Consider the following 56208-nt stretch of genomic DNA (forward strand, 5'->3'; position numbering starts at 1 on the left):
CTGCTCCGAAAAGCGAATCGGCCGCAATCCAATAAAACGAACACGCCGAATAAGAACCAAGCCGCGACAAGACGCGACCCAGCCCGAACCGGGAAGTGGTGTTTCGAAAGGATTGGCTACCGCGGGACCGTCCGCGCTGATGCGTGTCCGGTGCTCCCTGCCAGGCAGCTCGAAGAACACTAGACCTCGGGGAAGGCCGAGTCAAGCGCCGGTTCCGCCCCGGCGACGCTCTCTTCCGCCGCCTTCTCCTCTGCCTCCTCCGCCGGCAGGTGGAAGGCCAGGACGGCGACGTCGTCGTCGTGCTCGGAGGTCACGCCCATCGCCCGCAGGAGGCGGGCGCAGATCACCTCGGGGGCCCCGACCGCGCCGGTGAGGGTGCGGGCGAGGAGGTCGAGGCCCTGGTCGATGTCCTCGTCGCGGCGTTCGACCAGGCCGTCCGTATAGAGGACGCCGGTGGTCCCGGGCAGCAGGCGCAGGGTGTGCGAGACGTGGAGGCCGTCGCCGGTGCCGAGCGGCGGGCCGTTCTGCTCCTCACTGCGCAGAACCGTCCCGTCGGGGCAGCGCAGCAGCATGGGGAGGTGTCCGGCGGAGGCGTAGGAGAGGGTGCGGCGCTGCGGGTCCCAGACGGCGTACGTGCAGGTGGCGATCTGGTTGGCGTCGATCTCCATGGCGAGGCCGTCGAGTAGGCGCATCACCTCGTGCGGGGGCAGGTCGAGCCGGGCGTAGGCGCGGACGGCGGTGCGCAGCTGGCCCATGACGGCGGCGGCGCGCAGGCCGCGCCCCATCACGTCGCCGATGACCAGGGCGGTCCGGCCGCCGTCGATGGCGATGACGTCGTACCAGTCGCCGCCGACGGCGGCCTCGGCGCCGCCGGGCTGGTAGGTGGCGGCGACCCTCAGGTCGGCCGGCTGGTCGAGCTTCTGCGGGAGGAGGCTGCGCTGGAGGGTGACGGCGGCCTCGCGCTGGCGGCGTTCGGCTTCGCGGAGCCGGGCGGCGGCGAGGACCTGGTCGGTGACCTCGGCGGCGAAGATCAGGACACCGGCGGGCGGTCCCTCGGCGGGGGTGTCCCCCGTGTCGCCGGGGCCGCCGGGGCCGCCGGGGCCGAGCGGGACGCAGGAGACGTTGTAGTAGCGGTTGCCGGTGAGGCCGAGGATGCAGCGGGCCTTGACGCTGCGCGGGCGGCCGCCGCGGATGACCTGGTCCATCAGGGCCAGGACGCCCATGGTGCCGAGTTCAGGGAGGGCTTCTCCGGCGGGCAGGCCGGTGGTGCGGTCGCCGAAGAGTTCGCGGTAGGCGCGGTTGGCGTAGCCGAGCTGGTGGAGCGGGCCGTAGGTGACGGCCACCGGGGCGGGGATCCGGTTGAGGACCTCGCGCAGGTTCTGGGGTTTGTGCAGGTCGAGGAGTTCGGCGGCGGTGGCCAGGTTGGTGGGGTCGCGGGGGCCGGGGACGACGACGCCGTCGGCGGAAGGCGCGCCCTCGTCGGTGCCGGCCCCGGTTGGCGGGGCGGCACGCCAAGGGACTCCGGTGAGCCGGGCGCTCCAGCGCATGAGGTTCAAACGACGGCCGCTTCCTCGATTTCCAGGCATATCATCACTTTTTGTGTGCACATCAGCACACGGGGTAATGACTAGGTTGGGCTGATCCTGTCAGGCAAGGGCCCGATTCCGGAAGTCGCCCGCCCGGCGTGGCCGCCCGTTCCGCCCCGGCACGGGGCGCCGGGGCGCTCACCGCGGGGCGTCCGGACCGCCGTCGGGCCGCGGCCCGGACCCGGCCTCGAACTCCGGATGCGGATGCTCCGCCGCCCCCAGCGAGACCACCTCGCGGGAGAACAGCCCGCCCAGCACCCAGTCCATCAGCACCCGCACCCGGCGCTCCGCGCTCGGCAGGCGCCGCAGGTGCCGGGCCCGGTGCAGCCACCAGGCCCGCCGCCCGGTGATCCGGCGGCCGCGCCGAGTGTGGGCGACGGCCCGGCGCAGGCCCAGCGAGGTCGAGCAGGCGGCGTGGCCCGGCCGGTACTCGGCGAGGCCGGGGGCGTGCGGTCCGGCGTCCAGGGCGACCGCGATGTTCCGGGCGAGCAGCTCGGCCTGGGCGAAGGCGTGCTGGGCGTTGGGCGCGCAGGGCGCCCCGTCCGCGTCGGGGTCCGGGACGGCGGCGCAGTCCCCGGCCGCCCAGACGCCGGGCAGCGCGCGCCCGTCCGGGCCGACGGCTTGCAGGGTGGCGAGGCAGCGGACCCGGCCGAGGGTGTCCAGCGGCAGGTCGGTGTCGCGCAGCAGCGGGGCCGGCCGCACCCCGGCCGTCCAGACCAGGGTGCGGGCACCGAAGCGGGTGCCGTCGGACAGGGCGACGACCCGGTCCGCGGCAGACGCCAGGGTGGTGCGCAACCGGATGTCGACGCCGCGTTCGCGGAGCTGGCCGAGGGTGTGCTCGGCCAGCTCCGGCGACTCCTCGGCGAGGATCCGGTCGGTGGCCTCGACCAGGACCCAGCGCAGGTCCTCGGGGCGGACGTTGTGGTAGCCGCGCACCGCGGTCCGGGCCATGTCCTCCAGTTCGGCGAGCGCGCCGACGCCCGCGTACCCGGCGCCGACGAAGACGAAGGTGAGCGCGGCCTGGCGCAGGGCCGGGTCGCGGGTGGCGGAGGCGAGGTCGAGCTGCTCCAGGACGTGGTTGCGCAGGCCCACGGCCTCGCCGACGGTGGAGAAGCCGCGGCCGTGTTCGGCCAGGCCGGGCACCGGCGCCGTCCGGGAGACCGAGCCGGGCGCCACCACCAGGACGTCGTAGGGGAGTTCGATCGGTGCGGCGGCCTCTCCGGGGCCCGCGGCGTCGGCGAAGGCGCGGCGGGCGGCGTGTTCGATCCGGGTGATCCGGGCGGTCAGCACCCGGCAGTCCGGCAGGGCCCGGCGGAGCGGGACGACCACGTGCCGGGGGTCGATCGAGCCAGCCGCGACCTCGGCCAGCAGCGGGTGGTAGGTGAAGTAGGCCTGGGGCTCGACGACGGTGATCTCGACCTCGCCGCGTCGCAGGCGTTCCCGCAGGCCGCGCTGGAGGTGCAGCGCGGTGGCCATCCCGGCACAGCCTCCGCCGGCGATCAGGATTCTGATGGTGCACCTCCTGCCGATTGGCGCTTCCTCCCGGCCCCGCGGCCGGGGGTGTCCCCCCTCGCGCCCCCCTATGAAGGACCGGCAGGGGCGGTCTTGTCCACAGTCCGTACCGCGCCGGATGTGACGGGAGTCGACGGGTGGGGCCAGTTGTGCTGTCCGGGCGACTTTCTGACGGACTTTCGGCCGCGAACAGGCGTGAACTATGGTCGGATTGTGTGCCGGAGCGGTTACCGCCATGACAATCGGCGGCGACGCACCGTGGAGCGGCCACTACGGCCAGTTCCAGCGTTGGCTCGAGAACCCGACTGCGGGACAGTCATCCGGGGAAGGGTAGTTCCCGGACAAGGCCCCGGACGGTGCCGACGCGCCGAGCCGGACGCGAGCCGGCCCGGAGGCACGAACCGTGGTCACGAAACGGGACGGGCGGCAACGAGCGATGGGTCATCAGGTCATTTCTGACGGGCTGAGCTGCACCGGGGGGTGCAGGGGCGGGCGACGACAGGGTCCGGGTTCGGGCGCCTGCGGGGGAGAGTTGGGATGATGGAGCAGGAGCAGGTGTTGGGGCGAACGGGAGCACCGCACGCCGGCCAGGGCATGGTGCCGGAACAGCGCGGCCCGGTGGACCTGCCGCCGGAGGTCGGGGCCGCCTATCCGGGCGTCCCCTACCGGGTGGAGCCGCCACCGGTCGTCGTGCACGTCCCCGGGACCCGACTACGGGTGGACGCCCGGCGGAATCTGGAGAGCGTGCTGCGGGCCGCCCGCGAGGTGTTCGGCGAGTTCGGCTACGGCGCGCCGATGGAGGAGGTCGCGCGCCGGGCCGGGGTCGGCGTCGGGACGGTCTACCGGCGCTTCCCGAGCAAGGAGGTGCTGGTCCAGCGGATCGCCGCCGAGGAGGTGGCCTGGCTGACCGCGCAGGCGCGGGAGTCGCTGTACGGCGGCGGCGGAGCCTGGGAGTCGCTGGCCGGCTACCTGGCGCGGGCGGTCGGCACCGGCGCCGGGCGGCTGCTGCCGCCGGAGGCGTTCCGGTACGCGGAGGAACTGGGCCGGGTGCCGGAGCAGCGGGTGCCCGAGCCGGCCGCCGTCCGGTTCGACCTGCGCGGCGAGGACGCGCAGAACGGTGCGGCCGTCGAGCCGTCGGCGGCCGACGCCGATCCCCGGCTGCTGCTGCAACTGCTGGCCGCCCTGGTCGCCCGGGCCGGCGCGGCCGGCGAACTGCGGCCGGGCGTCACGGTGTCGGACGTCGTGCTGGTGCTGACCGCCTCGGTGCCGGTGCACGCGGCCCGCACCGCGCCGACCACGGCCGGTTTCTCGGCCGGGGTCCAGCAGGCGGAGGGGCAGCCGACGGCCGGCCCCTCGGAGCGGCTGCTGGAGATCCTGCTGGACGGCCTGCGGGCACGCTGACGCGCCACCGCGGGCGCGGCCGCCGCAGCTGGCGGGGACGGGAGTTGGACGGGAGACCGGCGCGCGGACCAGTCACGCGCGCCGGGTGCGGGCGGTGCACAACCACCCGCCCTGTGCTGGCCGAACACATCCGCGACGGCTCCTCGGAAGAGTGGGTCCCGGCCGGTCCGGCTACCGCCCATCTCTGCGCTATGCCATCCTTTGCCCGTGGTTGGAGCCAATGTCCCGATGCGCGCCCTTCGCGCGCCCTCGGCGCCGTACAGCGCGGAACCGTGCGCCCACGCGCTCCCGCGCGCCCTGCCACACTGCGGGGGCTGTCGTGGAATCTGGGGTCCGTTGTGAGCGCCGAGGAACAGAACGACTACGGGTACGGCCTCGACTTCGGCCCGTCCGGAGGCTTGACCGGGGGACTGGCCGACGGCTCGTCCGGCAATACGTCCAGTACGTCCAGCACGTCCGAAGGCCCCGCCACGGCCTCCGGCGGCCCGGCCCAAGTACCCGGCGCCGCGCCGGGTTCGGCCACCGGCCCGACCGCCGGACACGTGCCCGACCAGGCGGGCATGCCCAGCCGCGAGTCCCTCTCCGCCTCCGCCGCCGCGCTGCCCCCCGGGCGGGTGCCCGGCCAGGCCCCGGCCGGCCGCGGCGGCGTCGCCCCCGAGGCGTTCGTCGGCGCCGGCCGCCCTGCCCGCCCCACCGTGCCCGCACCCGCCGACCCGGTCGACGGCGAGCGCCCGGCCTCCGACGCCGAGTTGACCGCCCGGGTCCGGGCCGGCGACGACACCGCGTACGAGGAGATCTACCGCCGGCACGCCGACTCGGTGCGCCGCTACGCCCGCACCTGCTGCCGGGACAGCTTCACCGCCGAGGACCTCGCCGGCGAGGTCTTCGCCCGCACCCTGCAAGCCCTGAGGGCGGGCAAGGGCCCGGAGTTCGCCGTCCGCGCCTACCTGCTGACCGCCGTCCGCAACGTCGCCGCCGCCTGGACCCGCAGCGAGCGGCGCGAGCAACTCGTCGACGACTTCAGCGTGTTCGCCCAGACCTCGGCCGCCGTCGTCGACCTCGACCTGGCCGACCCCGGCGCCGATGCCTGGGCGATGGCCATGGCCGACCAGCGCATGGTCATGCAGGCCTACGCCGAACTGCCCGAGGACGACCGGATGGTGCTCTGGCACACCGAGGTCGAACGGGAGTCCCCGAAGACCGTCGCCGTGATGCTCGGCAAGACCGCCAACGCCACCGCCGTCCAGGCCCACCGGGCCCGCGACCGGCTCGCCGCCGCCTTCCTCCAGGCGCACGTCTCCGGCAGCCAGGACCGCACCTGCGAGGCGTACGCCAACCGGCTCGGCGCGTACGCGCGCGGATCGCTGCGCAAGCGCGCCTCGGCGGAGGTCGGACGGCACCTCCAGGAGTGCGACCGCTGCACGGCCGCCTGCCTCGAACTCACCGAGATCAACACCGGCCTGCGCGCGCTGCTGCCCGGCGGCGTGCTCGTCTGGATCGGGGTCGGCGGGTTCAGCGCCGCCGCGGCGGCCGTCGGCGGGGTCGCCGCGGTCGGCGGCGCGGCTGCGGGCACCGCGGCGGCCACCTCCGGAACCGCGGGTGCGGGTGCGGCCTCCGGCGGAAGCGGGGCCGGCGCCGGCGCCGCGGCCGGCGAGGGCCTGGGCACCGCCGCCAAGGCCGGGATCGCCGCCGCCGTCGCGGTGGCCGCGGCCGCCGTCGCCGCGTACGCGCTCACCGGCTCACCCGAGCCCAAGCCCCCCACGGCCGCGCCCCCCGCCGCCGGCGCCCCCGCCACCCCCCGGCCGCAGGCCCCCGCACCCGCACCACCCGCGCCCGCCGACCCGGCGCCAAGCAGCGCCGCGGCCGCCCCAGCACCGTCCGAGCCGAGCCCGAGCCCGAGCGCGACGCCGGTCACCCGGTCGACGCCTGCCCCGGCAACCGCCCAGACCACGACGAAGGCCGCGTCGCCGGTCACGCCGAGCTCGACGACGCCCAAGCGGACCCCCACGCCGCCGGCCCCGGCCGTCCCCGCCCTGCCGACACCCAGCGTGCCGCCGCTGCCCACACCCGAGCCGCCGGTCGTCCCCGTCGTCCCCACGCCCACCGTGCCGCCGCTGCCCACCCCGACGGTCACCCCGCCCTCGCCGCCCGCGCCCGCCGACTTCTGGGCCGACTCACTGCCCGTGGTCAAGCCCGGCAACAACCGGGTGCCGCCGCCCGGCCCCAGCATCCGGCAGAAGGGCAGCGACTGGTTCTGGCAGCACGACAGCGCCTGGATCGGCGGCGAACGCCACGGGCACGCCATCACCGTGCACGCCCCGGCGACCACCCTGATCGACCTCAACCGCAGCTGCACGTCCTTCGACGCGGTCGCCGGGGTCGACGACGCCACGCTCTCGCCGGGCGGCGTGGTCTTCTCCGTCCAGGGCGGCGACGGCAGCACCCTGTGGCGCTCCTCCCCGCTCGCCGCGGGGGACGACGCGGCACCGGTGCACGTGTCGCTGGCCGGGCAGAAGTCGATCCGGCTGGTGGTCACCCCGGTGCACGGGATCTGGTCGGCGCTCAACGTGGCGGACTGGGCCGAGGCCCGCTTCAGGTGTTCCTGAAACGGGCCTCGGCGGGGGCTGTGCGGGGTGGGGCCCACCCGGGGTAAAGCTGTGCGGGGTGGGGCTGTGCGCAGTGGTCCTGTGCGGGGTCAGATCGCGCAGGAGCCGTCCGCACAGGCCTCCCCCGCCGGGGCGACCTGCACCGGCGCCGGGCGGGTCTCGCCGATCTCGGCGGCGACCTGCTCCAGCACCTTGCGGAAGGTCTCTTCGTCCTGGCCGCCCTGCACCGCCCACTTGCCCTCGAACACGAAGGTCGGCACGGCGGTGATGCCCAGCTCCCGGGCCTCGGCCAGCTGCGCGCTCACCTCGGTGGCGCCCTCGTCGCCCGCCAGGTAGGCGGTGACCCGCGCCCGGTCCAGGCCGGCCGCCACCGCGACGTCGGTCAGCGCGGCGCGGTCGCCGACGTCGACGCCGTCGGTGAAGTGCGCCTTCAGCAGCTCCTCCTTCAGCCGCCCCTGGACGACCGCGCCGTACTCGGTCTCGGCGAGGTGCAGGAGGCGGTGGCCCAGGAAGGTGTTGGCGTGCAGCGCGGCGTCGAAGTCGTACGTGATGCCCTCGGCGCGGCCCAGCTCGGCCACCCGCGCGTCCATCGCCACCGACTGCGGGCCGTAGCGCTCGGCCAGCCACGCGCGGTGCGGGCTCGCCGTCGCCGGCGCGTCCGGGACCAGCTGGTACGGCCGGTAGACCACCTCGACGCCCTCCTTGCCGGCGAAGCCCTCCAGGGCCTGCTCGAAGCGGCGCTTACCGATGTAGCACCACGGGCAGGCGATGTCGGACCAGATCTCGACCTTCATGAGGGGACTCCAGGGGTGGGGCGGGGACGGGTGTCGGGATAGGTGAACGATGAACCATCTCGGTACATTCCCGGCACCCCGGTCAGCTTCCCTGGTCAGCGCCCCGACCGGGCTGGTCAGCGCACCGGCCCCGCCCCTGGTCAGCCCTCCGCGGGCGCCGGGACCACCAGCACCGGGCAGGCCGCGTGGTGCACCGCCGCCGAACTCACCGACCCCAGCAGCAGCCGCGCGAACCCCCCGTTCCCCCGCGTGCCGAGCACCAGCGTGTGCTGCCGGGTCGAGGCCTCCAGCAGCACCTCGATCACGTTCCCCAGCACCACGTGCAGCGACATCTCCCCCGCGTACGGCCGGGAACGCTGCCCCTGCACGGCCACCACCGCCCGGCGCAGCCCGTCCGCCATGCTCTCCACCAGCGTCTCGACGCTCTCCTGCACCAGCTCCGCCATCCCCGGCGGATAGCCGGCCGGCGCCGGGTTCACCACGGCCAGCACGTACAGCGGCAGCCCGAACAGCTCCGCCTCGGTCATCGCCCGGTCCAACGCCCACAGCGACCCGTCCGACCCGTCGCACGCGGCCAGCACCCCCGGCGGGCGCCCCGTCGGCGGCCGTCCCAACACCGACAGCACGACGGGAACGGACTGCTCCGGGCTCACGCTGGCCACCACGGCTCTCCTCACCGACGGACTCGTTGCCCGCCATCATCACCTGCCCCAGCTCCCGGACCCCGCCGCCCGGCCGGGCGCGGCGCGGGGGCGTGGGGCGCGCGGCGCCCGGCGGGGTCAGGAGGGACGGACGGGGCTGAGGGCCGGGGGTTGGGCCAGGGGAAGGCCGGTCCAGCAGGCGCCGTGGCGGCGGGCGCGGATGCGGCGGAGCCAGAGTTCGGTGGAGACCAGGTCGGCGAGGCCCGCCAGGGCGGCCGGGGAGAGGGGGGTGGCGGGGTCGGCGAGGCCGGCGCGGACGGCGGGGAGGTCGATCAGGCCGGCTTCGGCGAGGAGGGGTGCGTCGAAGAGTTCGGCGAGGCCGTCGGCGGCGAGGCGCAGGCCGGCCCGGGCGGGGGCGGTGCGGTCGGGGCGGGGGCCGCGGCCCCAGTCGGGGGGCAGGTCGGTGCGGCCGGCGCCGGTGAGGACGGCGTGCAGGAGGGCGTGCCGGGCGCCGGGTTGGAGGCGGACGTCGTCGGGGAGCAGGCGGGCGGCGCGGACCACCTGGTTGTCGAGGAACGGCGCGTGCAGCCGCTGGCCGGGCTGTTCGGCGGCGTGGACGAGGGTGCGGTAGGAGCGCGCGTGCCGGTAGAGGGCGTGCCGGGCGCGGTGTGCGCCCGGGCGTTCGTCGGGCGCTGGTCTGCGCGCCGCCAGTCGCAGCCGGAGGGCGACGGAGGAGAGCGCCTCGTCGGAGAGCCAGCGGGCGGCCGGGCCGGGGACGCACCAGGCGAGGTCGCCGGCCGAACGGTCGCCCGCCGTAAGGCCGTTGCCCGGAAGATGGCGGGCCGTCAGCTTGACGGCGGCGTCGTCCAGCGCCTCGGCGTACCGGACCCGGGAGAGCCGGTGGGCGGCCCGGACCACGGTGAGCGGGGTGCGCAGCGCGCCGGCCAGGACGCCGACGACGGCCCGGTCGGCACCGGCCAGCGCGGCGACCGGGGGCAGCAGTTCGCGCGGGCGGCCGGCCCGAATGAGGTCGGCGAGCCGGGCCGGGTGGCCGTCGAGGACCTGGCGGGCGCCGTAGCCGGTGAGGTGGTCGGTGCCGCCGACGTCGAAGCGGGCCTCGGCGCGGGCGGCGGCGACGAGTTCGGGCCCGGGCTCGTCGGTGAGCCGGCCGGGCGGTGCGTCGGCGTGCAGTCCGGCGTACGGGAGGGTGTCGGGGCCGGGGTGGAGCACGGTGTGCCGCAGCCGGGGGGTGTCGGGGGCGAGCGCGAGGGTGGTCGGGGGTTCGGTCTCGCCGAGCGTGACGGCGGCCAACTGTTCCGGGGCGGAGGGTTCTTGGGCGGCGACGCGGGTCCAGGAGCCCTTGACCGCGCCGTTCCGGGCCCCGGCGCGGACGGCCGGCAGGCGCTCCGGGCCCGTGCTCGCGGGCACCGGCGGCAGCGGTACGGCGGCGGCGAGCAGGGCGACGGTGGCGGAGGCGGTGCCGTAGGAGAGGTCGACGCCGAGCCGGGCGCGGCCGGCCGAACCCGGCACGGTGGCGGGCGCGGTGGTGCGGACCCGGGAGCGGACGGACTCCAGCAGCGCGCGGGTGAGTTCGCGGACGGCGGGCGCCTCGTCGCGCGGCTGCTCCCGGACGGCGGGGTCGTCGTAGGCGGAGAGGTAGGGGTGGCCGCCGCGGATGGCGAGCACGTGGCCGGGCGGCACCCGCTGGACGCCCAGGTACGGGGTGCCGGTGCCGAGCGCCTCGGGCGATTCGGGGCAGGCGAGCCGGGCGGCGAGGTGGCCGGTGTCCAGTGGGGCGCCGACCAGGTCGGCGAGCGGGAGGGCGGCGGTGGCGTACGCGGTGCCGCCGGCCCAGGGGGTGTGGAAGACCGGCTGGGCGCCGGCCAGGTCGGTGAGCAGCAGGGTGGAGCGGGTGCCGGTGCGCAGGACGGCGGTGTAGCTGCCGGGCCAGGCGGTGAGGTGGCGGACGGCGCCGCCGCGGGCGGCGGCGAGGCCGGCGGCGAGTTCCGCGTCGGTGGCGCCGCAGTGGCCGAGGACGGCGAGACGCAGGGTGGCGGGGGTGTCCTCGACGGGGTCGGGGGCGGCGGGGCCGGTGGTGACCGTGGCGGGGGCGCCGGGGCGGAGGGTGGCGAGGCGGATCTCCTCGGGACGCCAGTCCCCGACGGCCCAGAGCGGGTTGGGTCCGGTCCACAGGGGGCGCGCGGCGATCGGTGCGACCGTACCGAGTGCCTCGTGCGCCGGTGCGCCCGCCCGGGGCGCGCCCGTGCTCCAGCCCGTCAGCCACCGCATCGCGCCTCCACCGGACGAGGACCTGCACCCGTACGGCGCGTCCGCCGCCGGGCGGCTCCTCGCCGGTCCGCGGTGTGCCGTGGCGGCGGCCCCGGGTACCGGCGCGCCGTCAGGAGACATCGTGCCACCGGTTGGCGCTCCCGTGGCCCGTGTTGCCGGTTCCGGTTCCGCCGGTGACCCCGGTGCGGGGTGGTTCCGGCCCCGGCGGCGATCCCGGTGCGGGCAGCGGGTGTTGACGTGTTCGCGTGGTCCGCAGGGCGGGCCGGGCCTTCCCCTCCCCGGCCCGGACCGCCCGCCGCGCCGCCTTTGACATGGGCATCGCGAGATGGCCGAAAGGCGTCGCCCGGCCCGGGAGGGCATCCGCATGCCCTCCCGGACTCAGCCACCACCCGCGGGGATTGAGGCGGCGGCGTCCCCCGGCCCGCCGGGTCCTCGACGGCGGGCCGACCCACGACCACCAGCGAATCGCCGACCAGCCGGTCGAGCCAGGGGGCACGGCCGGGCGCACGTGAACACAGGACCGGAGCATGACGCTCCGGCGCGCGGCACCCCCGGCCCGATCCGAGTGGTCCGGACCAACCCCGGCGAGGAGCCGGCGCCGCACCGCCGGGTGCACGATCCCGCCATCCGGAATGCGGCCTCTTAACCGTCGGAACGCGTCCGACTACTCTAGGTACAGCAGCTACGGCCCGGTGCCGCCCGGGCCCCGCGCACAAGGCCGCAGGAGGTGCCGCCGCCACCATGACCGTCAGCCCACGAGGACCGAACGAACGGCTCGGCACGCTCCTGACCCTCGCCCAGATCAGCAACGCCGGACTGGCCCGCCGGGTCAACGACCTGGGCGCCCAGCGCGGGCTGACCCTGCGGTACGACAAGACCTCGGTGGCCCGCTGGGTCAGCAAGGGCATGGTCCCGCAGGGGCCCGTCCCGCACCTGATCGCCACCGCGATCGGCGGCAAGCTCGGCCGCCCGGTACCGCTGGAGGAGATCGGCCTCGGCGACACCGACCCGGCCCCCGAACTCGGCCTGGCCTTCCCGCGCGACGTCGCCGAGGCGGTCCGCTCCGCCACCGACCTGTGGCGGGTCGACCTCGACCTGCGCCGCGGCCCCGGCGGCGGCCGCTGGAGCGACAGCCTGGCCGGCACCTTCTCGGTCGCCGCCTACGCGACGCCGGTGTCCCGCTGGCTGATCACCCCGGCGGACGGTTCGGTCGCCCGGGAGGCGCCGCGCGCGCCCAGCGAGGCGTCCTCCTACCGGGTCGGCCACTCGGACGCCGCCAAGCTCCGCGAGGCCGCCCAGGAGGCCCGCCGCTGGGACTCCAAGTACGGCGGCGGGGACTGGCGTTCGTCGATGGTGCCGGAGTGCCTGCGGGTGGAGGCGGCCCCGCTGCTGCTGGCCTCGTACAGCGACACCGTCGGCCGGGCGCTGTTCGGCGCGACCGCCGAACTGACCAGGCTGGCCGGGTGGATGGCCTTCGACACCGGGCAGCACGAGGCCGCCCAGCGCTACTACATCCAGGCCCTGCGGCTCGCCCGGGCCGCCGCCGACGTGCCGCTCGGCGGCTACGTGCTCGCCTCGATGAGCCTCCAGGCCGGCTACCGGGGCTTCGCCGAGGAGGCGGTGGACCTCGCCCAGGCCGCCCTGGAGCGCAACCGGGGCCTGGCCACCGCCCGGACGATGAGCTTCTTCCACCTGGTGGAGGCCCGGGCCCAGGCCAAGGCCCGCAACGCGGCAGCGTGCGCGACGGCGCTCGGCGCGGCGGAGAGCGCACTCGAACGGGCCCGCGCCGGGGATCCCGATCCGGCGTGGATCGACTTCTACGCCTACGACCGGCTCGCCGCCGACGCCGCCGAGTGCTTCCGCGACCTCGGAGTGCCCTCCAAGGTCCGCCAGTTCACCCGCGAGGCACTGGCCAAGCCCACCGAGGGCTTCGTCCGCTCGCACGGCCTGCGACTGGTGGTCTCGGCGATGGCCGAGGCCGAGGCCGGCAACCTGGACGCCGCGGTCGCCGCCGGCGAGCGCGCCGTCGAGGTGGCCGGCCGGATCTCCTCCCAGCGCAGCCGGGAGTACGTGGTGGAGATGCTGCGCCGCCTGGAGCCCTTCCAGGGCGAGCGCCGCGTCCGGGAGCTGACCGAACGGGCCCGCGCGGTCCTGGTCGCCCCGGCGTGACCGGGGGCGGGCCCGGCGGTCGTTGAGGTGCACCGGTGAGAGGGGCCCCGGGCACCCAGGCACGACACCGCCCGGCCGACGCCGTCACCCGCCCCTCGGCGCCCTCGACCGGCCCCGCCCGGCGTGGCAGCATCGGCGGCGGGGGGAGCCGGGCGGACTGCGAGGAGCGGGCGGTGGCGTACGACTTCGACGTGCTGGTGGTGGGCGGCGGGATCGTCGGCCTCGCCACCGCGTACGCGCTGACCCGGGCCCGGCCGGGGCTGCGGCTCGCGGTGCTGGAGAAGGAGCCCGGCTTCGCCGCCCACCAGACCGGCCGCAACAGCGGGGTGATCCACAGCGGCGTCTACTACCGGCCGGGCTCGTACAAGGCCCGCTACGCGGTGGCGGGCGCCGCCGAGCTGGTGGCGTTCTGCCGCGAGCAGGGCGTCCCGTACGAGGTCACCGGCAAGCTGATCGTGGCCACCGGCCCGGAGGAGCTGCCCCGGCTGGCGGCGCTGGCCGAGCGCGGGCGGGCGAACGGCATCCCGGTCACCGAGGTGGACCGGGCCGGGATCGCCCGGTACGAGCCGCAGGTCACCGGGGTGGCGGGGCTGCACGTCGGCACGACCGGCGTCTGCGACTTCCCGGCCGTCGCCACCGCCTACGCCCGGCTGGCCCGGGAGGCGGGTGCGGAGCTCCGGCTCGGCTGCGAGCTGCGGGCGGTGGCCCGGCGGGCGGACGGCGTGACGGTGCAGACCTCCACCGGGGAACTGCGCTGCCAGGTGCTGGTGAACTGCGCCGGGCTGCACAGCGACCGGATCGCCCGGCTGGCCGGGGACGAGCCCGGGGTGCGGATCGTGCCGTTCCGCGGCGAGTACTACGAACTGGCCGAGGGGCGACGGGACTTGGTGCGCGGCCTGGTCTACCCGGTGCCCGACCCGGCCTTCCCGTTCCTCGGCGTGCACCTCACCCGGGGCGTCCACGGGGACGTGCACGTCGGTCCGAACGCGGTGCCCGCGTTGGCCCGCGAGGGCTACGACTGGCGCACCGTGCGCCCGCGCGACCTGGCCGGGACGCTGGCCTTCCCCGGCGCCTGGCGGATCGCCCGGCGGCACTGGCGGTACGAGGTGGGCGAGTTGCACCGCTCGCTGTCGAAGCGGGCGTTCACCGCCGCCGTGCGGCGGCTGCTGCCCGCCGTCGCCGCCGAGGACCTGGTGCCGGCCGGCGCCGGGGTCCGGGCCCAGGCCGTGGCCCGGGACGGCTCACTGCTGGACGACTTCGCCTTCGCCGGTTTCGACCCGGCCGACCCGCGCTCCCCGCGCCGCGCGGTGCATGTCCTGAACGCCCCCTCCCCCGCCGCCACGGCCTCGCTGCCGATCGGCCGCGAGGTGGCCCGCCGGGCGCTGGCGGCGCTGGAGGCCGGCGGATGAGCCCGGTCACAGCACCTTCGGGAGGGGCCCGGGGTCCCCGTAGACTCGGGGAATTGTGACTGCCACCGCCCCGATCCCCCAGCCCTCGCCGTCCGCCCGGCTGTCCGCCGCGCCGGCTGGCTACCCCGCGCCGATGTACCCGCACAAGGCCACCGAGGCCCAGCACCGCGAGCGGCGCATCCGCAGCTTCCAGCCGCGCCGGGGCCGGATGACCAACGCCCAGGCGGGCGCCCTGGACCGGGGCTGGGAGGCCTACGGCATACCGATCGACGGCAGCCCGCTCGACCTGCGGGAGCTGTTCGGCGAGCTGCCGGTCACCCTGGAGATCGGCTTCGGCATGGGCGAGACCACGGCCGCCATGGCCGCCGCCGACCCGGCCATGGGCATCCTCGCCGCCGACGTCCACACCCCCGGCCACGGCAACCTGCTCGGCCTGCTGGAGCGCGACGGCTCGCGGAACGTGCGGCCGGCCGCCGGCGACGCCGTGATCCTGCTGCGCGACATGCTGCCGGACGCCTCGCTGGCCGGCCTGCGGGTCTACTTCGCCGACCCGTGGCCCAAGCCCAAGCACCACAAGCGCCGGCTGGTCCAGCCGTCCTTCCTGGAGCTCGTGCTGCCCCGGCTCGCCCCCGGCGCCCTGGTGCACTGCGCGACCGACTGGGAGCCGTACGCGGAGCAGATGCTGGCCGTGCTGTCCGCCTCGCCGGAGCTGGAGAACCTGCACCCCGAGGGTGACGGCAGCGGCTGGCTGGAGCCCGCGGACCACCCGGACGGCAGCACCCCCGGCTACGCGCCGCGGCCGGACTGGCGCCCGGTCACCAAGTTCGAACGGGCCGGGCTGGCCAAGGGGCACGTCGTCCACGACCTGCTGTTCCGCCGCCGCTGAGCCGCCGTCGGCCGTTCGAACAGGCCACCACGCGCTGACCGGGGGGCCGTTCCCCGGACGGACGGTTCGTCCCGAGTCCTCCCGACGGGCGGGTGCGGTGGCCTACCCTGTGCCGCATGGGCAGCCCGGCCGGCGGCGGGTCCCGGGCCACCGTCCAGGCCGCCGCTGACGCACCGGAGACGGTCCCGCGCACCGGCGACACCCGGACCATCCCGGGGCCCCGGAGGCGCCGGGCCCACCGCCTCGTGCCCTGGGCCGGCGCCGCTTCACCACCACCACCGCCGCCGTCCGGAGCCGCCGCACCGCCCCGGCGCGGCCGCTCGGTGGCGGTCTCCTCCGTCACCGCCACCGCCGTACTGACCCTGGCCGGCTGCGGGGTGCTGATCCTGCACCTGGTCCAGCGCCAGACCGGCACCGTCGGACTGCTGGTCGGCGTCGGCCTGGCGATGGTGCCGCTGCCGTTCGTGCTCGGCGCCCTGGCCTGGCTCAACCTGACCGCCCGGGTGCCGCTGCGGCACACCGTGTTCTGCCTCGGCTGGGGCGCCTGCGCGGCCACCACCGTCGCCATCGTGGCCAACAACTGGACCGCCAGCTACCTGACCTCGCACCAGGGCCCGCTCGGCGAACTGCTGGGCGCCGGCATCGCCACCCCGCTGATCGAGGAGACCGCCAAGGCCACCGCCCTGCTGGTGCTGCTGCTGCCGCTCGGCCAGCGGCTACGCTGCCACGGCCGCCGCACCGGCCGCCCCTGCGCTCCGCTGCTGCACCGGCTGCCGGCCTCCCGACTCCCCCGGACGTACGCCCGCCGCCCGGCCGGTCCGCACGCCCGGGGCCGGCTGCGGCTGCGCCCGTACCTGCGCCCGCTGCCGTACCTGCGCCCGGCCCCGCCCTCCGGCGGCGGCCCGCACCGCCGCTCCCGGCCCCGCACCCTGGCGGCCGGAGTGGTGCTCGGCGGCATGACCGCCTGCGGCTTCGCCTTCACCGAGAACGCCCTCTACCTGGGCCGGGCGTTCACCACCGACCAGCGGCAGCGGCTGGACAGCATCGGCCTCGGCGATCCGCCCAGCCTGCGCGACTTCGACGGCACCGTGCAGACCTTCGTGCTGCGCGCCCTGCTCTCCCCCTTCGCGCACCCACTGTTCACCGCGCTCACCGGGATCGGCCTGGCCGTCGCCCTGACCACCGGTCGGCGCTGGCTGGCCCGGCTGGCCGCGCCGACGGGGCTGCTGCTGGCGATGGCGCTGCACGGCACCTGGAACGCCGCCGCCGACCTCGGCACGGACGGCTTCCTGGTGGTGTACGGGGCGCTGATGGTGCCCTGCTTCGCCGCGCTGGTCTGCTTCGCGGCCTGGGCCAGGTCCCGGGCGGCCCGGCACGCCGCCCGGCGCGACAGGCGCTCCGCCGGGGTGGTCTGAAGAACCGATTTCCCATCTCGGCGACTTCCCCGTATTGTTGTGTTTACCGACGCGGGGTGGAGCAGCTCGGTAGCTCGCTGGGCTCATAACCCAGAGGTCGCAGGTTCAAATCCTGTCCCCGCTACTCAGTAGCAACGAAAGGCCCGGAGGATTCGTCCTCCGGGCCTTTCGCGTTCCCCGGCACGGCGAAGGAACGTTCTGCCGCGAAGCCGCAACAGGACCTGGGCCCCCGTCAGCGGAGACCTCCCGAACGACGGCGGCCCGGCCGTCGGCCGCCGGGCGGGCCACCGATAAATCCGTTGCCCTCCGGCCGGTGGGCTGCCTATCGTGGCGGCACACTGAAGGGAGGTGATCCTGAATTGAGTTCCATCAGGATGCGTGAGGTGGCTGCTCGCTAGAGCCGCCCCTGCCTGCGCGGGGTGAGGCCTGAGGCCTCCGGCAGGCGAAATCCATAGCAGTCACCCGGCCCGCAGGCTCACCGGCACATCCCCGGTGCCTCGGCGCCAGGCCAGTGCACGGGCCGGCGCGGAGGAGCAGCCTGCGGGCTGTCTGCGTTCTCCGCCGCTCTCCGCCGCTCTTGGTCGTCACCCGCGCCCTGTCCGCGGCGCCCCCGGGTCGTTCCCGCGGTGGGGCCGCGGCGCTAGAGTCGGCGCGGGTTCCGGAGCGGAGCGGCGCGGGCACAGGGGGTAGGCGATGGCGAAGGCGCGGCGGCGGAGCGGCACGACGGCCCTGCGGACGGCACGGTGGGCCGCGCCCGGGGCGCTGGCCGGGACGGGCCTGCTCGGGCTGCTGCTCTTCTCGCTCGGCCGGGAGCAGGCCTGGCAGGCGTTCGGCGGCGGGCTGGTGGTGGCCGGGGCCTCGACGGTGCTCGGCGGCGCGCTGGGCTTCCTGTTCGGAGTGCCCCGGGTGCGCAGCGGCAGCGGCGAACCGCAGGGCTCGTACGCCCCGAACACCAACCTGGAGCAGGTGTCCGACTGGCTGACCAAGGTGCTGCTGGGCGTCGGGCTGACCCAGCTCGGCTCGCTCGGCGAGCGGCTGCACCAACTCGGCACCGCACTGGCCCCCGCGCTGGGCGGGGAGGACGCCGCAGTGCCGTTCGCGGCGGCACTGGTGCTGTACTTCGTGGTCTTCGGCTTCCTGGCCGGCTGGCTGGTGACCAGGCTCGCGCTGCCGCAGGTGCTGACCGACGCCGACCAGGCCCTGGATCTCTTCCTCGCCGGGCAGGACCGCGACCGGCGGGGCGACAAGGTGGGCGCCGACGACCTGCGGGTCCAGGCGATGCAGCAGCTCGGGCTGCTGGGGGGCAGCGCGGAGCAGTCGGCCGCGCTGGCCGCGCAGTTGCCGCCCGCCTCCTCACCCTCGTCCGGGCCGGAGGGCGTGGTGGCCGAGGTCCGCTCGACCGCGCGCCGCTCGGCGCTGACCGCCGACCAGGTGCGGGCGCTGTACGCGGACGGCTCCGAGGGCCGCCGGATCCAGGCACTCGCGCTGATGCAGGGCGACCCGTCGCTGGCCGACCTGCCGAGCCTGCTGGACGCGATCGAGCGCCCGCGCTCCGGCTTCGAGCAGTACCACGCGCTGCTGGCCGCCCGGGGGCTGCTCTCCCGGCTGCCCGGCGCCGAGGCGCAGCGGCTGCGGGACGCGGTGGCCGGGCAGTTGGTGCTGCCGGAGGGGATCCCGTACGGGTCGGACCGCAGCTGGCTGGCGGAGAAGATCCTGTCCCGACTGGAGGCGACGGCCTTCGTCCCGACGCAGCCGACCCCACCCGCCGAGCCTGCCCATCGGGGACAGCCGGGACAGTCGGCCCCACCCGCTCAGCCCGCTCAGCCCGTCCAGCCCGTCCAGCCCGCTCAGCCCGCTCAGCCCGCTCAGCCCGTCCAGTCGGCTCAGCCCGTCCAGTCGGCTCCGTCGGCGGGCGACCAGAGCTAGCTGCTGAACTCCTTGACGGTGAAGCGCAGTTCGGGCTGCTCCCAGGGCGTCTTGACCTGCGGCGGGCGGGTGCCCGTGCGCTCGGCGCCCATCTGGAGGTAGAAGCCCTCGGCGGGCGGGTGGGACACCACCTTGACCGAGGCGATCCCGGCCGCCCGGGCGCGCTCCAGCATGTCCGCGATCAGCTTCCGCCCGATGCCGAGCCCCTGGGCCTCGTCGGCGACGAACATGAGGTCCAGTTCGGCCGGTTCGCGGATCAGGCCGTAGAAGCCGAGCAGTCGGTCGGTGGTCGGGTCCGAGGCCAGGAACACCTCGTGCCGGGCGACGTACTCGGGGGTGACCCGGTAGCCGTCGATCATCGCCGCGTAGTCACCGCGGTAGGCGGTGGAGGCCTGGATCAGCTCGGTGAGCCGGTCGGCGTCGGCCGCCCCGGCGCGCCTGATGGTCGTCTCGCTCATGCGGGCGAGTATAGGGGTGCTAACCAGGAGAGACCATTACCTTTCGGCGGCGGACCGACGGCGGTGGTCGGCGGCCCGCAGGACCAGGACGCGGCGGGTGCGGCCGTCCGCGGCGCGGGGGAAGCGGCGGATCTCGCTGGCGACGCGGCGCTCGCCGAGCGCGTACCGCAGCGGGTCGAGGTGGGCACAGCGGAGGCCGTGGCCGTCGTGCAGCGGCTGGACGCGGACCTCGCCGTCCGGGGAGGTCACCCGGACGAGTTCCACCAGGGCGGCCAACTGTCGCTCGGGGCCGAACAGTTCGGGGTAAGCGAAGAGCAGGTAGCCGCTCAGGGTGAGCGCGAAGGCGCCGTCCGCGAACGGCAGTCGGGGCAGCGCGGCGGCCACGTACTGCTGCGGGTGCGCGGCCGAGTCGGCGGCGAACAGGCGGCGGGCGCGGTCCCAGCTGCGCAGGTAGCGGTCCGGCCGGCAGGAGCGCGGCGACGGGTACAGGTGCGGGCGGGCGGCCATCGCGGTGGCCATCGACGCCCGGGCCGTCAGCGCGTGGGCCGCGACCTCGGGTGCGGGGAGCGCGTACGCCGGGTCGGCGGCGATCACCCGGCAGCCGAGCCGGCGCGCCTCGGCGGCCAGGCCGGCCGCGCCGCCCGGGCAGTCCAGCACCGGGCCCGGCAGCGCGGCGAGTTGGGCCCGGGTGAGGTCGAACAGGTCGCAGTACTCGTCCAGCGGGCGGGAGGTGACCAGGATGTCCCGGCCCAGGGCGCCCGGGTCGGCAGGGGTGTGTGCGGCGGCCACCCGGCCATCCGAACACGGGCTGGCCCCGCCCGCATCCGGAGCACGTCCGGGGCGCGGGCGGGGCCGGGAAGCGGGCGGGGCCGGGGAGGGCTGCGGGGCCGGGAAGGCCCGCGGGGTTCAGCGGCCGAGCAGGCCCTGGGCAGCGGCCCGGTTCACGTTGGTCAGGCCGCGGACCAGCTGCGCGGTGAGGATGATGAGCAGCACCCCGACCAGCGAGAAGCCGGCGATCTGCCAGGCCCCCTCGACGTAGTAGACGTGCTGGACGTTGTCGCTGTCGTAGAAGTCGAAGATCCGGTACCCGCGCCACGGGGTGAAGGCCGGGAAGACCCACTGGTAGAGCGGGTACAGCGCCATCGCCCAGCCGAGCAGCAGGAACACCAGCGACAGGACGAAGCTGAGGACCGCCCACGGGAACATCACCACCTGGTAGAACGCGGCCTTCCACCCGGCCGGGTCCGCCAGCCGCGCGGTGATCGCCCCCCAGGTGCCCGGGCGGGTCTGGCGCACCGGCGCCGGGGCGGGCACGTCCAGGGCCAGCATGCCGCGCACCCGGGCCCGCTCCATCCGGCCCATGCCGCGGGCGACGGTGGTCAGGAGGGCGAGGATGGGCAGGCCGAGGACGGTGACGAAGGTGCCGACCCCCATGCAGAACAGCACGATCGAGACGGAGAAGCCGATGACCGACAGCGGCAGGCCGGTGAGCGTGTAGCCGATCTCGCGGTAGTAGTGCTTGGAGAACGGCGCCCGCCAGACGGCCGGCGGCTCCTCGGTCCGGTGGGCCCGAGCGGGACGCGGGTCGTCGCCGTAACCACCGAGGACGTCCCACTCACGGTCCTGCGTGCTTCGGCTGATGCTCATGTCCCGGCCCCGGTCCCTCGTTCTCGGCTGCTGATGGCATCAGTCTGGTCGAACGGCGGGCCGGGGAGGATCCGGAGGCCTGGCGGATCGGGGGTGGGGTTAACCCCCCGGGCCTGACCCGGCAGGCCTGCCCCGGGTCCGCGCCGGATGTCCACTCCGGACGTCCACGCCGGATGTCCACGCCGGACGTCCGCGCCGCAAGGTCAGCCGGCCGCGCCGGTCCACTCGTCGGCGAGCAGCGAGTACAGGTACGAGTCGGACCAGGCGCCGCCCTTGTACTGGTCGTGCCGGACCCGCCCCTCCAACTGGAACCCGAGCCGGAGCAGCACCTTGGCGGAGGCGGCGTTGTCCACGTCGACCCGGGCCGCCAGCCGGTGCAGGCCGAGGGCCTCGAAGGAGAGCTCGCAGAGCAGGCCAGCGATCTCGCCCGCGTAGCCGCGGCCCCAGACGTCGCGGCCCAGCACGTAGCCGAGGTGGGCGGAGCGGTGTTTGCCGAGGGTGAGGGAGGCGTGGGCGATCGGCACGGCGTCCACCGGGTCCTCGGCGTCGTCGCGCCGGGTGACGGCCAGCCGGTAGGTGTCCCGCTCCGGCGCCATCGCCTCCTCCAGGTAGAGCTCGATCTGGTCGGCGCAGGTTTCGCGGTCGCGCGGCTCGAAGGGGAGGTAGCGGGTGACCTCCGGATCGCTGAACAGCCCGTGCAGCGCGTCCACGTCGCCGGGGGTGTGGTGATACTCGCGGATGGCCAGCCGGGGGCCGGTGAGTCGTACGGGGACCATGGCAGCCGACCCTACTCCCGGCCAGCGGTTACCGTTCGAGCTATGAACGACGAAGACCTGCGGCTCGCCCCGCGCACCAGGGCCGCCGACCTGCTCGCCTGGGCGGCGGAAGAGGACCGCACCCCGGTGGCCGAAGCGCCGCTGCGCGCGGTACTGGCCCTGCTGGAGCTGGGCGAGGGCAGGATGCACGACGGCTGGCCCGAACTGACCTCGAACGCGGTGGAGCACCTGCTGTACGAGCGGCTCTACCTGTACGTCCAACCCGAACCGGAGGCGGACCCGCTGGCATACGGCAACGCCGTCCGGCTGCTGACCGACCACCAGCGGGCCGCCAAGCGGCTCAACGCCAAGCGCCAGGAGCGGCTGCACGCCGAGGCCGAGTGGCAGGGCGAGGTCGCGGCCGGGCTGCTGCGCCGCGCCGACCTGGTGACCTGGCCCCGGCTGTACGCGCTGCTGCTGCACGCGTACGGGGCGGACGTCGCGGATCCGGAGGCGGTGCGGGAGTGGCTGGCCGGCTTCCGGGAGCTGGCGCAGGAGGAGCGGCTGGCCAGGTTCGCCGCACTGGCGCAGACCGGCTGGCTGGACGAGGTGGACGAGCAGGGCTGGAGCCCGACCCGGGTGATCTCGGTCGGCATGGCCACCGACGGCGCGCGCCGGCTGCTGGAGCAGGGCCTGATGCGGCGCAGCTACCGCAACCTGACCGAGCTGACCGCGCTGGGGCGGCCGATGCCGGACGAACTGGCCGGGGACTTCGGGGCGTTCGAGGAGGCGGCGGTGGAGGCCGCGCTCGACCTGTACGGGGAGTGGACGGTGCCCGGGCTGCCGCGACTGCTGGTGGAGGAGTTCCCGGACCTCGCGCCGGAGCCGGGGCAGGAGGAGATCGACGCGTACCTGGCGGGGCTGGCGCAGGAGGAGTTCGACGCCCGCCTGGAGGAGCTGGCGGGGCCGGCGCAGGAAGAGTCCGACGCGCACCCGGCGGGGCCGGCCGACCCGGCGGACCAGGAAGACCCGGCGGCGGACCCGACGCAGGAGTGACGCGGCGAAGCCCCGGCCGCCGGTGCCTTTCGGTTCCGGCGGCCGGGGCTTCGCGGGTGCGTCAGGGGTTGAGGCCGCGCTGCTGGAACCAGGTCTCCGGGTCGACGGGGGCGCCGCCACCGGGGCGGACCTCCACGTGCAGGTGCGCCCCGGTGACGTTGCCGGTGGCGCCGACCTTGCCGATCTGCTGGCCGGAGCCGACCTTGCCGGAGCCCTTGATGATCGAGGAGAGGTGGCAGTACCAGATCTCGGTGCCGTCGGGCAGGGTCTCGACGATCCGGTAGCCGTACGAGCCGGACCAGCCGGCCGAGGTGATGGTGCCCTGGCCGACCGCGTAGACGGGGGTGCCGGTGTCGGCGGCGAAGTCCAGGCCGGTGTGCAGGTGGGCCCAGTAGCGGGCGCTCTGGCCGTAGTGGGCGGTGAGGTGGTAGTCGCGCACCGGCAGGGTGAGGGCGGCGGCCTTGGCCCGCTCGGCCTCCTCGGCGGCTCGCTTGGCCTCGGCCTCCTTGGCGGCGGCCTTGGCCTCCGCCTCCTTCGCGGCCTGGACGCGGGCGTCCTCCTCGGCGGCGGTGCGCTGGCTGTCGGCCTGCAGCTGGATGCGGGCGGCGAGCGCGAGGCCGGGGTCGGCGGAGAGGGCGACCGGGGTCTCGTCCGGGGTCTCGATGGCGGGGGCGGCGGCCGGGGTGGCGGAGGCGAAGCCGGTGGCGCCCAGGGTGGCGGCGACGGCGGTGACGCCGAGCAGCGGGGAGGTCCCACGGACCTGACGCGGCATCCGGTGCCGGTTGGTCTCGGCGTCGGGGCCCGCGTACTCGGGGCCGTCCGGGCCGGGGTGGTCGAGGAGCCGGGTACCTGCTGCGAGGCCGGCCGGGTGTGCCGGGGTGTGCGTCGACGCCACGGAGGCGCGCTCCTTTCCTTCCTTCGCGCCTACCGGGTTAGCTGACGGGTTCGGAGCAGGAAGGTCTCCTACGGCTGGGCCGGAGCCCTGCCGATTCACCCCAAGGAACGTGGTTCCCCGGCTCCCTGACCTGCCCGGAGGCCGGTCGGCGGGATTAGGCGACGGCGCACGGTGCCGTCTGGGTACGGCGTTGAGGACCGCGCTGCGTTATCAAACGTTAATCCTAGGAGGCCCTGATTCCAAGCCGTTCGCCCGGGACGACCGGAGACGGACGGGGCACTCTGGGATGCGAAGGGCGTTTTGTCCCCCTTGAGCCCCTTGGGCACGCTTGAGCACCATTGACGCCACCTCACGTGATCGGACGTCAACGGACGGCCCTTCATTCAGGCGCTCCCCGCCGACCTCCCCCGCCCCACAGGGCGCGAAGGCTTGACGGCTAAGGCTATTAGCCTTAGCTTTATGGCTATCGGCAGCACCGTCGAAGCCCCGCACCGGCAGCCCCCGGAGGCCCACCATGAACGCCACCAGCGCCCCCACCACCCAGTACCTCGACGTCACCGGCGGCCGCCTCGCCTACGACGACACCCGGCAGGGCGACGGCACCCCCGTCGTGCTGCTCCCCGGAATGCTCGACACCCGCGCCGCCTACCGGCACCTCCACCCGCTGCTGGCCGCCGCCGGCCGCCGGGTCATCACCATGGACCTGCGCGGCTTCGGCGAATCCTCGATCATCTGGGACGACTACTCCCCCGCCGCCATCGCCACCGACGTCCTCGCCCTGCTCGACCACCTCGACATCGAGCGCGCCGTCCTGGTCGGCAACTCCTACACCGGCGCGACGGTCGTCAAGGCCGCCGGCGACGCCCCGGAGCGGGTCGCCGGCATCGCCCTGATCGACGCCTTCGTCGAGAACACCCCGCCCGGCGCCCTCATGCGCGGCGCCCTCCGCGTCATGGGCGCCCTGACCGTCCACTCGCCCGCCTTCTGGGGCCTCTACCACCGCAAGCTGGCCTACCCGGGCGCCAAGCCCGCCGACTTCGACACGTACGTGGCCGGACTCGTCGCCGCCATGCGCACCCCCGGCCGCAAGACCGCCACCCGCGGACACGTCGGCGGGGACTCCGCGCCCGTCGGCTGGACCGCGGCCGTCCGCTGCCCCTCGCTCGTCATCATGGGCAGCAAGGACCCCGACTTCCCCAAGCCGGAGGCCGTCGCCGACCGGCAGGCCGCCGCGCTCGACGCGCGGAAGGTCATGATCGACGGATCCGGGCACTACCCGATGGCCGACAACCCGCAGGCCACCGCCGGCGCCCTGCTGCCCTTCCTCGCCGAACTCGCCTGAGCCCCGCCCACCCCGTCCGCCCACGTCAGCCCCGCCCCCACGCGCCGCCCCGCCCCGCCCCGCCACGTACGCCTTCCACCGACGGAGAGCCCACACCATGCCCCGAGTAGGACTCACCCCCGAGCAGGTCGTCGACCACGCCCTCGCCCTCATCGACGAGCAGGGCGCCGACGCCCTCACCCTGGCCGCCGTCGCCGCCCGGGCCGGGGTCGCCACCCCGTCGCTGTACAAGCACGTCAGCGGCGGCCTCGCCGAACTGCGGCGGCTCATCGCCGTCCGGGTCACCGAGGAACTCGCCGACCGGCTCGCCGAGGCCGCCGTCGGCCGCAGCGGGGACGACGCCGTCGCCACCGTCCTGCGCGCCTACCACGCGTACGCCACCGAGCACCCGCACCGCTACAACGCCCTCCCCCAGGCCCCGCAGCCGGACGACGACCTCACCCGCGCGGCCGGCCGGCTCGTCGGGGTGATCATCGCCGTCCTGCGGGAGTACGGCCTCGACGGCGCGGAGGCGATCCACGCCGCCCGCACCGTCCGCTCCGTCGCCCACGGCTTCGCCTCCCTCTCCATCGGCGGCGGCTTCCAGCTCGCCGAAGACCTGGCCACCACCCAGAGCCGCCTCATCACCCTCCTCACCACCGGCCTCCGCAGCTGGCCCACCCCCTGAGACGCCGGCTACCGCACCGACCGCGGCACGACCCGCCCGGCCTCCCGCAACGGCGGAACCACCACCACACCGGGTGAGGCATGCACGAGAAGTCGGGCCCGCCGACTTCCGGTGCGGCGGGCAGGCAGCGGGCCTGGGGGTGGTGGGGGTGGACGGGTTAGTGTGGCCGGGCTGACTGGTGGTCATGACAGGGGACCGCCGACCCCTTGGCGGAGGTCCACGTGCCCGCACCGATAGCGAGGGCGCGGCGGTGGTACCTGCGGCTGCTGGACGGGAACGCCCGGGCCGCGCGGTACGCGCTGGGGGTGCTGCTCGGGGTGACGGCGGTGCTGAGCGTCCTGCCGATCGTGCTGCCGTACAGCTGGCCGCCGTCGGCGCTGGTGCTGCCGCTGGTGGTCGGCGGGCTGCTGTTGCGGCGCGGGCAGCTGCTGGTGCTGGTGTGCGCGGCGCTGGCCGGCGGGGTGCTGGGGGCTGTGGTGCGGGATCCGCTCGGGGTGCGGATCGGGGTGACGCTGGTACTGGCCGCGACCGCGGTGACGGTGCTGGCCGCGAACCGGTTCCGGCACCGGCTGGGTCTGCGCGGGACGCAGGGCGATTCGATGCTGCTGGAGCTGGCCGAGCACACCCGGACGCTGGCCCGGCTTCCGGAGCGGCTGCTCGACTGGCACTTCGACAGTGCGCTGGCGCCGGCCGGCGACACCTCGTTCTCGGGTGACTTCCTGCTGTGCGCGCACCGCCCCGAGGAGGATCTGCTGGAGCTGCTGCTGGTGGACGTGTCGGGCAAGGGCAGCCGGGCGGCGGCCCGCTCGACGCACCTGTCGGGCGCGTTCGCGATGCTGCTGGGGCGGGTGCCGCCGGAGGCGTTCCTGCCGGCGGCCAACGACCATCTGGTGCGGATGGGCTGGGAGGACGACTTCGCGACGGCGGTGCACCTCGCGCTGCGCCCGGCGACGGGCGACTACCTGCTGTTCAACGCCGGCCATCCGGCGCCCGCGCAGTTCCGCCGGGCGGACGGCGGCGGCTGGGCGCGGTCGGGGCACGGCGGTCCGGCGCTGGGGCTGGTGTCGGGCGCGCTGTACCCGGCGGTGTCGGGGCGGCTGCGGCGGGGCGATTCGCTGCTGCTGTTCAGTGACGGCCTGGTGGAGGTGCCTGGTCGGGATCTGGACGAGGGGGTGGGTCGGCTGCTGGCGGCGGCCGAGCCGGTGGTGCGGCCGTGGCGGACGCAGCAGCAGCTCACCCGGGGTGCGGCGGAGCGGCTGGTCCGGACGGTGGCGCGGGACGCGGCGGACGACCGGACGCTGGTGCTGGTGCGCCGTCTGGGCCACCATTCACCCGCTTCAGCACCTGCTTGAGAAATAAGGTATTAAGAATTAAGTGCCCGTTCGGGCACCCAGAGGGCACCCACCCCCCGAGAACGGAAAGGCCGGGTATCCGATGGACCTGACCTCTCCGTGGGTTCCCCCCTCCGAGGACGAGAGCCGGACGCCGCGCAGCAGTCCCACCGCCCGCAGCCCCATGCGCTGCGTGCGCTTACTGCTCGGCTGCACCAGCGCCGCCGAACTGCTCGGCACCGTCCTCGCCGAAGGGCCGGGCTGGATCACCGGCGAGGGTTCCGCGCTCTACCTGCTGGATTCCGCCGGAATGCTCCGGCTGACCGCCTCGCACGGGCTGCCGGACTGGACCCACGAGCGCTACAGCATCGTCGATCCGGCCGGTGACCTCCCCGCCGCGATGGCCCTGCGGTTACGCCGCCCCTACCTGCTCAGTCCCGAGCACACCAGCGTCGACTACCCGAACAAGAACGCCGGCATGGGCACCGGCATGGTCGCCGTGATCACCCTGCCGATGGTCGTCGACGAGCGGCCGGTCGGCGTCCTCGCCCTCGCGCTGGCCCACCGGGGCACCGTCCCCCGCCGCGACCTGGACGTCCTGGAGACCATCGGCGAGGCCTGCGCCCACCGGCTGTCCCACCTGCTCGACCACGCGGACGCCCGGATACCCCAGGATCCGGCCGGGGCGCCGCCGGACGGGGCCGGGAGCCTCCCCGCCGGGCTGGCCCACCCGATGCTGTCGCTCGCCGTCCGGGCGGCCGGGCACGGCGCCTTCGAACGCGATCTGGTCACCGGCGAGAGCTACTGGGACGCCGCGGCGTTCCGGGTCACCGGCCAGCCCGCCACCGCCGACGGCTCCGCCCCGGAGCTGGACCGGATCGTCCACCCGGAGGACCTGCCGGACGTGCAGGCGGCGCTCGCCGAGTCGCTCACCACCGGCGGGTGGTACCGGATCGGGTACCGGGTGCTGCGCGGGGGCGGCAGGGTGGCACGGATCGAGGAGACCGGCGAGGTGATGCTGGACGTCCACGGCCGGCCGGTCCGGGTCGCCGGGCTGCTCTCCGACCGGGGCCAGGGCCGGGGCCGGGAGCACCCCGGGCAGCAGGCCGGGCAGCAGCCCGAGGAGCAGGCCACCCCGGCCGGGGCCCGGACGGCGCTGCTGCTCGCGCTCACCCGGTCGCTGTCGCGGGCGGTGACCGTCCGGGACGTCACCACCGCCGTCACGGACGTCGCCCGCCCGGCGTTCGGCGCCGCCAGCATCGTCCTGGACCTGGTGGACGAGGGCCGGCTGCTGCCCGTCTCGCACACCGTGTACGGCGGGCCCAGACGCACCGAGCTGACCCGGCTGGCGGACCTCTCCGAGAACGTGATGCAGCACGCGCTGACCCGCTCGGCCCCGCTGTTCAGCGAGCCCGGCCCGGACCGGGGCCGGCACGGCCCGCTCACCCCGGCCTCCTGGGCGGTGCTGCCGCTGGTCGCCTCCGGGCGGCAGGTGGGCTCCTGCCTGATCACCTTCTCCGCCGAGCGGGCGTTCGGCCGGGAGGACCGCACCCTGTACTCGGCGTTCGCCGGGATCCTGGCGCAGTCCCTGGAGCGGGCCCGGCTGTACGACACCCACCACCACCGCGCCACCGAGCTGCAGCGCGCGATGCTGCCGCGCACCCTGCCCCGGCTGCCCGGGATCGCCAGTGCCGCCCGCTACCTGCCGAGCACCGAGGGCATGCAGATCGGCGGCGACTGGTACGACCTGCTGAGGCTGCCGGACGGCCGGATCGGGCTGGTGATCGGCGACGTCCAGGGCCACAACGCGGAGGCGACGGCGGTGATGGGCCAGCTGCGCAGCGGCCTGCGGGCGTACGCGACGGACGGGCACGATCCGGCCGCCACGCTGGCCCGGACCAGCCGGCTGCTGACCGAGCTGGACACCGACCTGTTCGCGACCTGCCTCTTCCTGGCCCTGGACCCGGCCGACGGCGCGCTGACCGCGGCCCGGGCCGGGCATCCCGCGCCGGTGCGGATCGCGGACGGCAGGGCCGTCGAGCTCGACCTGCCGGGCGGGCCGCCGCTGGGCGTGGACCCGGGGCAGCCGTACCCGCTGACGGTCGGCCGGCTGGCGGTCGGCGAGACGCTGCTGGTGTACACCGACGGGCTGGTCGAGGACCGCGAGGAGGACTACGACGAGTCGGTGCAGCGGATGCTCGGCGGGCTGGAGCTGTGGGCCCGGCAGACCGGCCCGACCCGGGTCGGCGCGGCGCCCGCGCTGGAGCGGCTGGCCGACCTGCTCACGCTGAACGTGACCGAGCGGCGGTCCCGGCCGGACGACGTGGCGCTGTTGCTCCTGCACCGGACGTCGCCCCTTCCGTAACACCGTGCACACGTTCCCCACACATCCCGGGACGTGACTCGGCCATCTCCCGCCCGGCCCGGCCGACGCGCCGCAGGCGCCCCACCGGGGACGAACGTCCTCGGGCCGTCCGGATCGCGGTCGAACGGCGCCGGTTTGACGCCGTATTGACTGGATATTGACGAGATCCGGTCACTTGGCGAGATCCGTTCACACCTTCGTAGGATCATCACCCTAGAATTCGCGGCGTGACGATGACTCAGTGGTGCACAACGGCAACCGGCGTACTCGCCGCCCTCGCCCTCGTGGCCACCGCCCGGTACCGCGCCGTGTCCGTCACCCAGCGCCGCCGCGCCGACCGGCTGCGACGCGACCTCGCCCGGCTCCAGGAACAGCTGGGCGCCGAACTCTCCCGCCGCGGCGCCGACCTGGCCGCCGTCCAGCAGGAGCAGGAACTCACCGCCTCCACCCAGCGGGCCTTCCTCAGCGTCGCCCGCCGCATCCTCGTCATGGCCCACGACCAGCAGGCCCTGCTCGACGAGATGGAACGCACCCACGACGACCCGGCGCTGCTGGAGGGCCTGCTCAAGGCCGACCACGCCGCCGCCCAACAGGCCAGGCTGGCCCAGACCCTGGCCGTGCTGTGCGGCGCGCGGGCCGGCCGGCACTGGCCCGAGCCGGTCTCGCTGGAGGACGTCGTGCGCGGCGCCCAGTCCCGCATCCTGCCGTTCCAGCGGGTGGTGGTCCGCAGCCGGATCGAGACCGCGGTGGTCGGCGCCGCCGCCGAGGCCCTGATCCACGCCGTCGCCGAGCTGCTGGACAACGCCACCCGCTACTCCCCGCCCAGCACCCAGGTGTTCGTCACCCTGATGCCGGTGCACAACGGAGCCGTCATCGAGATCGACGACGGTGGCGTCGGCATGCCGGAACAGGCCGTCGCCAAGGCCGCCGCCGCCCTCGCCGGCGGCACCAGCCTGGAGGTCTCCCGGCTCGGCGAGGTGCCGCAGCTGGGCCTCGCCGCGGTCGGCCGACTGGCCGAGCAGTACGGCTTCCGGGTCACCCTCAGCTCGGCGCCCTCGCCGTACGGCGGCGTCCGCGTCGTCGTGATGCTGCCGAACGCCCTGCTCACCGAACCGCTGCCGCCCACCGTCCCCGGCCTCGGACCGGACGACCGGGCGTTCAGCACCGACCTCCGGCCGACCGGACACCCCGCCGGACACCCCCTGGTGGAGACCCCGCCGGCCGGCCGACCCCCCGCGGCCGCCGACACCCCGCCGCCGCTGCCCCGCCGGAGCCACCGACGCGACCGCGCCGCCCGCCCCGCCCAACACGCCTCTCCCGCGCCGCCGCCCGCCCCGCCGTACCGCTCGGCCCGGGACGCGCAGGCGTTCATGGCGATGTTCCAGGCCGGCACCGCCAGCGGCCGATCGGCCGCCCGGGTCCAGGCCCAGCACGACCCTTCCCTGCCCGCTTCCCCCCGACTTCCCCAGCGCTCCGGAGAGTTCCATGACCACCACCCCTGATCTCGGCTGGATGCTCGCCGACATCGTCAACGTCCCGCAGGTCCAGCACGCCGTCGTCGTCTCCAACGACGGCCTGGAGATCGGCCGCAGCGCGAACATCGCGCGCGAGGACGCCGAACGGCTCGCCGCCGCCTGCTCCGGACTCCAGTCGCTGGCCCGCGGCGTCGCGACCGGGTTCGGCGGACCGGGCAGCGCCACCCGCCAGATCATCATCGAGTACGGCGGCGGCTACCTGTTCATCGTCGCCGCCGGGGCCGGCGCGCACCTGGCCGTGGTGACCAGCGACGCCGTGGACGCCGGCCTGGTCGCCTACCAGATGCAGGTCCTGGTCGAACGGATCGGCAGCCACCTCACCAGCCCGCCGCGGGTCGACCACGCGGCGGGGGGGCACCGGTGAGCGGGCCGGTCCGGCCCTACGTCATCACCGGTGGCCGCAGCCGGTCCACCCGGGCCGAGCTGGCCGTCGAGAGCCTGGTCAGCGCGTTACCCGAGCCGCCGGAGCTCCCCGACCACGCCCTGCTCAACCGCGAGCACCGGCGCATCCTCGCGCTCTGCCACAGCCTGCTGTCGATCGCCGAGGTGGCGGCCCACCTGGGGCTGCCGCTCGGCGTCGTCAAGGTGCTGGTCGGCGACCTCTGGGACCTCGGCGCCGTCCAGGTCCTCCCGCCCGTCCCGCAGGCCGAACGCCTGCCCGCAACCCTTCTGGAAGAGGTGCTCGTTGGCCTCCGCCAACTCCGCTGAAGCCCCCGGGGCCACCGCCGACCTGCCCGCCGAGCCGCGGTACCTGCCGTCCTCGGTCCAGGGCGCGGTGAAGATCCTGGTCACCGGCCCGTTCGGGGTCGGCAAGACCACGCTGGTCGGCTCGCTCAGCGAGATCACTCCGCTGCGCACCGAGGAGACGATGACCGCCGCCAGCAGCGGCATCGACGACCTCACCGGGCGCGCCGGCAAGACCACCACCACGGTCGCGCTCGACTTCGGCCGGATCACGCTCAACCCGCGGCTCGCGCTGTACCTGTTCGGCACGCCCGGCCAGCGGCGGTTCTGGCCGCTCTGGGACGACCTGTCGCGCGGCGCGCTCGGCGCCATCGCCATGGTCGACCTGCGCCGCCCGGACGAGAGCTTCGACGTGCTCGGCCGCCTGGAGGAGCAGCGCATCCCGTTCGCCGTGGCGGTCAACACCTTCTCGGACACGCCGAGTTACCCCGAGGAGGAGCTGCGCTCCGCCCTCGACCTGCTGCCGGAGGTACCGATCCTGCACTGCGACGCCCGCGACCGGCGGCAGTCCTACGACCTGCTGATCGACTTCGTCGACCACCTGCACCGCAGCTCGATCCTGGAGCTCCAGGGATGACCGCGCCCGAACCCGGCACCGCCTCCCCCGGCTGCCCGGTCCCGCACGGCGGCGGCCTGCCCGCCAGCCTCCCGCTGACCCCGCTGTACGGCCACGCCGTCGCCGAGGACCCGCACGGCCTGTACGCCCGGCTGCGCCGGCGCTACGGCCCGGTCGCGCCGATCGAGCTGGAGCCCGGGGTCGAGGCCTGGCTCGTCCTCGGCTACGCCGAACTGCTCGAACTCACCCGCAACGAGGCGCTGTTCTCCAAGGACTCGCGCCGCTGGCGGGTGCCCGCCGAGGGCCGGCTGGCCCCCGACTCCCGGCTGCTGCCGATGACCTCCTGGCGGCCCACCCTGCTCAACCTGGACGGCGCCGAGCACCAGCGGCTGCGCTCCGCCGTCTCGGACACCCTCGCCCAGATCGACCACCGCCAGCTGCGCGAGACCACCGAGGCCTGCGCCAACGACCTCATCGACAGCTGGGGCCCGGACGGCACCGCCGACCTGATCTCCCAGTACGCCCGCCCGCTGCCGCTGCTGGTCTTCACCCAGCTGGTCGGCCTGCCCCGCGAGGCCGGGCCCCACCTGGTCGAGCTGATCAGCCACTTCGTGGACAGCGGCCCCAAGTCGGTGCGCGCCAACGCCGAGTTCCAGGCGATCCTGGTCGACCTGGTCCGGCGCCGCCGGACCGCCCCCAGCGCCGACCTCACCTCCTGGCTGCTCGCCCACCCGGCCGGGCTCACCGACGAGGAGGCCGTGCACCACCTGGTGGTGATGCTGGTCGCGGGCAACGAGACCAGCATCAACTGGACCGGCAACACGCTGCGGCTGCTGCTCACCGACCGCCGGTTCCGGGCCACCCTCACCGGCGGGCGACTCACCGTCTCCGACGCGCTGGAGGAGGTGCTCTGGCGCGACCCGCCGACGCAGAACTTCCCCGGCCGCTGGGCCACCGGCGACACCGTCCTCGGCGGCCAGTACATCAGCGCCGGCGACATGCTCGTCCTCGGCCTGGCCGCGGCCAACGCCGACCCGGCCGCCCAGGGCGTCGCCTCCGCCGCCCAGGGCTCGCTCGGCGGCAACCGGGCCCACCTCGCCTGGGGCGCCGGACGGCACGTCTGCCCGGCCCAGCACCCGGCCCGGATCATCGTCGAGACCGCCGTCGAGACCCTGCTGCACCGCCTGCCCGATCTCCAACTCGCCGTCCCCGCCGGCGACCTGGGATGGCGCCCGTCCCCGTGGTCACGGGCCCTGCTCGGCCTGCCGGTGCTGTACAGCGCCTTCACCCCGCCCCGCCCGCCAGCCCCCGAAAGGCCCGCATGGACACCGCCGTCGACCCCCGACCCGAGCCCGTCAGACTCGACCCCTTCGGACGCGACCAGCACCAGGAGAACGCCCGCCTCCGGGCGGCCGGCCCCGCGGTCCTGGTGGAGCTCCCTGGCGGGGTGGTGGTCTGGGCGATAACCCACCACGACACCCTCCAGGCGCTGCTCGCCGACCACCGGGTGGGCAAGAACGCCCAGCTGTGGACGACCTTCCGGGAGGGCCGGCTGCCCCAGGGCTGGCCGCTGCTCAACTTCGTCACCGTGCCCGGCATGGTCACCGCCGACGGCGACGACCACCGGCGGCTGCGCGGCCTGGTCAGCCAGGCCTTCACCCCGCGCCGAATAGCCGACCTGGCGCCCGCGATCGAGGCCCGCACCGTCTCGCTGCTCGACCGGGTCGCCGAGCTGGACGGCGCGTTCGACCTGCGCGAGCACTTCGCCTACCCGCTGCCGATGCAGGTGATCGGCGAGCTGCTCGGCCTGGCGCTGGACGAGCAGGACAGGCTGCACGAGCTCTCCGACACCCTGGTCTCCAGCTCGGCCACCCCGGCGGCGGCCGCCGCCGCGCAGCAGGCCCTGTACGCGCTGCTGGGCTCCGTGGTGGCGGCCAAGCGGGCCGCGCCCGGCGACGACCTCACCACCGACCTGATCGCCGCCCGCGAGGCCGGGGACCGGCTCAGCGAGGCCGAACTGGTCGGCACCCTGCTGCTGATGCTGGTCGCCGGGCACGAGACCACGCTCAACCTGATCACCAACGCCGTCCGGGCCCTGCTCGCCCACCCCGACCAGCTGCGGCTGGTGCTCTCCGGCGAGCAGTCGTGGTCGGCGGTCATCGAGGAGACGCTGCGCTACGACTCGCCGGTCGGCCAGTTCCCGCTGCGCTACGCGACCGAGGACATCGAGGTCGGTGACGTGGTGATCCGGCGCGGCGAGGCGCTGCTCGCCTCCTACGCGGCGGCCGGCCGCGACGCCGGGCACCACCCGGACGCCGACCGCTTCGACGTCACCCGGCGGCCCAACCGGCACCTGTCGCTCGGTCACGGCCCGCACTTCTGCCTCGGCTCCGGACTGGCCCGGCTGGAGGCCGAGACCGCGCTGCGGCACCTGTTCGGGCGGTTCCCCGGGCTGGCCCTCGCCGAGGGCGACGCGCCGGAGCCGATCGGCTCCTTCATCAGCAACAGCGTGCGAACCCTGCGGGTGACGGTCTGAGCCGCCCGGTTACCTGAAGGCGGCCCGGGTCGTTCGGCAGTGCATGAAGAAACTCGCCACCCTGGCCGCCCTCACCATGGCGGGCCTCGCGCTCGCCGCCCCGGCGGCGTCCGCCACCACCCAGACCGCGAGCTCCCCGGACGCCACCGGGGGCCTCACCGACGGTCTCAACCTCTCCCCGGCCGACCTCGCCATCCACGCCGCCGGCAAGTTGCCGGTGGTCGGCCACACCGCCCAGGAGGTGGAGGCCGTCGGCACCAACCAGATGACCCACCCGGGGCTCAGCGGTCAGATCGGCTGACCCGGATCGGCTGACCACGCCCACCGGGCACCGCCCCGGTTGCCGCCACCCCCGTCGGCGGCAACCGGGGCTTCGCCGTTCCCGGGCCCGCCCGGCCCGCGTCTCCCGGCCTGCCCGGACCACCCGGCGCCGCCGAACCGCCCGGCCCGCGCCGCCGGGCCCGCTCAGCACCGGTCGGACCGCGAGAAGCCCGCTCAGAAGAGGCCGTTCAGCTCCTGGTAGGTCAGCCCGCCCTCCAGCGCGGTGTAGGTGCCGCTCGCGTACACCTCCGCGGCGGCCCGGCGCACCGCCGCGTACGCCACCTCGGCCAGCCCGGGGCCGAGGCTCACCCGGGCCACGCCCAGCTTCGCCAGCTCCGGGACGGACGGCGCGCCCGGCCCCGCCAGCACGTTCAGCGGCACCGGGACGGCCGCGGCCAGCGCGGCGATCGTCTCCCGGTCCGCGACACCGGGCACGAACACGCCGTCCGCACCCGCCTCGACGTAGGCCCGCAGCCGGCGCACCGCGTCGTCCAGCCGGCCCTCCGGCGCGCCGATCCCGTGCAGGAACACGTCGGTGCGCGCGTTGACGTAGGCGGGCACGCCCGCCGCGTCCGCCGCCGCCCGGGCCGCCGCGATCCGCTCGGCGGCCTCGGCCACCGGCCGGCCCTCGTCCTCCAGGTTGACGCCGACCGCGCCGGTGGCCAGCAGCGCGGCGACGGACTCGCCGACGCCGGCGGCGGTCCGCGCGAAGCCGCTCTCCAGGTCGGCGGTGACCGGCAGGTCCACCGCGCGGACCACCTGCGCCGTCCGCACGAGGACCTGTTCGAGGTCGGCGCCGCCGCCGTCCCGGCTGCCGAGCGACCAGGAGACGCTCGCGCTGGCCGTTGCCACCGCCCGTGCTCCGGCAGCGGCGACCAGGCGGGCGCTCGCCGCGTCCCACACGTTGGCGAGCACCAGCGGCTCGCCCGGCCGGTGCAGTTCCCGGAGCAGCCGGGCCTTCTCCTGCTGGACGACCGCCATGTCCGCCGTGTTCGTCATGTCCCCGGGCCTCACTTGGCGGCCGGGCTGAGCCGGGAGGCCACCCCGATCCGGTTCCAGGCGTTGATGGCGACGATCAGCGCGATCAGCTGGGCCAGCTCGGTCTCGTCGAACTGGGCGGCGGCCTCGGTGTAGACCGCGTCCGGGACGTGGCCCTGGGTCAGCAGGGTGACCGACTCGGTGAGGGCCAGCGCGGCCCGCTCCCGGGCGGTGAACCAGGGGGTCTCGCGCCAGGCCGGGAGGGAGAGCAGCCGGTGGTCCTGCTCGCCGCCCTTCAGGGCGTCGGTGCTGTGCATGTCGATGCAGAAGGCGCAGCCGTTGATCATCGAGGCGTGCACCTTGACCAGCTCGGCGAGCGTGTGGTCGAGGCCCTGCCGGGCGGCGCGGTCCACCGCGATCATGGCCTGGTAGAAGTCGGGGGCCAGGCTGGGCAGCGAGAGGCGCTGGGCGGGGGCCGGGACCGGGGCCTCGGTCGGCTGGTGCTCGTTCGTCGTCATGGCCACCAGCCTAGGGACCCGGTGGACCTGTTCCCTGGTGCATTTGAACCGCAGAATCCTGGGCCACTTCGTGTGAGCCCGGCCGTGGGGCGAGTGTGCCACGGCGGCGGCCGAAAAGGGAGGGCTCTGGGGCGCCTCCGGGCGCGGACGCGCACTCCCGGCGCGCGAACGGGAGTGCGAGGATCGACCGCGGGGGCGCCACCACGCGTGCCCCCGCCGGGCGAGGTCAGGGGGCCGCGATCGTGTGTACGGCGTTCGTCAGCATCGAACCGGGAGCGGCCGTGCCGGTGCTGCTCCTCTCCGTCCGGGACGAGTACCTCGGGCGCGGCTGGCTGCCGCCGGACCACCACTGGCCGGACCGGCCGGCCCTGGTCGGCGGACTCGACCTCGCCGCCGGCGGCACCTGGCTGGCCGTCGACCCCGGGCGGCGGACCGCCGCCTGCCTGCTGAACGGCTTCGGGCCGCTCGCCCCCGCCGACACCCGGCTGTCCCGTGGCGAACTGCCGCTCACCGCCGTCCGGGACGGCGGGATCGGCCACCTCGACCTCACCCCGTACGACCCGTTCCACCTCGTCCTGGTCCGGCCCGACGGCGCCCGGGTCACCAGCTGGGGCGGCGGCCGGCTGGAGGAGCGCGACCTGCCGGTCGGCCTCAGCGTGGTGCTCAACGACGGGCTGGAGGGCACGGCCGCCAACCGGACCGCCTCCGAGTGGATCCGCGCGCTGATGGCCGCCCGCGCCGACCGCTTCCGGGCCCGCCTCGCCGCCGCGCCCCGGCCGGAGCCGACCGGCGACGGGCCCGCCGAACAGGCCTGGGGCGACTGGCTGCCGATCGTCGCGGGCGACGGCCTGCCGCTGGACGACGACGCGGCGCTGATCCAGCGGCGGGACTTCGGCGACGGGCGGATCTGGGGGTCCTCCTCGATCTCGCTGCTCGCGCTCGGGCCGGACGGGCCGCGCTACGACTTCGCCCCCGCGCCGGTGCCCGCCGACGGCGGGGCGTGGCGGCGGGTGCCGCTCGGCGGAGGCGGGCCGGCGGCGCGGTCCGGCGGCTGATCGGCTGCCAACCGGCGGCTGGCCGACAGCGGTGGCGCCCAGACGTCCGCTCGATGAACTTCTGGCGGCGGGGCTGCCGGGCGTCTACATGCCCGTAGTAGCTTCGCGGGGCTCCCCCGGATCCAGACCCCCGAGCGAAGGTGCGCGATGTCCACCCTGACCTACCCGGAAGCGATAGGCGTCGGCCTGCTGCAGGGTGTGACGGAACTCTTCCCGGTCTCCAGCCTGGGCCACAGCATCCTGCTCCCCGCCCTGATCGGCGGGAAGATCCAGCGGGACCTCGACATGACCGCCGAGGGCTCCTCCTACCTCGCCGTCCTGGTCGGCCTGCACCTGGCCACCGCGTTCGCCCTGGTGGTGTTCTTCCGCAAGGACTGGGTCCGGGTGATCGGCGGCTTCTTCAGCTCGATCCGCCGCCGCCGGGTCGAGAGCCGGGACGAGAAGCTCGCCTGGCTGCTGATCATCTCCACCATCCCGGTCGGGGTGGCGGGCCTCGCCCTGGAGAAGGCGCTGCGCAACGCGCTCGGCAAGCCCGTCCCGGCCGCCGTCTTCCTGGCCCTCAACGGGCTGGTGCTGCTCGGTGCCGAACGGCTCAAGCGCGGCGGCACCGGCCGCCGGCGGGCCGGGCACACCGCCCCGCCGGCCGACGAGCCGGGCCTCGACCCGGCGATCGCCTCCGACCACCGCCTCGCCCGGCTCAGCTTCGTCCAGGGCGCCTGGATCGGCGCCGCCCAGATCCTCGCGCTCTTCCCCGGCATCAGCCGCTCCGGTGTCACCATGAGCGCCGGCATCCTGCGCGGCCTGCACCACGAGGACGCCGCCCGCTTCTCCTTCCTGCTCGCGACCCCGGTCATCCTGGCCGCCTCCGTGCTGAAGGTGCCGGAGCTGTTCAAGCCGGAGAACTCCGCCGTCCTCGGCCCGGTCGTCGCCGGCAGCATCGCCGCCTTCGTCGCCGGCTACGTCTCGGTGCGCTTCCTCACCAAGTACTTCGAGACCCGCAGCCTGACGCCGTTCGCGCTCTACTGCTTCCTCGCCGGCGTCGGCAGCGCGGTCTACCTGTCGGTCTGATCCGCCCCCACCCCGGGGTCGAGGATGCCGGGCCGCGCGATAATCGGGCCCGTGAGCAGCTCCTGGACTTCCTTCGGCGGCGACTTGCACCTGGACCTCACCGAGCGGCGCGCCGCCGGGGCCGGGCTGCGGGCCGCCCTGGAGGACGCGCTGCGCGAGGCCGTCCAGGACGGGCGGCTCGGGCCCGGCACCCGGCTGCCGTCCTCGCGGGCCCTCGGCGAGGACCTCGGGATCGCCCGGAACACCGTGGTCGAGGCGTACGGGCAGCTCACCGCGGAGGGCTGGCTCACCTCCCGGCAGGGCTCCGGCACCACCGTCGCCCGGCGGGCCGCGCCCGGCCGGAGCCGGCGGGCCGCCCGGCCCGCGGCGGGGCGGCGGACCGTCCGGCACGACCTGATGGCCGGGCGGCCCGACCTCTCGCTCTTCCCCCGCACCGCCTGGCTCGCCGCCGCCCGCCGGGCCCTCGCCACCGCGCCGCACGAGGCCTTCGGCTACGGCAGCCCATTCGGCCGGATCGAGCTGCGGCGGGCGCTCACCGACTACCTGGCGCGGGTTCGCGGCGTCCGCACGGACCCGGACCACCTGCTGATCTGCACCGGTGTCTCCCAGGGCCTGGGCCTGCTCTGCGCCGCCCTGCGGGAGCGCGGGGACCGTGCCCTCGCGGTCGAGGAGTACGGGCTGCCGCCGCAGCACGCCGTCGCCCGGGCGGCGGGGCTGGCCACCGTCCCGGTGCCGCTGGACGAGGCGGGCGCCCGGGTCGAGCGGCTCGACGGCCGGTGCGGGGCCGTCCTGCTCACCCCCGCGCACCAGTTCCCCACCGGTGCGCCGCTGGCCGCCGACCGGCGGGCCGCCGCCGTGCGCTGGGCGCGCGAGCGGGACGGGTACGTCGTCGAGGACGACTACGACGGCGAGTTCCGCTACGACCGGCAGCCGGTCGGCGCGATGCAGGCGCTCGACCCGGAGCGGGTGGTGTACGCCGGGACGGCCGCCAAGAGCCTCGCGCCGGGCCTGCGGCTGGCCTGGCTGGCCCTGCCGGACGCGCTGGTCGAGCCGGTGGCCCGGTTGAAGAGGCTGGCCGACACGATGTCCCCGGTGCTCGACCAGCTGACCCTCGCCGAGCTGATCACCTCCGGGACGTACGACCGGCACGTCCGCCGCTGCCGGCTGCACTACCGGCGTCGGCGGGACCAGTTGGTCGCCGCGCTCGCCGAGCACGCCCCGCGCGTGCGGGTCACCGGGATCGCCGCCGGGCTGCACGCCGTTCTCCAACTGCCGCCCGGTTCCGCGTCCGAGGCTGAGCTGCTGGCCCGGGCCGAGGCCGTCGGTCTGGCCCTCGAAGGGCTGTCCTGGCACCTCGCCGACCGGTCGGCCGCCGACCCGGACGCCGCCCCCGCTCTGGTGATCGGCTACGCGTCCCCGCCCGAGCACGCCTTCCCGGCGGCGCTGGACGCCCTCTGCGAGCTGCTGCGCGAGCGGTGAGGGCCGCGGCCGCCCCGGTGGACTACTTGTTGCGGTTGCCCAGTTCGAACAGCAGCATGATGAAGCCGGCGACGGCGTGGATACCGGCGGTGTAGATCACCAGGCGGACCCCGACCCGGCGGTTGGCCGAGATGCCGGCGTCGACGGTCACCGGGGCGGGGGTCGGAGCGGCCGGGGCGGTGGCCGCGGCGGCCTGGTCGGGGATGGTGGGATCGGCCATGAGGGATCTCCTCCAAGGGTTCTGACGTCGGGTCAGTGGGTTGCTGCGGGGCCGCCGAGGCAGAGTTCGCCGCCGGGGCTCTGCAGCAGGGTGTGGACGAAGAGCAGTTCGACGCCGTCCGGCGCGTCGGCGGCGATGCAGTGCGGGGTGAGCGAGTCGAAGTGGGCGGAGTCGCCGACGTCGAGGCGGTGCACGCGGTCGCCGAGGGTCAGCTTGAGCCGGCCCTGCAGGACGTACAGCCACTCCTCGCCGGGGTGGACCCGGACCACCGTGTCCTGCACGCCCGGGGGCACGTGGACGCGCAGCGCCTGCATGGCCCGGCCGGGGGCGCCGGCCCGGCGGTAGCCCCAGCCGCCGGCGCGGCCGGGTTCGATGGCGCCGCCGCGTACGACCGGGTCGGGTTCGGCCATGGTCTCGCCGAGCAGGCCGGAGACGGAGGTGCCGTAGGCGCGGGCGAGGCCGAGCAGGACGGGGAGGGAGGGCTGGCGGCGGCCGGTCTCCAGCCGGGACAGATAGGCTGGGGAGAGCCCGACCCGGGCGGAGGCCACTTCGAGGGTCAGGCGGCTGCTGAGCCGGTGTTCCCGGAGGCGGGCGGCGAGGCCGACCACTTCCTGGTCGTCGAGCCGGTCTTCCGGGGCGGCGTCCCCGGTCGGGCTGGTGGTCATGTGACCAGTGGACACCCGCCGTGCCGCTCGGGCAAGAATTTTGCCTCAGAGGCAAGAGGGCTCGAAGTCCCCCTTCTCGGCCGGACAGGGCCTACGGCCGCGGGATGTTGCGCAGGTTGCTGCGGGCCAGGTCGATCATGCGCCCGACCCCGCCGGAGAGCACCGTCCGCCCGGCCGCCAGCGCGAAGCCCTTCAGCTGGGCCGCCGTGATGTACGGCGGGATGGACAGCGCGTTGGGGTCGGTGACCACGTCCACCAGGGCGGGGCCGGGCCGCTCCAGCGCCTCCGCCAGCACCTCCCGGACCCTCCCCGGCTCGGTGACCCGCTTGGCCGGGATGCCCATCGCCCGCGCGATCCCCGCGTAGTCGACGTCCCCGTTGTCGATCTCGTACTCCGGGTAGCCCGAGACCAGCATCTCCAGCTTGATCATGCCGAGCGCCCCGTTGTTGAAGACGACGGTCTTCACCGGCAGCCGGTGCTTGGCCACCGTCAGCAGTTCGCCGAGCAGCATGCCGATCCCGCCGTCGCCGGCCATCGCGATCACCTGCCGCCCGGGGCAGGCCAGTTGGGCGCCGATGGCGTGCGGCAGGGCGTTGGCCATCGAGCCGTGCAGGAAGGAGCCGATCACCCGGCGGCGGCCGTTCGGCTGGAGGTAGCGGGCGGCCCAGACGTTGTTCATGCCGGTGTCCACGGTGAACACCGCGTCGTCGGCGGCCACCTCGTCGAGCACCGAGGCGACGTACTCGGGGTGGATCGGCAGGTGCTTCTCGATGTCCCGGGTGTAGGCGCCGACCACGTCCTCCAGCGAGCGGCAGTGCTTGCGCAGCATCCCGTCGAGGAAGGCGCGGTCGCGCTTGGCGTCCAGCAGCGGCAGGACGGCCCGCAGGGTGGCGGCGACATCGCCGTGGACGGCCAGTTCGAGCGCGGTGCGGCGGCCCAGCCGGGTGGCGTCGTGGTCGACCTGGACGGTGTGCGCCTGCGGCAGGAAGGAGTCGTACGGGAAGTCGGTGCCGAGCAGCAGCACCAGGTCGGCGGAGTGCAGCGCCTCGTGGCAGGCGCCGTAGCCGAGCAGGCCGCTCATGCCGACGTCGTACGGGTTGTCGTACTGGATCCACTCCTTGCCGCGCAGGGAGTGCCCGACCGGCGCGTTCAGGGCCCGGGCCGCCTCCATCACCTCGCCGTGCGCCCCGCGCACCCCCGCGCCGCAGAACAGGGCGACCTTGCGGGCCGCGTTGAGCAGCCGGGCCAGCTCCTGCACCTGGGACCACGGCGGCGCGGCGACGGCCTGCTCGGTGAGGAAGTGGCTGGTCCCGGTGGGCCCGGCGGCGGGGAGCGCGGCGACGTCCCCGGGGAAGGCCAGCACCGAGACGCCGTGCGAGCCGAGCGCGTGCTGGATGGCGATCCGCATCAGCCGGGGCAGCTGGGCAGGGGTGGAGAGCATCTCGCACCAGGAGCTGCAGTCGGTGAACACCCGCTCGGGGTGGGTCTCCTGGAAGAAGCCGGTGCCGATCTGCCCGGACGGGATGTGCGAGGCGAGCGCCAGCACCGGCAGGCCGCTGCGCTGGGCGTCGTACAGGCCCTGGACGAGGTGGGTGTTGCCGGGCCCGCAGGAGCCGGCGCAGACCGCGAGCCGGCCGCTGAGCTCGGCCTCGGCGGCCGCCGCGAAGGCGCCCGCCTCCTCGTTGCGCACGTGCACCCAGCTGATGCCGTCGGTCCGCCGGATCGCGTCCACGACCGGGTTGAGGCTGTCTCCGACCACGCCGTAGACCCGCTCGACCCCGGCCTGCCGGAGCACCTCCACCATCTGTTCGGCCACGCTCGCCACGGGTGCTCTCCAATCACCGGCCGCCCGCTGCCGCAGGACACCTGCACCCTCCGACGGCCGGGCCCGCCCCGCACCCGGAGCGGACCCGAACAGGTGAACGACCGGCCGGTACGGCTACTCCGCCGCCAGGTGGTCCTGCTGCCCGAGCTTGCCGCTGACCAGGCCCGCCTGCGCCTGCCGCCGGGCGGGCTCGCGGCCGGGCGGCTGGCCGCACCGCTCCTGGGCCGGCGGCGCGGTGGTCGGCAGGGTGACCGGCTGCCCGGCCTTCACCTGCACCGGCTCGCCGTCGTGCCACAGGTGCAGCACCTCGCCGCGGCGCAGCGCGTACGTCGTCCCCTCGTGGGTGATCTGGACGCCCAGCAACTGCCCGCGGACCATCAGCGAGAACCCGAGCCTCATCAGCCCGCCCGGCAGCCGGGGCCGGAAGGACAGCGAGTCGCTGTGGTCGCGCAGCCCCCCGAAGCCCGCCACCAGGGCGATGCAGGCGCCCGCGAGCGAGGCCATGTGGAGGCCGTCGCGGGTGTTGCCGCCGAGGTCGTGCAGGTCCATCAGCGCCGCCTCGGCCGTGTAGTCGTACGCGAGGTCGAGCTGGCCGACCTCGGCGGCGATCACCGCCTGGGTGCACGCGGAGAGCGAGGAGTCGCGGACGGTGAGCCGCTCGTAGTAGGCGAAGTTGCGGGCCTTCTGCTCGTCGGTGAACGCGTCGCCGCGGACCTGCATGGCGAGCACCAGGTCGGCCTGCTTGACCACCTGCTTGCGGTACAGGTCGAAGTACGGGTAGTGCAGCAGCAACGGGTACTTCTCGGGCGGGGTGTGCTCGAAGTCCCAGACCTGGTGGTGGGTGAAGCCGTCGGCCTGCGGGTGCACGCCGAGGTCCTCGTCGTACGGGATGTACATCGCGGCCGCGGCGTCCCGCCAGGCGGCGGTCTCCTCGGTGTCGACGCCGAGTTCGGCGGCCTCGTGCGAGTGGCGGGCGGCGGCCTCGGCGGCGGCGCGCAGGTTCGTCTGCGCCATCAGGTTGGTGAACACGTTGTTGTCGGCGACGGCGCTGTACTCGTCCGGGCCGGTGACGCCCTCGATGCGGAACTTCCCCGAGACGTCGTGGTGGCCGAGCGAGCGCCACATCCGGGCGGTCTCCACCAGCAGTTCGAGCCCGTACGCGCGCTCGAACTCGGCGTCCCCGGTGGCCCGGACGTAGCGGGCGACAGCGGCGGCGATGTCGGCGCCGATGTGGAAGGCGGCGGTACCGGCCGGCCAGTACCCGGAGCACTCCTCGCCGCGGATGGTGCGCCAGGGGAACACCGCTCCGGCCAGGCCGAGTTGGGCGGCCCGCTCGCGGGCCAGCGGCAGCGTGGTGTGCCGCCAGCGCAGGGCCTGGTTGACGGCCCCGGGCAGGCAGTAGGTGAGCACCGGCAGGACGAAGGTCTCGGTGTCCCAGAAGCTGTGCCCGTCGTAGCCCGGGCCGGTCAACCCCTTGGCGGGGATGGCCCGTTCCTCGCTGCGGGCGCCGGCCTGGAGGACGTGGAAGACGGCGAACCGGACGGCCTGCTGGAGTTCGACGTCGCCTTCGATCTCGACGTCGCTGGTCTCCCAGAACTCCTTGAGGTAGTCGGCCTGTTCGGCGACCAGACCGTCCCAGCCGGTGTACCGGGCGGCGGTCAGCGCGGCCTCCACCTGGTCCCGGACGGCGGGCAGCGAGCGCGTCCCCGACCAGCCGTAGGCCATCAACTTGACCAGCCGCAGCCGCTGTCCGGGCCGGAGCACGGTGGTGACGCTGATCCGGCAGTGGTCGGCCTCGGCCTCGGCGACGGTTTCGAGCTCCTCCGGGCCCTCGATCACGTGGTCCATCCCGGCGGCGACCCGGATCGCGCTGTAGCGGGTGCGGTGCACCAGGACGGCCTTGGTGCCGCTCGCGTGGTGCACCTCGGGCTGCAACGGCGCCTCCAGCACGGCGGAGGCCCGCGGATCGCCCTCGGGGCCGCCGGGCAGCTGCTCGTTGGCGACCAGCTCGGACTGGAGCACGATCCGCACCGGCCCGTCCACCGCCTCGACGCTGTACTCGACCGCGGCGACCGCGCGCTGGGTGAGCGAGACCAGCCGGGAGGAGCGCACCCGGATGGTCCGGCCGGCCGGGGAGGTCCACTCGGCCTCGCGGTGCAGCATCCCCTCCCGGAAGTCCAACCAGCGCTTGTGGCAGATGAGTTCGCCGTAGCGCAGGTCGAAGGGCTCGTCGTCGACCAACAGCCGGATGATCTTGCCGTTGGTCACGTTGATGACGCTCTGGCTGGACTCCGGGTAGCCGTAGCCGCCCTCGCCGTACGGCAGCGGGCGGAGCTCGAAGACACCGTTCAGGTAGGTGCCGGGGAGGCCGTGCGGCTCGCCCTCGTCCAGGTTGGCGCGCAGGCCGATGTGGCCGTTGGAGAGCGCGAACAGCGACTCGGCGCGGGCCATCGCGGTCAGGTCCAGGCCCTGCTCTGCGATCTGCCAGGGGTCGACGGAGAAGTTGTCCAAGCCACTCATGCGACTACCCCGCTCCACTCACTCATGCCTGCTCCTCCAGCAGTTCGGCGAGGTCGTCGACGACCACGGTCGCGCCGTCCCGGCGCAGTTCGGCGGCCTGCCCGGTGCGGTTGACCCCGACCACGGCCCCGAAGCCGCCCGCCCGGCCGGAGGCCACCCCGGCGAGCGCGTCCTCGAAGACGGCGGCGTGCGCGGGCTCGACGCCGAGCGTGCGGGCGGCGTACAGGTAGGTGTCGGGGGCGGGCTTGCCGGGCAGGCCCTCGCGCTGGGCGACGACGCCGTCCACGATCACGTCGAACAGCCCCTCGATGCCCGCCGCCCGCAGCACGTCCCGGCAGTTGGCGCTGGAGGACACCACGGCGCTGGGCAGCCCGAGCGCGCGCAGCCGGTGCACGTACGCGACCGAGCCGTCGTACGGCTGGACGCCCTGCTCGCGGATCAGCCGCAGGACGGTGTCGTTCTTGGCCCGGCTGATCCCGTGCACGGTAGGGGTGTTGGGCGGATCGGCGTCGGTGCCCTCGGGCAGGTCGACGCCCCGGCTGTGCAGGAACGCCCGGGTGCCGTCCAGTCTCGGGCGGCCGTCCACGTAGGTGTCGTAGTCGGTGACGGCGTCGAAGGGGACGAACTGCCCGCCGGTGCAGGCGGCTTCGGCGCGCAGGAAGGAGTCGAAGGTGTCCTTCCAGGCCGCGGCGTGCACTTTGGCGGTCTGGGTGAGGACCCCGTCGAGGTCGAAGAGGAAAGCGCGGATGTCGTCCGGTAGCCCCAGCATGGGTGCAGTCTTACCCGGGAACGCGGGGAAGCCGCCCATTTCCCGGCGGCGCGTCGCGGGAAGGGCGGCTTCCGGTTGCCCGGGTGCTCGTGGGTGGCCAGGTGGGCTCGTGGGTGCCCGGCGCTGGTACGGCGAGGGGTGCCCGGCGCTGTTACGGCGAGTCGGGCATCTGCGCCTCGGCGGCCTCCGCCACCGCGAACACCGCGCCCTGCGGGTCCTGGACGACCGCCATCCGGCCGGACTGCATGTCGAACGGCGGCTGGATCACCGAGCCGCCCGCCTTGACCAGGGCGTCCACGGTGGAGTCGGTGTCGTCCACCGAGAAGTAGGCCATCCAGTGCGAGGGCGTGCCCGCCCCCAGGTACTTGGGGATCGGCTGCATGCCACCCACCGTACGGTCGCCGGCGTTGAGCGAGAAGTACCCCTCCATGCCCTGGATGGTCGCCGGGCGCAGCCCGAGCGCCGGGAGGTAGAAGCGGCCGGCCGCGTCGGTGTCGGCGGTGTTGAGCTCGTTCCAGACCAGTGCGCCGGGCTCGTTGACCACGCCCGCGCCGATGAAGTCCATCGCCTGCCAGACGCCGAACACCGCGCCGGTCGGGTCGGCGGCGACCAGCATCCGGCCGATCACGCCGACGTCCATCGCCGGGTAGAGGATCGTGCCGCCGTGCTCGGCGATGGCGGCCCCGCTCACGTCGGCGTCGTCCGAGGCCAGGTAGGTGGTCCAGGCGACGGGCGGCAGCGGCTGGCCCTCGGGCGCGGACCGCGCCATGATCCCGGCGACCGGTCGGTCGTTGAGCATGCACACGGCGTAGCCGCCGAACTCGGCCGGGCCGACCTCGCCCTGCCAGCCGAACAGGTCGCGGTAGAAGTCGAGCGCGGCCTGCTGGTCGCTCGCCATCAGGTCGATCCAGCACGGGGTGCCGGGCTTGTACGGAGCGGTGACTACGGGCATTGCTGGGCCTCCCGAAGGCAGTGGTCGCCGGCGTGGTCGTCGGGGCGGGCGGGTCCCGGCCGCCCGGTGCCGGGCTGCCGGTGCCGGCCGTCAGCGCGAACGGCGGGTACACCGCCCACCATCGGCCCGGCGCCGCGATCCCGCCACCGGACGGCGCCCTGGCGGGCGATCGGACGGGCCCGGGGCCCGTTGGCCGCCGGCGGGCCGTTCGCGCGGCGTCGTGCCGCTCACGCCGCCGCGGGGGCCGTTCACGCGGCGTCGTGCCGCTGGGCCGTGACGAAGTACGGCTGCACCTTGCCGCTCTGCGCGTAGTCCTTGAGCCGGACCAGCAGTTCGGCCCAGGTGCCGGCGACCAGCGGGACACCGTCCTCGCTGCCCGGCTGCCAGCCGCCGTGCCGGAACAGCAGCCGGGTGCGGCCGGGCTCGTCGGGCTGGTCGGCGAGGTCCCAGCTGATCCAGGTGCCGGCCCAGTGCGGCGGGAAGGCCCCGGCGTTGGCCCACACCACCCGGTCCAGGTCGGCCCGCTCGCGGCGCAGCCGGAACGGCTCGGGGACACCGGGGAAGTCGAACAGCAGGACGTCGCCCTCCCGGTCCACGCCGGTGGTCCACCAGCTGGTCAGCCCGCCGTGCGTGTTGAGCGCGGCGAGGACGACGGCCCGGGGTGCGGCGATGTCGAACTGGAGGGCGATCTCGGGCATGGGGGTCCGCCTTTCGGTGCGCGCCCCCCTTGTCCGTGGGCCGGGCCCGGTGTGCCGGGGTCCCGCGCGTCGGGCCCCCGTCCCTCGGGTCGCCCGTCCCTCAGGTCGCCCGTTCCTCAGGTCGCCCGGGCCGGGCGCCTCCCCGGTTTCTCCGGCCACCATGGCACGACCCCCGGGCCCGCGCGCCCTGGACGGCGCCGGCCCGGGGGTCGTCCCCACGGCTCGGGTGCGGTCAGCCCCCACGGCTCGGGTGCGGTCAGCCGCCGCTGCCGTAGGTGGTGTTCGCGCAGATGTCATCATCCGCCGAGCGGGCGTCGTTGGTGACGGTGGTCGGCAGCGGCGCCGGGGGCGCCGGGGTGCCGTTCGCGGCCGCGCCGCCCGTCCCGGCGGCCGGGCCGGTGGCGCCGCCGCCGTTGGCCGCCGAGAAGTCCTTGCCGACGATCAGGGTCACGCCCGCCGAGTTGCCGGCCTCGACGCTGGCGCCCGGGAACAGCGCGGCGACCTTGTCGGCGTTCGCCTTCTGCCCGGAGCCGTACTCGATCATGGTGGTCTTGTACTTGGTGCTCGCCGCCTGGCCCGCCGTGGTGGCGACGAACTTGGCGGCCTTCAGCTGCGCGGTCGCCTTGCCGGCCAGGCCGTTCTCGGTCGTCCCGTTGTAGACCGCCACCTTGATCGACGAGTTGCCGGCGTCCGCGGCCGGCGCGGCGGGCGCGCTGGGCCCGGCCGACTGCGACGCGGCCGGTGCGCTCGGGCTGGCGGCGGCGTCCGGCTGCTGGCCGGTGGCGTTCTGCCCGTCGATGGTCTGGTCGGCCTTGAGGGTCTCCCAGAGCTTGTTGGCGTCCGGCTGGACCAGGTCGAGGTCCTTGTCCTGGGTGCGGTAACGCCAGGGCGCCGTCACGAACTTGAGGTCGTGCATGTCGATGTTCTTGAGCGACAGCCCGAAGGAGAGCAGCTTGTCCGCGGAGGCCAGCCCCGGGTCGACCACCAGCGACTTGGTCGCGGCGTCGGCCAGCGGCAGCAGGTTGGTGGGGCTCAGCCCGTCCTTCTTGACCTTGCTCGCGAGCGAGCTGAGGAAGGCCTGCTGGCGCTTCATCCGGCCGATGTCGGAGCCGTCGCCGATACCGTGCCGCAGGCGCACGTAGTCCAGCGCCTGCTGGCCCTGCACGGTCTGCTTGCCCTGCGGCAGGACGAGGTCGCCCTTCTTGTGCAGGTTGGGGTTGACGTCGCCCTCGTAGATGGCCTTCGGCAGGCAGACGTCGACGCCGTTCACGGCCTTGGTCATCGCGGAGAAGCCGTTGAAGTCGACCACGATGGTGTGGTCGACCCGGATCCCGGTGAGCTTCTCCACCGTGTTCTGGGCGCAGGCCGGGTTGCCGCCGTCGCTGCCGCCGACCGAGAAGGCCGCGTTGAACAGGTCGCTGGACGCCCCCTTGGTCCACTTGCCGTTGGGCAGCTTGCAGGGCGGGATCGGGACCTTCGCGTTGCGCGGGATCGAGATGCCCACGGCGTGCTTGTGGTCGGCGTAGACGTGCAGCAGGATCGTGGTGTCCGAGCGGGCGCCGCCGTCCTCACCGCCGCCGAGGTCCGAGTTGTTGCCGCCGCGGCTGTCCGAGCCGATCAGCAGGACGTTGACCGGCTTGTTGCCGTCCGCGTCGGCCTGCGCCTCCGGCGGGCGGTCGGTGGCTATCGCGTCGCCGTCGAAGGACTTGATGTTGGCGTTCAGCTTGAAGTAGATCGCCCCGCCGGCGCCCGCGATCAGCACCAGCACGCCGGCCGCCGACCAGGCGACGATCTTCTTCACGTTCTTCTTGGGCTTGCGGCTGTTGCGCGCCGCCGCCCGGCCGCCACCGGCCGCCGCCGCCTCCGGCCTGCCGCCGTCCTTGCCCGCGCCCCGACCGCCGTCCTTGCCCGCGTCCTTGCCGCCGTCCTTGCCAGCGCGGCCAGCGCCCTTGCCCTGGGCGGCGCGTCGGGCCTCCGCCCGGCCCCCGGTACGCGGAGGCGGCACGGACCCATCGCTCCCCGTCGTGGGCGCGCCGGGTGCGTTCTCCCCCCGAGCCGGGCCCTCGCCCCACTGACCTGACATGCGCGTACCTTTCACCGACGGAAGCGACGCCCCGGACGATCTGGCGCACCGCACACAGGGAGACGGTCGGAGCCGTTCCCAGGTTGCACATACGAACATCGGTACAAACAGATGAACGTGGCTTCCGATCATATTTAGGCCCGACGCGGTCACCGACCTCCGGTCCACCACCAACCCCGGCCACCACGGCGCAAGCTCGCCACAGAACGCCCGAAACCAGCCGATTACGACGTGACCTACGCCACCTCTCCCCGCCCCTTCGGCACCATCCGGCACCACGCGCCGCACGTCCGCAGCCGCCCGGGACGGTCCGGGGGTTATCCTCACCCCGCCCCAGGGGGATGCCCCCGTTTCTCAAGGCCCGTTCGCTAGACCAGACTCAGCACCATGACCACCGATACCGCGGGGACGCCGACCGCGAAAACCCGGCCGCAGCCGCCCGCCGGACCACCGGACACCGCCCCGCCCGGAACCGGCGGGAGCGACTTCGCCCAACTGCTCGGCCGGATCAGCGCCGAGGCCCTGCTCGACCGACGCCCGGTCTACTACACCGTCCGCGCGGGCCTCGTCCTCGCCGCGTTCCTCGGCGGCTGGTGGGCCATGTTCGCCCTCGGCGACACCTGGCTCCAACTCGGCCTGGCCGCCGCGATGTCCATCGTCTTCGCCCAACTCGGACTGATGGCCCATGACCTGGCGCACCGCCAGGTGTTCACCGGGCGCCGCGCCGGCGAGATCGGCGGCCGCATCGTCGCCAACCTCCTGATGGGCATGAGCTACGGCTGGTGGATGAACAAGCACACCCGCCACCACGCCAACCCCAACCACGAGGAGCGGGACCCGGACGTCTCCCCCGACCTCGTCGTCTGGTCCCAGGACCAGGCCAGGAGGGCCAGCGGAATCGCCCGCTTCATCGGCCGCCGCCAGGCGTTCCTCTTCTTCCCGCTGCTCCTGCTCGAAGGCCTCAACCTCAGCTACAACAGCTTCCGCGCGCTGCGCAGCCCGATCATGAAGCGCCCGTACCTGGAGGGCTTCCTGCTGGTCGCCCACTTCGCCGCCTACCTCGGGCTGGTCTTCGCCGCCCTCCCGGTCGGCAAGGCCTTCGCCTTCCTCGCCGTCCACCAGGCGCTGCTCGGCGTCTACTTGGGCTGCGTCTTCGCCCCCAACCACAAGGGCATGCTGATGGTGACGCCCGGCATGCGGCTCGACTTCCTCCGCCGCCAGGTCCTCACCTCCCGCAACGTCCGCGGCGGCTACTTCATCGACGCCCTGATGGGCGGCCTCAACTACCAGGTCGAGCACCACCTCTTCCCCAGCATGCCCACCCCGGCCCTGCGCCGCGCCGCCGTCCTCACCCGCGACTTCTGCGCCGAGAAGGAGATCACCTACTACGAGACCGGCCTCTTCCGCTCGTACCGCGAGATCCTCACCCACCTCCACCAGACCGGCGCCCCGATCCGCGCCGCGGGCTGACCCGCCCCACGACCCGCACCACACCGCGGCACCCCGGCTACTCGACCAGCCGGGGTGCCGCAGTGCGTTCACCGGCCGCGGACATACAAAAGGCCAGGTCAGAGGGTTTCTGACCTGGCCTCGGTTCGGTGGGCCACCAGGGGCTCGAACCCTGAACCTACGGATTAAAAGTCCGCAGCTCTGCCAATTGAGCTAGTGGCCCGTGGCCCTCGTCCCGGTTGGGGAGGGCCACCGTGATCCTACCCGGTGGGGCGCAGGGCTCCGCCAGTGGATTGCGCGGGCGCGCCGGGGGCGGGGGGCGGAGCGTAGTGGGCGGCGCGGACGCGGCGGAGCCAGGATTCGGCGGGGCGCGGGTCCGGGGCGGCGGGGAGGACGCCGGGGCGGGCCAGGCGATCGGCGGCGTCGGCGAGCAGGGACTCGGCGACGGCGGGGCGGTCGGCGATGCGTTCACCGAGGTCGCGGACGTGTCCGGGGTCGGCGAGGCGGACCAGATTGTGGCCGGTCTCGTGCAGCCGGACGGCCTGCGCGACCAGCCGGACCAGGTGCCGGGCGTGCTTGGCGGCCCGGCCGCGGGTGACCGGGTCGGTGGTGTCGCGGGTCAGCAGTTTGCGGAACTGCTGCTCTGCGTAACCGAGATAGGCCTTCCGGACAGCCGATTCGCTGAGGAAACTCGAGCGGATCTCGACCAGTTCGGCACCGAGCGGGGTGCGGATCTCGTACAGGTCGTCCGGCAGCCAGACGAGCTCGGAGGCGGTCGGGTTGCAGGACAGCGCCAGGCGGCACCACTTGGCGGCCTCGTGCAGGGTGACGTCGGGCCCGGTGGTGACGTGCGACTCGGCCGGGCGGTGCAGGCCGTGCAGTTCCTCGGTGGGGGCGGCGTACAGACCGAGCCGGTCGACGTCGGAGCCGGCGTGGGCGAAGCCGTACGCGGTGGAGCCGACCACGCCGGAGAGCAGGACGGTGCCGGGGACGGCGGGTGCGGATGCGGATGCGGGTGCGGGTGCGTCGGGCATCGTCGGTCTCCTCTCGACCAGCAGGCTGGCAGGACGGTGCCGGCGGTGAGGGTGGTGGCGGCGCCGCTACCGCATCCTCGCCGGTCCGGGCCGCTCCGGGCGAACGATTTCCGCGCCGGGGCCCGCCCCGGCCGGTCCGCCGGGTAGCGTACCGACCATGTCGACCACCATCCCCGACGCCGGCGTCCTGATCGTCACCGGCGCCGGCCGCGGCATCGGCGCCGCCACCGCCCTGCTCGCCGCCCGGCGCGGCTACCGGGTCTGCGTCAACTACCGCACGGACGAGGCCTCGGCCACCGCCGTGGTGGACGCCGTCCGGGCCGAGGGCGGCACCGCGCTCGCCGTCCGGGCCGACGTCACCCGCACCGCCGAGGTGGAGCGGCTGTTCACCACCGTGGACGCCGAACTCGGCCTGCTCACCGGCCTGGTGAACAACGCCGGCACGCTGGAGAAGCAGTGCCGGCTGGAGGACATCGACGAGGACCGGCTGAACCGGATCTGGGCCGCCAACATCACCGGCCCGTTCCTGTGCGCGGCCCAGGCCGTCCGCCGGATGTCCACCCGGCACGGCGGCCGCGGCGGTGCCATCGTCAACGTGTCCTCGGCCGCCTCGCGGCTCGGCTCGCCCAACGAGTACGTCGACTACGCGGCCGCCAAGGGCGCCGTCGACTCGATGACCCGCGGCCTCGCCCTGGAGGTCGCCGCCGAGGGGATCCGGGTCAACGCCGTCCGCCCCGGCCTGATCCACACCGACATCCACGCCCTCGGCGGCGAACCCGGCCGGGTCGACCGGGTCGCCCCCGGACTGCCGATGCGGCGCGGCGGACGGGCGGAGGAGGTCGCCGAGGCGATCCTCTTCCTGCTCTCCCCCGCCGCCTCGTACACCACCAACGCGTTCCTGGACGTCTCCGGCGGGCGCTGAAAGGTTCCCTCCGGTTTCCTTCCGCCGGCCCGCCCGCCGCCCGTACCGTGGGGCCATGACCGACGCCTTCATCGACATCCCCGGTGTGCGCAACTTCCGTGACGCGGGCGGGATCGGCGCCCTGCGGCGGGGCGTGCTCTACCGCTCCGGCTCCTTCCACACCCTCACCGACGAGGGCGCCCGGCGCCTCAAGGCCCTCGGCCTGCGCACCGTCCTCGACCTGCGCAGTCCGGTCGAACTGGAGGTCTGGCCCGACCTGCGGCACGGCCTCGACCACGAGGCCCTCAACCTGCCGACCCTGCCCGCCAACCGCGAGGACGTCGACCAGCCCTGGCCCGAGGACCAGGCGGCGCTCTACCCCTTCATGGCCCAGACCGCCGGCCCGTCCCTCGCCGCCGTCGTCCGCCGCCTCGCCGCCCCCGGCGCGCTGCCCGCCCTCGTGCACTGCGCCGTCGGCAAGGACCGCACCGGCCTGACCATCGCCGTCCTGCAGTCCCTGCTCGGCGCCTCGGAGGCCGACGTCACCGCCGACTTCCTGCTCTCCAACGTCGGCCTCGGCCTCGACCGGGGCCCCACCCCCTACGTCGACGAGACCGGCACCGAACGCGTCTCCCGCCCCGTCACCGCCGAACTCCTCGCCTCCGCCCTGGGCTGGATCCACACCCGGCACTCCTCCCTCCCCGCCTACCTCCGCGCCCACGGCGTCACCGACGAGGAGCTGACCGCCCTGCGCGCCAACCTGTCGGCCTGACCGGCCCGGGGACGCACCTGCTCCCGGCCTTCGAAGCGCCACCGCTGGGCGGGCGGGCCGGTGTCCTCCCACGGGTGGACGGCGGGGTCGGGGGGCGTGCGGCGCGAAGGCCGTGGCCCGGCAGCCGACCCGGCACCCGCCACCGGGCCCGCCCGCAGCGCCGCCTATGCTGCGGCGGTGTCTTCCGACCATGATGCGCCGCACCGTCAGCAGCCCACCCTCCTGGAGGCGGTGGCCGGGCTGGAGGCGGTGGCCGCCGCCGGGGACGACGACCGCTTCGGCCCCGCCCTGGCGCTGGTGGGCGGGCTGTTCGGGTCGGCCGGTCCGGCCGAGGCCGCCGCGGCCGGTCCCCGGCTGGCCGCGCTGCTGCCGGGCACCCCGCCGTTCCCCCGGGCGCACCTGGCGATGGTCGTGGGCGCCTGCGTGGAGAACGGCGCCGACCCGGTCGGCTGCGCGGGCCCGGTGCTGGCAGGCCTGCGCGGGGCGCTGACCGGCACGCAGCGGCTGACGCGGCGGTGGGCGCAGACCGGCGGCGGACCGCTGCCGGACCCGGAGGGCGACGACCCGGTCGAGGCGCACGACCGGGTCGCGGATCCGGCACACCTGGACGCGTGGCACGCGCACCTGGCCGTGGTCGGCTGGTGGACGCTGCACCTGTGGCAGCGGGCCGCCTGGGTCGTGTACGCGCACCCGCCGGTGCGCCGCGAGGCGCGCACCTCGGGCGTGACGGACGTGCTGCTGGAGCTGTTCGAGCGGTACGACGGCGGGCGGCACGACTTCAAGGGCCTGGCGCACCTGGCGCTGGTCCTCGACGACGAGCCGCTGCTGGTGCTGGACCGCCCCACCGGCACCGGTTACCTGCTGCGCATGGACGGGCTGGGCGACACCTTCCAACTGCACACCCTGCTCGCCGAGGTGCTGATCGGCGGCGGCCACCTGCCGGGCACCCGGCCGGACCCGGAGGTGGTGGCGCTGGCCCGTACCGCGGTCCCGGACGACCGCCGGGTGGTCGCGACCGGCGCGTTCAACCTGGTCGCCCCGGACGGCTCGTGGCTGTGGAACGAGGGGACGCCCAGCGACATCCCGGTGGTGGACGGCGTACGCACCCTGGTGCTGGACCCGCCGCCGTACGAGCGCAGTTGGTCCGCCGGGCGGTTCCTCCAGGAGGTCCCGGGGGACCTGCGGCTGGAACGGGTGCTGCCCCCGGCGGAGGCCGCGCAGCGGCTGGCCCGCACGGTGCCGGCGCAGCCCGCCGAACAGGCGTTCCGGTAACGCGCCCGCAGGGAGGCCCGAAAGCGGGGAGGCCCGAAAGCGGCGGGACCCGACGGCAGCGGGGCCCGACGGCGGGGAGACCCGGACGGGCGCGGGGCGGGCGGGCTATGGTCGGAAGCCGGAACAGGAAGTCAGGACAACCTCTACGAGTGGAGTCGACGATGGCGAAGGTCCCCAACGTGCTCTCGGCCGCCGCGCCCGCCGCGCTGACCGCGGCGAGCGGCCTGGTGGGCGGTTACGGCGTCGCCCGCTGGAGCGGCCGGCGCGAACTGGGCGGCGCGGTGCTGGCGGTGGCCGGTGCCGGGGCGGCCGCGCAGTGGCACCGCAGCTCGGGCGCGGCCACCGCAGCGGCGCTGACCGGCCTGTACGTGGCGGCGTTCGGCGGCTCGCATCCGCTGGCGAAGAAGATCGGCGCCTGGCCGTCGGTCTTCGCCGTCACCGGTGTGGTCGCGGCGGCCTCGACGGCCGCGACGGCGCTGGCCGCCCGCAAGCGGTAGCGGCACCCGGCGGCACCCGGCGGCGGCCTCAGCGCACCGCCGCGCCGGACTGCGCCGCCCCGCCGAACCGCGCCTCGAACGCGGCCCGGTTCGCCGAGACCGGTGAGCGGTCCCAGACCGCGAACACCACCCGTTCGAAGGCCGCCCCGTACCGGGAGAGCGCGCCCTCGAAGGCCTCGGCGACCTGGGCCGGGTCGTTGCGGAACACCCCGCAGCCCCAGGCCCCGAGCACCAGCGTGCGGACCTCGTGCCGGGCCGCCGCCGCGAGCACCCGGACGGCCCGCTCGGCGAGCACGCCCCGGACGTCCACGTCGGCCGAGCGCCGTTCCAGCTGGCCCGCGTTGGGTGCGGGCGAGGTCAGGAAGGTGACCGGGTACGGCCGCGCCAGCAGGTCGCCGCCCCGACCGCGGATCACCGGTACGTCGGGCGAGACGATCACCCGGTGGCTGTACCGGAGGTCGGTGGAGGCGCGGTGCGCCTCGTAGTAGTCCGGCGCCTCCAGCAGGCAGGTGTAGAGCAGCGCGCTGCGGCAGAGGTCCTCCTCCTGGGCGCGGGCGCCGCGCAGGTAGCCGCCGCCGGGGTTGCGCGCGGAGGCGAAGTTGAGCACCCCG

General features: G+C 75.0%; 48 protein-coding genes, 2 tRNA genes, 1 pseudogene and 1 riboswitch (1 of these 52 only partly in view). Of the genes and pseudogenes, 28 read left to right on the top strand and 23 right to left on the bottom strand.

Annotated features, from left to right (window positions below; translation table 11 throughout):
• Positions 1-278: 278 nt before the first annotated feature.
• Together AB0R04_RS30400 and AB0R04_RS30405 are read right to left on the bottom strand one after the other, a co-directional pair.
• Positions 279-1556 (bottom strand): annotated as a pseudogene (locus tag AB0R04_RS30400) (SpoIIE family protein phosphatase); the annotation flags it as partial.
• A gap of 168 nt (positions 1557-1724) precedes the next feature.
• Positions 1725-3116 carry an FAD-dependent oxidoreductase gene (locus AB0R04_RS30405; RefSeq protein WP_363376872.1) on the bottom strand — a complete coding sequence of 464 codons (1392 nt, stop codon included), beginning with the start codon at positions 3114-3116 and terminating at the stop codon, positions 1725-1727.
• Between the two features lie 519 nt (positions 3117-3635).
• Here AB0R04_RS30405 and AB0R04_RS30410 point away from each other — a divergent pair.
• Positions 3636-4499, top strand: a complete 864-nt coding sequence (locus AB0R04_RS30410; RefSeq protein ID WP_363376793.1) for a helix-turn-helix domain-containing protein — start codon at positions 3636-3638, stop codon at positions 4497-4499.
• Between the two features lie 338 nt (positions 4500-4837).
• On the top strand, positions 4838-7105 hold the full coding sequence (locus tag AB0R04_RS30415) for a sigma-70 family RNA polymerase sigma factor (RefSeq protein ID WP_363376795.1): 2268 nt from the start codon (positions 4838-4840) through the stop codon (positions 7103-7105).
• 89 nt (positions 7106-7194) lie between these two features.
• Here the strand turns inward: AB0R04_RS30415 and AB0R04_RS30420 are convergent, their stop codons facing one another.
• From AB0R04_RS30420 to AB0R04_RS30430, 3 genes are all read right to left on the bottom strand, one after another.
• Positions 7195-7899, bottom strand: a complete 705-nt coding sequence (locus AB0R04_RS30420; protein ID WP_363376797.1) for a DsbA family oxidoreductase — start codon at positions 7897-7899, stop codon at positions 7195-7197.
• Between the two features lie 140 nt (positions 7900-8039).
• A complete protein-coding gene (locus AB0R04_RS30425) occupies positions 8040-8561 on the bottom strand; it encodes a universal stress protein (protein WP_159398461.1) in 522 nt (173 codons plus the stop codon).
• Positions 8562-8678: 117 nt separating this feature from the next.
• Positions 8679-10829 (bottom strand): asparagine synthase-related protein, encoded by a 2151-nt coding sequence (locus tag AB0R04_RS30430; RefSeq protein ID WP_363376799.1) that lies wholly within the window; start codon positions 10827-10829, stop codon positions 8679-8681.
• A gap of 741 nt (positions 10830-11570) precedes the next feature.
• Here AB0R04_RS30430 and AB0R04_RS30435 point away from each other — a divergent pair.
• The 6 genes from AB0R04_RS30435 (at position 11571) to AB0R04_RS30460 (ending at position 18634) form a co-directional block, all read left to right on the top strand.
• Entirely contained in the window at positions 11571-12998 is a 1428-nt protein-coding gene (locus tag AB0R04_RS30435) for a hypothetical protein (protein WP_063348294.1), read from the top strand.
• A 173-nt stretch (positions 12999-13171) separates the two neighbouring features.
• Complete coding sequence (gene lhgO / locus AB0R04_RS30440; protein WP_363376874.1) at positions 13172-14407, top strand: L-2-hydroxyglutarate oxidase; 1236 nt, start codon at positions 13172-13174, stop codon at positions 14405-14407.
• A gap of 55 nt (positions 14408-14462) precedes the next feature.
• Positions 14463-15293, top strand: coding sequence for a tRNA (guanosine(46)-N7)-methyltransferase TrmB (gene trmB / locus AB0R04_RS30445; protein WP_363376801.1), 831 nt, complete (start codon positions 14463-14465; stop codon positions 15291-15293).
• A 116-nt stretch (positions 15294-15409) separates the two neighbouring features.
• Positions 15410-16708 carry a PrsW family intramembrane metalloprotease gene (locus AB0R04_RS30450; protein ID WP_363376802.1) on the top strand — a complete coding sequence of 433 codons (1299 nt, stop codon included), beginning with the start codon at positions 15410-15412 and terminating at the stop codon, positions 16706-16708.
• 50 nt (positions 16709-16758) lie between these two features.
• A tRNA-Met gene (locus AB0R04_RS30455) sits at positions 16759-16832 on the top strand.
• A gap of 569 nt (positions 16833-17401) precedes the next feature.
• On the top strand, positions 17402-18634 hold the full coding sequence (locus tag AB0R04_RS30460; RefSeq protein WP_363376803.1) for a hypothetical protein: 1233 nt from the start codon (positions 17402-17404) through the stop codon (positions 18632-18634).
• Here AB0R04_RS30460 and AB0R04_RS30465 read toward each other — a convergent pair.
• From AB0R04_RS30465 to AB0R04_RS30480, 4 genes are all read right to left on the bottom strand, one after another.
• Positions 18631-19092, bottom strand: a complete 462-nt coding sequence (locus tag AB0R04_RS30465) for a GNAT family N-acetyltransferase (RefSeq protein WP_363376805.1) — start codon at positions 19090-19092, stop codon at positions 18631-18633. The two genes, AB0R04_RS30460 and AB0R04_RS30465, sit on opposite strands and share 4 nt — an antisense overlap.
• 36 nt (positions 19093-19128) lie before the next feature.
• Positions 19129-19881, bottom strand: a complete 753-nt coding sequence (locus tag AB0R04_RS30470) for a hypothetical protein (protein ID WP_363376807.1) — start codon at positions 19879-19881, stop codon at positions 19129-19131.
• Between the two features lie 117 nt (positions 19882-19998).
• Complete coding sequence (locus AB0R04_RS30475; RefSeq protein WP_363376809.1) at positions 19999-20739, bottom strand: sensor domain-containing protein; 741 nt, start codon at positions 20737-20739, stop codon at positions 19999-20001.
• A 203-nt stretch (positions 20740-20942) separates the two neighbouring features.
• Positions 20943-21515 (bottom strand): GNAT family protein, encoded by a 573-nt coding sequence (locus tag AB0R04_RS30480; RefSeq protein WP_363376811.1) that lies wholly within the window; start codon positions 21513-21515, stop codon positions 20943-20945.
• Positions 21516-21557: 42 nt separating this feature from the next.
• On the opposite strand from AB0R04_RS30480, the gene AB0R04_RS30485 reads away from it, so the two are divergent.
• A complete protein-coding gene (locus AB0R04_RS30485) occupies positions 21558-22550 on the top strand; it encodes a hypothetical protein (RefSeq protein ID WP_363376812.1) in 993 nt (330 codons plus the stop codon).
• A 61-nt stretch (positions 22551-22611) separates the two neighbouring features.
• Here the strand turns inward: AB0R04_RS30485 and AB0R04_RS30490 are convergent, their stop codons facing one another.
• Positions 22612-23445, bottom strand: coding sequence for a M23 family metallopeptidase (locus AB0R04_RS30490; protein ID WP_063348302.1), 834 nt, complete (start codon positions 23443-23445; stop codon positions 22612-22614).
• Positions 23446-23457: 12 nt separating this feature from the next.
• Positions 23458-23616: riboswitch (cyclic di-AMP (ydaO/yuaA leader) on the bottom strand.
• A gap of 343 nt (positions 23617-23959) precedes the next feature.
• Between AB0R04_RS30490 and AB0R04_RS30495 the strand changes: the two genes are divergently transcribed.
• The 11 genes from AB0R04_RS30495 to AB0R04_RS30545 all read left to right on the top strand — a co-directional run bounded on the left by AB0R04_RS30495 (position 23960) and on the right by AB0R04_RS30545 (position 34822).
• Complete coding sequence (locus AB0R04_RS30495) at positions 23960-24787, top strand: alpha/beta hydrolase (protein WP_363376815.1); 828 nt, start codon at positions 23960-23962, stop codon at positions 24785-24787.
• Positions 24788-24884: 97 nt separating this feature from the next.
• A complete protein-coding gene (locus tag AB0R04_RS30500) occupies positions 24885-25454 on the top strand; it encodes a TetR-like C-terminal domain-containing protein (protein WP_363376817.1) in 570 nt (189 codons plus the stop codon).
• 221 nt (positions 25455-25675) lie between these two features.
• The gene (locus AB0R04_RS30505) at positions 25676-26806 is read left to right on the top strand and encodes a PP2C family protein-serine/threonine phosphatase (protein ID WP_079135705.1); all 1131 of its coding nucleotides are present in this window, start codon (positions 25676-25678) and stop codon (positions 26804-26806) included.
• Positions 26807-26888: 82 nt separating this feature from the next.
• On the top strand, positions 26889-29150 hold the full coding sequence (locus tag AB0R04_RS30510; RefSeq protein WP_363376819.1) for a SpoIIE family protein phosphatase: 2262 nt from the start codon (positions 26889-26891) through the stop codon (positions 29148-29150).
• A 233-nt stretch (positions 29151-29383) separates the two neighbouring features.
• Positions 29384-30652, top strand: coding sequence for a sensor histidine kinase (locus AB0R04_RS30515; protein ID WP_063348306.1), 1269 nt, complete (start codon positions 29384-29386; stop codon positions 30650-30652).
• Positions 30636-31049, top strand: coding sequence for a roadblock/LC7 domain-containing protein (locus tag AB0R04_RS30520; RefSeq protein WP_063348307.1), 414 nt, complete (start codon positions 30636-30638; stop codon positions 31047-31049). Before AB0R04_RS30515 ends, AB0R04_RS30520 begins: the two co-directional genes overlap by 17 nt.
• Positions 31046-31393: a DUF742 domain-containing protein gene (locus AB0R04_RS30525; protein ID WP_063348308.1), complete on the top strand. Its 348-nt coding sequence runs from the start codon at positions 31046-31048 to the stop codon at positions 31391-31393. Before AB0R04_RS30520 ends, AB0R04_RS30525 begins: the two co-directional genes overlap by 4 nt.
• A gap of 22 nt (positions 31394-31415) precedes the next feature.
• A complete protein-coding gene (locus AB0R04_RS30530) occupies positions 31416-32006 on the top strand; it encodes an ATP/GTP-binding protein (RefSeq protein ID WP_063351226.1) in 591 nt (196 codons plus the stop codon).
• Positions 32003-33451 carry a cytochrome P450 gene (locus AB0R04_RS30535; RefSeq protein WP_363376822.1) on the top strand — a complete coding sequence of 483 codons (1449 nt, stop codon included), beginning with the start codon at positions 32003-32005 and terminating at the stop codon, positions 33449-33451. Before AB0R04_RS30530 ends, AB0R04_RS30535 begins: the two co-directional genes overlap by 4 nt.
• Positions 33415-34521 carry a cytochrome P450 gene (locus AB0R04_RS30540; RefSeq protein ID WP_363376824.1) on the top strand — a complete coding sequence of 369 codons (1107 nt, stop codon included), beginning with the start codon at positions 33415-33417 and terminating at the stop codon, positions 34519-34521. The genes AB0R04_RS30535 and AB0R04_RS30540 overlap by 37 nt, the downstream gene beginning before the upstream one ends.
• A 43-nt stretch (positions 34522-34564) precedes the next feature.
• Positions 34565-34822 (top strand): hypothetical protein, encoded by a 258-nt coding sequence (locus tag AB0R04_RS30545; protein WP_063348310.1) that lies wholly within the window; start codon positions 34565-34567, stop codon positions 34820-34822.
• Positions 34823-35016: 194 nt separating this feature from the next.
• Here AB0R04_RS30545 and AB0R04_RS30550 read toward each other — a convergent pair whose 3' ends face one another.
• Positions 35017-35841 (bottom strand): isocitrate lyase/phosphoenolpyruvate mutase family protein, encoded by an 825-nt coding sequence (locus AB0R04_RS30550; RefSeq protein ID WP_363376826.1) that lies wholly within the window; start codon positions 35839-35841, stop codon positions 35017-35019.
• 11 nt (positions 35842-35852) lie between these two features.
• Positions 35853-36338, bottom strand: a complete 486-nt coding sequence (locus AB0R04_RS30555; RefSeq protein ID WP_363376827.1) for a carboxymuconolactone decarboxylase family protein — start codon at positions 36336-36338, stop codon at positions 35853-35855.
• 242 nt (positions 36339-36580) lie between these two features.
• Between AB0R04_RS30555 and AB0R04_RS30560 the strand changes: the two genes are divergently transcribed.
• From AB0R04_RS30560 to AB0R04_RS30570, 3 genes are all read left to right on the top strand, one after another.
• Entirely contained in the window at positions 36581-37393 is an 813-nt protein-coding gene (locus AB0R04_RS30560) for an NRDE family protein (protein ID WP_363376829.1), read from the top strand.
• A gap of 147 nt (positions 37394-37540) precedes the next feature.
• Positions 37541-38461, top strand: a complete 921-nt coding sequence (locus AB0R04_RS30565) for an undecaprenyl-diphosphate phosphatase (RefSeq protein ID WP_363376830.1) — start codon at positions 37541-37543, stop codon at positions 38459-38461.
• Between the two features lie 51 nt (positions 38462-38512).
• On the top strand, positions 38513-39940 hold the full coding sequence (locus AB0R04_RS30570) for a PLP-dependent aminotransferase family protein (protein ID WP_363376831.1): 1428 nt from the start codon (positions 38513-38515) through the stop codon (positions 39938-39940).
• A gap of 22 nt (positions 39941-39962) precedes the next feature.
• Here AB0R04_RS30570 and AB0R04_RS30575 read toward each other — a convergent pair whose 3' ends face one another.
• The 8 genes from AB0R04_RS30575 to AB0R04_RS30610 all read right to left on the bottom strand — a co-directional run bounded on the left by AB0R04_RS30575 (position 39963) and on the right by AB0R04_RS30610 (position 49594).
• Positions 39963-40160: a DUF6126 family protein gene (locus AB0R04_RS30575; RefSeq protein WP_363376833.1), complete on the bottom strand. Its 198-nt coding sequence runs from the start codon at positions 40158-40160 to the stop codon at positions 39963-39965.
• A 32-nt stretch (positions 40161-40192) separates the two neighbouring features.
• Complete coding sequence (locus AB0R04_RS30580) at positions 40193-40825, bottom strand: XRE family transcriptional regulator (RefSeq protein ID WP_063348316.1); 633 nt, start codon at positions 40823-40825, stop codon at positions 40193-40195.
• Between the two features lie 91 nt (positions 40826-40916).
• Complete coding sequence (locus AB0R04_RS30585; protein ID WP_363376835.1) at positions 40917-42650, bottom strand: pyruvate dehydrogenase; 1734 nt, start codon at positions 42648-42650, stop codon at positions 40917-40919.
• A 114-nt stretch (positions 42651-42764) separates the two neighbouring features.
• Positions 42765-45170: a glycosyl hydrolase family 65 protein gene (locus AB0R04_RS30590; protein ID WP_363376837.1), complete on the bottom strand. Its 2406-nt coding sequence runs from the start codon at positions 45168-45170 to the stop codon at positions 42765-42767.
• Positions 45171-45192: 22 nt separating this feature from the next.
• A complete protein-coding gene (locus AB0R04_RS30595; RefSeq protein WP_363376839.1) occupies positions 45193-45939 on the bottom strand; it encodes a beta-phosphoglucomutase family hydrolase in 747 nt (248 codons plus the stop codon).
• 151 nt (positions 45940-46090) lie between these two features.
• Positions 46091-46891, bottom strand: a complete 801-nt coding sequence (locus AB0R04_RS30600) for a VOC family protein (RefSeq protein WP_350880560.1) — start codon at positions 46889-46891, stop codon at positions 46091-46093.
• Between the two features lie 248 nt (positions 46892-47139).
• A complete protein-coding gene (locus tag AB0R04_RS30605) occupies positions 47140-47589 on the bottom strand; it encodes an SRPBCC domain-containing protein (protein ID WP_363376841.1) in 450 nt (149 codons plus the stop codon).
• A gap of 256 nt (positions 47590-47845) precedes the next feature.
• Positions 47846-49594, bottom strand: coding sequence for an LCP family protein (locus tag AB0R04_RS30610; RefSeq protein ID WP_363376843.1), 1749 nt, complete (start codon positions 49592-49594; stop codon positions 47846-47848).
• Positions 49595-50059: 465 nt separating this feature from the next.
• Here AB0R04_RS30610 and AB0R04_RS30615 point away from each other — a divergent pair, with 465 nt between their 5' ends.
• Positions 50060-51142, top strand: a complete 1083-nt coding sequence (locus tag AB0R04_RS30615) for an acyl-CoA desaturase (protein WP_363376845.1) — start codon at positions 50060-50062, stop codon at positions 51140-51142.
• Positions 51143-51271: 129 nt separating this feature from the next.
• On the opposite strand, the gene AB0R04_RS30620 is transcribed toward AB0R04_RS30615, so the two are convergent.
• Positions 51272-51344: transfer RNA gene (locus AB0R04_RS30620), tRNA-Lys, on the bottom strand.
• Between the two features lie 37 nt (positions 51345-51381).
• Positions 51382-52155, bottom strand: a complete 774-nt coding sequence (locus AB0R04_RS30625) for a nucleotidyltransferase domain-containing protein (protein ID WP_363376847.1) — start codon at positions 52153-52155, stop codon at positions 51382-51384.
• A 157-nt stretch (positions 52156-52312) separates the two neighbouring features.
• Between AB0R04_RS30625 and AB0R04_RS30630 the strand changes: the two genes are divergently transcribed.
• The 4 genes from AB0R04_RS30630 to AB0R04_RS30645 all read left to right on the top strand — a co-directional run bounded on the left by AB0R04_RS30630 (position 52313) and on the right by AB0R04_RS30645 (position 55597).
• Entirely contained in the window at positions 52313-53077 is a 765-nt protein-coding gene (locus AB0R04_RS30630; protein ID WP_363376849.1) for an SDR family oxidoreductase, read from the top strand.
• Between the two features lie 55 nt (positions 53078-53132).
• Positions 53133-53828, top strand: a complete 696-nt coding sequence (locus AB0R04_RS30635) for a tyrosine-protein phosphatase (protein WP_363376851.1) — start codon at positions 53133-53135, stop codon at positions 53826-53828.
• 177 nt (positions 53829-54005) lie between these two features.
• Positions 54006-55100 (top strand): hypothetical protein, encoded by a 1095-nt coding sequence (locus AB0R04_RS30640; protein WP_363376853.1) that lies wholly within the window; start codon positions 54006-54008, stop codon positions 55098-55100.
• A gap of 161 nt (positions 55101-55261) precedes the next feature.
• Positions 55262-55597, top strand: a complete 336-nt coding sequence (locus tag AB0R04_RS30645; RefSeq protein ID WP_063348325.1) for a hypothetical protein — start codon at positions 55262-55264, stop codon at positions 55595-55597.
• Positions 55598-55625: 28 nt separating this feature from the next.
• On the opposite strand, the gene AB0R04_RS30650 is transcribed toward AB0R04_RS30645, so the two are convergent.
• Positions 55626-56208: the 3' portion of a TIGR02452 family protein gene (locus AB0R04_RS30650; RefSeq protein WP_363376855.1), read on the bottom strand. The gene runs 284 nt beyond the window's last position; the window shows 583 of its 867 coding nt (coding positions 285-867); the start codon falls outside the window, past its right edge — the gene reads right to left on this strand; it ends in the stop codon at positions 55626-55628.

It is taken from the genome of Kitasatospora sp. NPDC056731 (assembly GCF_040687675.1).
In the GTDB taxonomy this organism is placed as follows: Bacteria; Actinomycetota; Actinomycetes; order Streptomycetales; family Streptomycetaceae; genus Kitasatospora.

What these genes read in the sequence shown, in the direction of transcription:
- AB0R04_RS30410 (WP_363376793.1), top strand. Translation starts at nt 3,636, where the DNA reads ATGATGGAGCAGGAGCAGGTGTTGGGGCGAACGGGAGCACCGCACGCC.
- AB0R04_RS30565 (WP_363376830.1), top strand. Translation starts at nt 37,541, where the DNA reads ATGTCCACCCTGACCTACCCGGAAGCGATAGGCGTCGGCCTGCTGCAG.
- AB0R04_RS30495 (WP_363376815.1), top strand. Translation starts at nt 23,960, where the DNA reads ATGAACGCCACCAGCGCCCCCACCACCCAGTACCTCGACGTCACCGGC.
- AB0R04_RS30475 (WP_363376809.1), bottom strand. Translation starts at nt 20,739, where the DNA reads ATGAGCATCAGCCGAAGCACGCAGGACCGTGAGTGGGACGTCCTCGGT.
- AB0R04_RS30595 (WP_363376839.1), bottom strand. Translation starts at nt 45,939, where the DNA reads ATGCTGGGGCTACCGGACGACATCCGCGCTTTCCTCTTCGACCTCGAC.
- AB0R04_RS30575 (WP_363376833.1), bottom strand. Translation starts at nt 40,160, where the DNA reads ATGGCCGATCCCACCATCCCCGACCAGGCCGCCGCGGCCACCGCCCCG.
- AB0R04_RS30555 (WP_363376827.1), bottom strand. Translation starts at nt 36,338, where the DNA reads ATGACGACGAACGAGCACCAGCCGACCGAGGCCCCGGTCCCGGCCCCC.
- AB0R04_RS30430 (WP_363376799.1), bottom strand. Translation starts at nt 10,829, where the DNA reads ATGCGGTGGCTGACGGGCTGGAGCACGGGCGCGCCCCGGGCGGGCGCA.
- AB0R04_RS30485 (WP_363376812.1), top strand. Translation starts at nt 21,558, where the DNA reads ATGAACGACGAAGACCTGCGGCTCGCCCCGCGCACCAGGGCCGCCGAC.
- AB0R04_RS30580 (WP_063348316.1), bottom strand. Translation starts at nt 40,825, where the DNA reads ATGACCACCAGCCCGACCGGGGACGCCGCCCCGGAAGACCGGCTCGAC.
- AB0R04_RS30515 (WP_063348306.1), top strand. Translation starts at nt 29,384, where the DNA reads ATGACTCAGTGGTGCACAACGGCAACCGGCGTACTCGCCGCCCTCGCC.
- AB0R04_RS30545 (WP_063348310.1), top strand. Translation starts at nt 34,565, where the DNA reads ATGAAGAAACTCGCCACCCTGGCCGCCCTCACCATGGCGGGCCTCGCG.
- AB0R04_RS30450 (WP_363376802.1), top strand. Translation starts at nt 15,410, where the DNA reads ATGGGCAGCCCGGCCGGCGGCGGGTCCCGGGCCACCGTCCAGGCCGCC.
- AB0R04_RS30630 (WP_363376849.1), top strand. Translation starts at nt 52,313, where the DNA reads ATGTCGACCACCATCCCCGACGCCGGCGTCCTGATCGTCACCGGCGCC.
- AB0R04_RS30480 (WP_363376811.1), bottom strand. Translation starts at nt 21,515, where the DNA reads ATGGTCCCCGTACGACTCACCGGCCCCCGGCTGGCCATCCGCGAGTAT.
- AB0R04_RS30420 (WP_363376797.1), bottom strand. Translation starts at nt 7,899, where the DNA reads ATGAAGGTCGAGATCTGGTCCGACATCGCCTGCCCGTGGTGCTACATC.
- AB0R04_RS30500 (WP_363376817.1), top strand. Translation starts at nt 24,885, where the DNA reads ATGCCCCGAGTAGGACTCACCCCCGAGCAGGTCGTCGACCACGCCCTC.
- AB0R04_RS30590 (WP_363376837.1), bottom strand. Translation starts at nt 45,170, where the DNA reads ATGAGTGGCTTGGACAACTTCTCCGTCGACCCCTGGCAGATCGCAGAG.
- AB0R04_RS30520 (WP_063348307.1), top strand. Translation starts at nt 30,636, where the DNA reads ATGACCACCACCCCTGATCTCGGCTGGATGCTCGCCGACATCGTCAAC.
- AB0R04_RS30435 (WP_063348294.1), top strand. Translation starts at nt 11,571, where the DNA reads ATGACCGTCAGCCCACGAGGACCGAACGAACGGCTCGGCACGCTCCTG.
- AB0R04_RS30465 (WP_363376805.1), bottom strand. Translation starts at nt 19,092, where the DNA reads ATGAGCGAGACGACCATCAGGCGCGCCGGGGCGGCCGACGCCGACCGG.
- AB0R04_RS30625 (WP_363376847.1), bottom strand. Translation starts at nt 52,155, where the DNA reads ATGCCCGACGCACCCGCACCCGCATCCGCATCCGCACCCGCCGTCCCC.
- AB0R04_RS30615 (WP_363376845.1), top strand. Translation starts at nt 50,060, where the DNA reads ATGACCACCGATACCGCGGGGACGCCGACCGCGAAAACCCGGCCGCAG.
- AB0R04_RS30645 (WP_063348325.1), top strand. Translation starts at nt 55,262, where the DNA reads ATGGCGAAGGTCCCCAACGTGCTCTCGGCCGCCGCGCCCGCCGCGCTG.
- AB0R04_RS30460 (WP_363376803.1), top strand. Translation starts at nt 17,402, where the DNA reads ATGGCGAAGGCGCGGCGGCGGAGCGGCACGACGGCCCTGCGGACGGCA.
- AB0R04_RS30535 (WP_363376822.1), top strand. Translation starts at nt 32,003, where the DNA reads ATGACCGCGCCCGAACCCGGCACCGCCTCCCCCGGCTGCCCGGTCCCG.
- AB0R04_RS30635 (WP_363376851.1), top strand. Translation starts at nt 53,133, where the DNA reads ATGACCGACGCCTTCATCGACATCCCCGGTGTGCGCAACTTCCGTGAC.
- AB0R04_RS30600 (WP_350880560.1), bottom strand. Translation starts at nt 46,891, where the DNA reads ATGCCCGTAGTCACCGCTCCGTACAAGCCCGGCACCCCGTGCTGGATC.
- AB0R04_RS30510 (WP_363376819.1), top strand. Translation starts at nt 26,889, where the DNA reads ATGGACCTGACCTCTCCGTGGGTTCCCCCCTCCGAGGACGAGAGCCGG.
- AB0R04_RS30550 (WP_363376826.1), bottom strand. Translation starts at nt 35,841, where the DNA reads ATGACGAACACGGCGGACATGGCGGTCGTCCAGCAGGAGAAGGCCCGG.
- AB0R04_RS30605 (WP_363376841.1), bottom strand. Translation starts at nt 47,589, where the DNA reads ATGCCCGAGATCGCCCTCCAGTTCGACATCGCCGCACCCCGGGCCGTC.